Source organism: Nostoc mirabile CHAB5784 (assembly GCF_020829645.1).
Taxonomy (GTDB): Bacteria; Cyanobacteriota; Cyanobacteriia; order Cyanobacteriales; family Nostocaceae; genus Nostoc; species Nostoc mirabile.
The window spans coordinates 115,343-173,013 of the sequence record NZ_JAIVFS010000005.1 but is presented as its reverse complement, the minus strand read 5'-3'; the positions used below and the strand labels follow the sequence as shown (position 1 = coordinate 173,013).

General features: G+C 42.6%; 57 protein-coding genes, 1 other RNA gene and 1 pseudogene (1 of these 59 cut by a window edge). 27 read left to right on the top strand and 32 right to left on the bottom strand.

All coding sequences use genetic code 11. From position 1 onward, the window contains the following. Both LC653_RS06255 and LC653_RS06250 read right to left on the bottom strand, forming a co-directional pair. Nucleotides 1–4,106, bottom strand: partial view of a beta strand repeat-containing protein gene (locus tag LC653_RS06255; protein WP_229493398.1) — the 5' portion only. It extends 133 nt beyond the left edge of the window; the window shows 4,106 of its 4,239 coding nt (coding positions 1–4,106); the start codon lies at nt 4,104–4,106; its stop codon lies off the left edge, out of view. A 19-nt stretch (nt 4,107–4,125) separates the two neighbouring features. Beyond that, nucleotides 4,126–5,274 (bottom strand): TIGR03032 family protein, encoded by a 1,149-nt coding sequence (locus tag LC653_RS06250; protein WP_229493397.1) that lies wholly within the window; start codon nt 5,272–5,274, stop codon nt 4,126–4,128. A gap of 265 nt (nt 5,275–5,539) precedes the next feature. Here LC653_RS06250 and LC653_RS06245 point away from each other — a divergent pair, with 265 nt between their 5' ends. Beyond that, a complete protein-coding gene (locus LC653_RS06245; protein WP_229493396.1) occupies nt 5,540–5,752 on the top strand; it encodes a hypothetical protein in 213 nt (70 codons plus the stop codon). Between the two features lie 150 nt (nt 5,753–5,902). Here the strand turns inward: LC653_RS06245 and LC653_RS06240 are convergent, their stop codons facing one another. Next, nucleotides 5,903–7,615: a diflavin flavoprotein gene (locus LC653_RS06240; protein ID WP_229493395.1), complete on the bottom strand. Its 1,713-nt coding sequence runs from the start codon at nt 7,613–7,615 to the stop codon at nt 5,903–5,905. A gap of 171 nt (nt 7,616–7,786) precedes the next feature. Next, nucleotides 7,787–9,526: a diflavin flavoprotein gene (locus LC653_RS06235; RefSeq protein WP_229493393.1), complete on the bottom strand. Its 1,740-nt coding sequence runs from the start codon at nt 9,524–9,526 to the stop codon at nt 7,787–7,789. Nucleotides 9,527–10,687: 1,161 nt separating this feature from the next. On the opposite strand from LC653_RS06235, the gene LC653_RS06230 reads away from it, so the two are divergent. From LC653_RS06230 to LC653_RS06220, 3 genes are all read left to right on the top strand, one after another. After that, complete coding sequence (locus tag LC653_RS06230) at nt 10,688–11,143, top strand: helix-turn-helix domain-containing protein (protein WP_229493391.1); 456 nt, start codon at nt 10,688–10,690, stop codon at nt 11,141–11,143. Between the two features lie 356 nt (nt 11,144–11,499). Then, a complete protein-coding gene (locus LC653_RS06225) occupies nt 11,500–12,786 on the top strand; it encodes an AAA-like domain-containing protein (protein ID WP_229493390.1) in 1,287 nt (428 codons plus the stop codon). A 96-nt stretch (nt 12,787–12,882) separates the two neighbouring features. Next, entirely contained in the window at nt 12,883–15,525 is a 2,643-nt protein-coding gene (locus LC653_RS06220) for an AAA-like domain-containing protein (RefSeq protein ID WP_229493388.1), read from the top strand. A gap of 52 nt (nt 15,526–15,577) precedes the next feature. Here the strand turns inward: LC653_RS06220 and LC653_RS06215 are convergent, their stop codons facing one another. The 11 genes from LC653_RS06215 to LC653_RS06165 all read right to left on the bottom strand — a co-directional run bounded on the left by LC653_RS06215 (nt 15,578) and on the right by LC653_RS06165 (nt 25,136). Continuing rightward, nucleotides 15,578–15,961 (bottom strand): hypothetical protein, encoded by a 384-nt coding sequence (locus LC653_RS06215; RefSeq protein ID WP_229493386.1) that lies wholly within the window; start codon nt 15,959–15,961, stop codon nt 15,578–15,580. Between the two features lie 350 nt (nt 15,962–16,311). Then, nucleotides 16,312–16,701, bottom strand: a transfer-messenger RNA (tmRNA) gene (gene ssrA / locus LC653_RS06210). 254 nt (nt 16,702–16,955) lie between these two features. Beyond that, on the bottom strand, nt 16,956–17,903 hold the full coding sequence (locus tag LC653_RS06205) for a F0F1 ATP synthase subunit gamma (protein ID WP_229493384.1): 948 nt from the start codon (nt 17,901–17,903) through the stop codon (nt 16,956–16,958). A 95-nt stretch (nt 17,904–17,998) separates the two neighbouring features. Continuing rightward, the gene (gene atpA, locus LC653_RS06200) at nt 17,999–19,519 is read right to left on the bottom strand and encodes a F0F1 ATP synthase subunit alpha (protein WP_229493382.1); all 1,521 of its coding nucleotides are present in this window, start codon (nt 19,517–19,519) and stop codon (nt 17,999–18,001) included. 238 nt (nt 19,520–19,757) lie between these two features. Beyond that, the gene (gene atpH, locus LC653_RS06195; RefSeq protein ID WP_229493380.1) at nt 19,758–20,312 is read right to left on the bottom strand and encodes an ATP synthase F1 subunit delta; all 555 of its coding nucleotides are present in this window, start codon (nt 20,310–20,312) and stop codon (nt 19,758–19,760) included. Further along, complete coding sequence (locus tag LC653_RS06190; protein WP_229493378.1) at nt 20,309–20,881, bottom strand: F0F1 ATP synthase subunit B; 573 nt, start codon at nt 20,879–20,881, stop codon at nt 20,309–20,311. Before LC653_RS06190 ends, atpH begins: the two co-directional genes overlap by 4 nt. A gap of 272 nt (nt 20,882–21,153) precedes the next feature. Further along, complete coding sequence (locus LC653_RS06185) at nt 21,154–21,585, bottom strand: F0F1 ATP synthase subunit B' (RefSeq protein WP_229493376.1); 432 nt, start codon at nt 21,583–21,585, stop codon at nt 21,154–21,156. A gap of 182 nt (nt 21,586–21,767) precedes the next feature. Continuing rightward, on the bottom strand, nt 21,768–22,013 hold the full coding sequence (gene atpE, locus LC653_RS06180) for an ATP synthase F0 subunit C (protein WP_012411162.1): 246 nt from the start codon (nt 22,011–22,013) through the stop codon (nt 21,768–21,770). Nucleotides 22,014–22,162: 149 nt separating this feature from the next. Next, nucleotides 22,163–22,924, bottom strand: a complete 762-nt coding sequence (gene atpB / locus LC653_RS06175) for a F0F1 ATP synthase subunit A (protein ID WP_229493374.1) — start codon at nt 22,922–22,924, stop codon at nt 22,163–22,165. 60 nt (nt 22,925–22,984) lie between these two features. Then, nucleotides 22,985–23,425 (bottom strand): ATP synthase subunit I, encoded by a 441-nt coding sequence (locus LC653_RS06170; protein ID WP_190911839.1) that lies wholly within the window; start codon nt 23,423–23,425, stop codon nt 22,985–22,987. A 529-nt stretch (nt 23,426–23,954) separates the two neighbouring features. Beyond that, nucleotides 23,955–25,136, bottom strand: coding sequence for a class I SAM-dependent methyltransferase (locus tag LC653_RS06165; protein ID WP_229493372.1), 1,182 nt, complete (start codon nt 25,134–25,136; stop codon nt 23,955–23,957). A gap of 109 nt (nt 25,137–25,245) precedes the next feature. Between LC653_RS06165 and LC653_RS06160 the strand changes: the two genes are divergently transcribed. From LC653_RS06160 to LC653_RS06150, 3 genes are all read left to right on the top strand, one after another. Then, nucleotides 25,246–25,524 (top strand): vWA domain-containing protein, encoded by a 279-nt coding sequence (locus tag LC653_RS06160; protein WP_308189045.1) that lies wholly within the window; start codon nt 25,246–25,248, stop codon nt 25,522–25,524. Between the two features lie 356 nt (nt 25,525–25,880). After that, entirely contained in the window at nt 25,881–26,165 is a 285-nt protein-coding gene (locus LC653_RS06155) for a guanyl-specific ribonuclease (protein ID WP_229493370.1), read from the top strand. A 23-nt stretch (nt 26,166–26,188) separates the two neighbouring features. Continuing rightward, nucleotides 26,189–26,572: a barstar family protein gene (locus LC653_RS06150; RefSeq protein ID WP_229493368.1), complete on the top strand. Its 384-nt coding sequence runs from the start codon at nt 26,189–26,191 to the stop codon at nt 26,570–26,572. 22 nt (nt 26,573–26,594) lie between these two features. On the opposite strand, the gene LC653_RS06145 is transcribed toward LC653_RS06150, so the two are convergent. The 3 genes from LC653_RS06145 to LC653_RS06135 form a co-directional block, all read right to left on the bottom strand. Beyond that, nucleotides 26,595–27,020 (bottom strand): type II toxin-antitoxin system VapC family toxin, encoded by a 426-nt coding sequence (locus tag LC653_RS06145; protein WP_229493366.1) that lies wholly within the window; start codon nt 27,018–27,020, stop codon nt 26,595–26,597. An 8-nt stretch (nt 27,021–27,028) separates the two neighbouring features. Continuing rightward, nucleotides 27,029–27,379: a hypothetical protein gene (locus tag LC653_RS06140; RefSeq protein ID WP_229493364.1), complete on the bottom strand. Its 351-nt coding sequence runs from the start codon at nt 27,377–27,379 to the stop codon at nt 27,029–27,031. A gap of 65 nt (nt 27,380–27,444) precedes the next feature. Further along, nucleotides 27,445–27,690: a type II toxin-antitoxin system VapC family toxin gene (locus tag LC653_RS06135; RefSeq protein ID WP_229493363.1), complete on the bottom strand. Its 246-nt coding sequence runs from the start codon at nt 27,688–27,690 to the stop codon at nt 27,445–27,447. Between the two features lie 415 nt (nt 27,691–28,105). On the opposite strand from LC653_RS06135, the gene LC653_RS06130 reads away from it, so the two are divergent. Together LC653_RS06130 and LC653_RS06125 are read left to right on the top strand one after the other, a co-directional pair. Then, nucleotides 28,106–28,387: a hypothetical protein gene (locus LC653_RS06130; protein WP_229493362.1), complete on the top strand. Its 282-nt coding sequence runs from the start codon at nt 28,106–28,108 to the stop codon at nt 28,385–28,387. Nucleotides 28,388–28,392: 5 nt separating this feature from the next. After that, the gene (locus LC653_RS06125; protein ID WP_229493361.1) at nt 28,393–28,833 is read left to right on the top strand and encodes an Imm30 family immunity protein; all 441 of its coding nucleotides are present in this window, start codon (nt 28,393–28,395) and stop codon (nt 28,831–28,833) included. A 79-nt stretch (nt 28,834–28,912) separates the two neighbouring features. On the opposite strand, the gene LC653_RS46765 is transcribed toward LC653_RS06125, so the two are convergent. From LC653_RS46765 to LC653_RS06105, 5 genes are all read right to left on the bottom strand, one after another. Continuing rightward, nucleotides 28,913–29,059, bottom strand: a complete 147-nt coding sequence (locus LC653_RS46765) for a type II toxin-antitoxin system VapC family toxin (RefSeq protein ID WP_308189044.1) — start codon at nt 29,057–29,059, stop codon at nt 28,913–28,915. Nucleotides 29,060–29,062: 3 nt separating this feature from the next. Beyond that, on the bottom strand, nt 29,063–29,335 hold the full coding sequence (locus LC653_RS46760; RefSeq protein WP_308189043.1) for a PIN domain-containing protein: 273 nt from the start codon (nt 29,333–29,335) through the stop codon (nt 29,063–29,065). Further along, nucleotides 29,332–29,712 (bottom strand): type II toxin-antitoxin system HicB family antitoxin, encoded by a 381-nt coding sequence (locus LC653_RS06115; protein WP_229493360.1) that lies wholly within the window; start codon nt 29,710–29,712, stop codon nt 29,332–29,334. The genes LC653_RS46760 and LC653_RS06115 overlap by 4 nt, the downstream gene beginning before the upstream one ends. Nucleotides 29,713–29,777: 65 nt before the next feature. Beyond that, nucleotides 29,778–30,206, bottom strand: a complete 429-nt coding sequence (locus LC653_RS06110; protein WP_229493358.1) for a type II toxin-antitoxin system VapC family toxin — start codon at nt 30,204–30,206, stop codon at nt 29,778–29,780. Between the two features lie 5 nt (nt 30,207–30,211). After that, nucleotides 30,212–30,553 (bottom strand): type II toxin-antitoxin system HicB family antitoxin, encoded by a 342-nt coding sequence (locus tag LC653_RS06105; protein WP_229493356.1) that lies wholly within the window; start codon nt 30,551–30,553, stop codon nt 30,212–30,214. A 211-nt stretch (nt 30,554–30,764) separates the two neighbouring features. Here LC653_RS06105 and LC653_RS06100 point away from each other — a divergent pair, with 211 nt between their 5' ends. Then, entirely contained in the window at nt 30,765–31,499 is a 735-nt protein-coding gene (locus tag LC653_RS06100) for a 2-phosphosulfolactate phosphatase (protein ID WP_229493354.1), read from the top strand. A gap of 45 nt (nt 31,500–31,544) precedes the next feature. Here LC653_RS06100 and LC653_RS06095 read toward each other — a convergent pair whose 3' ends face one another. Then, complete coding sequence (locus LC653_RS06095; RefSeq protein WP_229493353.1) at nt 31,545–32,075, bottom strand: hypothetical protein; 531 nt, start codon at nt 32,073–32,075, stop codon at nt 31,545–31,547. Between the two features lie 540 nt (nt 32,076–32,615). On the opposite strand from LC653_RS06095, the pseudogene LC653_RS06090 reads away from it, so the two are divergent. The 9 genes and pseudogenes from LC653_RS06090 to LC653_RS06050 all read left to right on the top strand — a co-directional run. Then, nucleotides 32,616–35,873 (top strand): annotated as a pseudogene (locus LC653_RS06090) (phycobilisome rod-core linker polypeptide); the annotation flags it as partial. Between the two features lie 404 nt (nt 35,874–36,277). Next, a complete protein-coding gene (apcA, locus tag LC653_RS06085) occupies nt 36,278–36,763 on the top strand; it encodes an allophycocyanin subunit alpha (protein WP_229487389.1) in 486 nt (161 codons plus the stop codon). 65 nt (nt 36,764–36,828) lie between these two features. Next, complete coding sequence (apcB, locus tag LC653_RS06080) at nt 36,829–37,317, top strand: allophycocyanin subunit beta (protein WP_229493344.1); 489 nt, start codon at nt 36,829–36,831, stop codon at nt 37,315–37,317. A 223-nt stretch (nt 37,318–37,540) separates the two neighbouring features. Next, nucleotides 37,541–37,747, top strand: a complete 207-nt coding sequence (locus LC653_RS06075) for a phycobilisome linker polypeptide (RefSeq protein ID WP_229487371.1) — start codon at nt 37,541–37,543, stop codon at nt 37,745–37,747. A gap of 214 nt (nt 37,748–37,961) precedes the next feature. Continuing rightward, nucleotides 37,962–38,135, top strand: coding sequence for a hypothetical protein (locus LC653_RS06070; protein WP_229493343.1), 174 nt, complete (start codon nt 37,962–37,964; stop codon nt 38,133–38,135). Nucleotides 38,136–38,419: 284 nt separating this feature from the next. Beyond that, a complete protein-coding gene (locus LC653_RS06065; RefSeq protein WP_229493342.1) occupies nt 38,420–39,622 on the top strand; it encodes an FtsW/RodA/SpoVE family cell cycle protein in 1,203 nt (400 codons plus the stop codon). A gap of 35 nt (nt 39,623–39,657) precedes the next feature. Then, entirely contained in the window at nt 39,658–40,503 is an 846-nt protein-coding gene (locus tag LC653_RS06060; RefSeq protein ID WP_229493340.1) for a class I SAM-dependent methyltransferase, read from the top strand. Between the two features lie 463 nt (nt 40,504–40,966). Continuing rightward, nucleotides 40,967–45,214: a DUF4347 domain-containing protein gene (locus LC653_RS06055; RefSeq protein WP_229493338.1), complete on the top strand. Its 4,248-nt coding sequence runs from the start codon at nt 40,967–40,969 to the stop codon at nt 45,212–45,214. 261 nt (nt 45,215–45,475) lie between these two features. Beyond that, nucleotides 45,476–45,652, top strand: coding sequence for a hypothetical protein (locus tag LC653_RS06050; RefSeq protein WP_229493336.1), 177 nt, complete (start codon nt 45,476–45,478; stop codon nt 45,650–45,652). A 74-nt stretch (nt 45,653–45,726) separates the two neighbouring features. On the opposite strand, the gene rpiA is transcribed toward LC653_RS06050, so the two are convergent. Then, nucleotides 45,727–46,437, bottom strand: coding sequence for a ribose-5-phosphate isomerase RpiA (rpiA, locus tag LC653_RS06045; protein WP_229454789.1), 711 nt, complete (start codon nt 46,435–46,437; stop codon nt 45,727–45,729). 192 nt (nt 46,438–46,629) lie between these two features. Here rpiA and LC653_RS06040 point away from each other — a divergent pair, with 192 nt between their 5' ends. Then, nucleotides 46,630–47,109 carry a hypothetical protein gene (locus tag LC653_RS06040; RefSeq protein ID WP_229493334.1) on the top strand — a complete coding sequence of 160 codons (480 nt, stop codon included), beginning with the start codon at nt 46,630–46,632 and terminating at the stop codon, nt 47,107–47,109. A 154-nt stretch (nt 47,110–47,263) separates the two neighbouring features. Beyond that, a complete protein-coding gene (locus tag LC653_RS06035) occupies nt 47,264–47,944 on the top strand; it encodes an S-layer homology domain-containing protein (protein ID WP_229493432.1) in 681 nt (226 codons plus the stop codon). A 30-nt stretch (nt 47,945–47,974) separates the two neighbouring features. On the opposite strand, the gene LC653_RS06030 is transcribed toward LC653_RS06035, so the two are convergent. Next, entirely contained in the window at nt 47,975–49,234 is a 1,260-nt protein-coding gene (locus tag LC653_RS06030) for a hypothetical protein (protein WP_229493332.1), read from the bottom strand. 429 nt (nt 49,235–49,663) lie between these two features. Here LC653_RS06030 and LC653_RS06025 point away from each other — a divergent pair, with 429 nt between their 5' ends. Continuing rightward, nucleotides 49,664–50,284 carry a CP12 domain-containing protein gene (locus tag LC653_RS06025; protein ID WP_208766739.1) on the top strand — a complete coding sequence of 207 codons (621 nt, stop codon included), beginning with the start codon at nt 49,664–49,666 and terminating at the stop codon, nt 50,282–50,284. Nucleotides 50,285–50,384: 100 nt separating this feature from the next. Here LC653_RS06025 and LC653_RS06020 read toward each other — a convergent pair whose 3' ends face one another. From LC653_RS06020 to LC653_RS06000, 5 genes are all read right to left on the bottom strand, one after another. Continuing rightward, nucleotides 50,385–51,500, bottom strand: coding sequence for an LptF/LptG family permease (locus tag LC653_RS06020; protein WP_229493330.1), 1,116 nt, complete (start codon nt 51,498–51,500; stop codon nt 50,385–50,387). A gap of 218 nt (nt 51,501–51,718) precedes the next feature. Beyond that, nucleotides 51,719–52,447, bottom strand: coding sequence for an LPS export ABC transporter ATP-binding protein (lptB, locus tag LC653_RS06015; RefSeq protein ID WP_229486179.1), 729 nt, complete (start codon nt 52,445–52,447; stop codon nt 51,719–51,721). 28 nt (nt 52,448–52,475) lie between these two features. Next, a complete protein-coding gene (locus LC653_RS06010; protein WP_229486178.1) occupies nt 52,476–52,973 on the bottom strand; it encodes an LptA/OstA family protein in 498 nt (165 codons plus the stop codon). 323 nt (nt 52,974–53,296) lie between these two features. After that, entirely contained in the window at nt 53,297–53,689 is a 393-nt protein-coding gene (locus LC653_RS06005) for a DUF309 domain-containing protein (protein WP_229493328.1), read from the bottom strand. Then, nucleotides 53,686–54,051 carry a ferredoxin thioredoxin reductase catalytic beta subunit gene (locus LC653_RS06000; protein WP_100899363.1) on the bottom strand — a complete coding sequence of 122 codons (366 nt, stop codon included), beginning with the start codon at nt 54,049–54,051 and terminating at the stop codon, nt 53,686–53,688. The genes LC653_RS06005 and LC653_RS06000 overlap by 4 nt, the downstream gene beginning before the upstream one ends. A gap of 187 nt (nt 54,052–54,238) precedes the next feature. Between LC653_RS06000 and LC653_RS05995 the strand changes: the two genes are divergently transcribed. Together LC653_RS05995 and LC653_RS05990 are read left to right on the top strand one after the other, a co-directional pair. Continuing rightward, nucleotides 54,239–54,415, top strand: a complete 177-nt coding sequence (locus LC653_RS05995) for a hypothetical protein (RefSeq protein WP_229493326.1) — start codon at nt 54,239–54,241, stop codon at nt 54,413–54,415. A 51-nt stretch (nt 54,416–54,466) separates the two neighbouring features. After that, nucleotides 54,467–54,790: a hypothetical protein gene (locus tag LC653_RS05990; RefSeq protein WP_229493324.1), complete on the top strand. Its 324-nt coding sequence runs from the start codon at nt 54,467–54,469 to the stop codon at nt 54,788–54,790. Here the strand turns inward: LC653_RS05990 and LC653_RS05985 are convergent. After that, nucleotides 54,711–55,871, bottom strand: coding sequence for a DUF58 domain-containing protein (locus LC653_RS05985; protein ID WP_229493322.1), 1,161 nt, complete (start codon nt 55,869–55,871; stop codon nt 54,711–54,713). The genes LC653_RS05990 and LC653_RS05985 overlap by 80 nt on opposite strands. 654 nt (nt 55,872–56,525) lie before the next feature. On the opposite strand from LC653_RS05985, the gene LC653_RS46130 reads away from it, so the two are divergent. Genes LC653_RS46130 through LC653_RS05975 form a run of 3 tightly spaced genes read left to right on the top strand, consistent with a single transcriptional unit; the run spans nt 56,526 to nt 57,591 of the window. Next, the gene (locus tag LC653_RS46130; protein WP_267922964.1) at nt 56,526–56,657 is read left to right on the top strand and encodes a hypothetical protein; all 132 of its coding nucleotides are present in this window, start codon (nt 56,526–56,528) and stop codon (nt 56,655–56,657) included. Further along, nucleotides 56,650–57,096 (top strand): DUF5615 family PIN-like protein, encoded by a 447-nt coding sequence (locus LC653_RS05980; RefSeq protein WP_229493320.1) that lies wholly within the window; start codon nt 56,650–56,652, stop codon nt 57,094–57,096. Before LC653_RS46130 ends, LC653_RS05980 begins: the two co-directional genes overlap by 8 nt. Nucleotides 57,097–57,147: 51 nt before the next feature. Then, nucleotides 57,148–57,591: a DUF29 domain-containing protein gene (locus tag LC653_RS05975; RefSeq protein WP_229493318.1), complete on the top strand. Its 444-nt coding sequence runs from the start codon at nt 57,148–57,150 to the stop codon at nt 57,589–57,591. Nucleotides 57,592–57,671 lie beyond the last annotated feature (80 nt).

Below are 57,671 nucleotides of genomic sequence, written 5' to 3'. Positions count from 1 at the left end.
GACAAGCCAATCAAATCGTTGCCGTTGCAGAAGTCGGTAATAATATCAGTACCTTCTCCATCAGTGAAGACAAATTTATCCTTGCCATTACCACCTGTGAGGATATCGCTACCAAGACCACCCCACAAGAGATCGTTACCATTGCCACCATTGAGGGTGTCTTTGCCATTACCACCGTAAAGGTTGTCTTTGCCATTGCCGCCATTGAGGTAGTCATTACCAGGAGTGCCGTGGAGAACATCATTGCCGTTGCCACCTAAAAGGCGATCGCCCACTTGGATAGTAACTTTAGCAGTGCTGGTGAGTTGACCATCAGTGATGGTGTAGTTGAAACTGGCCGCACCACTAAACCCGTTATTTGGGGTAAACACAATAAAATCATCTGCCGAGTTGCTGGGAGTGCCGTTATTTTTCAGCAGCGCAGTACCCTTGGTCGCACCACTGATATCAGTTATGCTGAGGTTGGTGCTATCGATGTCGTGATCATTAGCCAGCAGGGTATTAGCTTGAATGTTCACAGCAGTATTTTTGGCAGCCGTAACAGTATCATTGACTGCAATTGGTGCGTCATTGACTGGCTTAACGTTCAAGTTAAAAGTAGCAGTAATGTTGCCGCCATTACCGTCAATGACAGTGTAGGTAAAGCTATCAGCGCCGTTGTAATTGGGCTTGGGTGTATAAATAAAGTAGTCGTCGCTGGCATCCCCTAGAGTGCCGCTGTCGTTTAAAGTCAGTGTGCCGTTGGCAGGATTGGTAAAATTACTAATGCTTAAGATATCGCCATCAACGTCTGTATATCTGCTCAAAATCGTCCTAGCAACGATCTTAAGAGCGGTATCTTCTTCAGCTACGGTCGTAGTCGTAAAGCCAAAGATGACGTAGCTTTCCCCAGCATTAGACTGTTCGTTAGGGGAGGCAAGGAATGCCCCGATAATCAAGTCATCCAAGCCGTCGCCGTTGATGTCTCCAGCACTACTAACAGAAGAGCCTGAGTAGTCATCCATATCAATGCCGTTGATTACGAAGCCGTTGCTGCCATTGAGGGACGAGAGGTTGAGGCTAGCTCCATAGCCATTACTGCTGCCAAACACTACGTAGCTCTTCCCAGCACGTTGCTTACCGTTGGGGTCGGCACCTCTTGCCCCGATAATCAGATCATCGAAGCCGTCACCGTTGAAGTCTCCGGCACTGCTGACTGATTCGCCTGAGCGGTCAAACAGATCGCCTTTGATTACGAAGCCGTTGCTGCCATTGAGGGACGAGAGGTTGAGACTAGCTCCATAGCCATTACTGCTGCCAAACACTACGTAGCTCTCCCCAGCAAATGACTCGGCATATGGTGTCCCAATAATCAGGTCGTCGAAGCCGTCGCCGTTGAAGTCTCCGGCACTGCTAACGGAGAAGCCTGAGCGGTCAAACGGATCAATGCCGTTGATTACGAAGCCATTGCTGCCATCCAGTGACGAGAGGTTGAGGCTAGCTCCAAAGCCGCTGCTGCTGCCAAACACTACGTAGCTCTCCCCAGCGTTTAACTTGCCGTTGGGGTTGGCATTTATTGCCCCAATAATCAGGTCATCGAAGCCGTCACTGTTGAAGTCTCCGGCACCGCTAACGGAGCCGCCTGAGAAGTCATAGTTATCAATGCCGTTGATTACGAAGCCGTTGCTGCCATCCAGGGACGAGAGGTTGAGGCTAGCTCCAAAGCCGCCGCTGCTGCCAAACACTACGTAGCTCTCCCCAGCGATTGGGTAGTTCAAAGCAAAAGGTCTCCCAATAATCAGGTCATCGAAGCCGTCACCGTTGATGTCTCCGGCACTGCTGACTGATCTGCCTGAGTACTCACGCTCATCAATGCCGTTGATTACGAAGCCGTTGCTGCCGTTTAGGGACGAGAGGTCAAAACTGGCTGCAAGGCCACTGCTGCTGCCAAACACTACGTAGTTCTCCCCAGCACGGTCTTTACCGTTGGGGTCGCCACCTTTCGCCCCGATAATTAGGTCATCAAAGCCGTCACCGTTGAAGTCTCCGGCACTGCTCACGGATAAGCCTGAGTAGTCATCGATATCAATGCCGTTGATTACGAAGCCGTTGCTGCCATTGAGGGACGAGAGATTGAGGCTAGCTCCAAAGCTGCTGCTACTGCCAAACACTACGTAGCTCTCCCCAGCACGGTCTTTGCCGTTGGGGTCGGCACTATATGCCCCGATAATTAGGTCGTCGAAGCCGTCACCGTTGATGTCTCCAGCACTGCTAACGGAGAAGCCTGAGTTGTCATTTGCGTTAATGCCGTTGATTACGAAGCCGTTGCTGCCGTTGAGGTCAGATAGGTTGAAAGCAGAAATTAAGGCGGGTGCGTCATTCACGCCGTTGATGGTCAGGTTGACGCTAGCTGTACTGGTAAAGCTGCGATCGCTAATAGTATAGGTGAAGCGATCGCTGTCGGTTTCACCTACACCCAAAGTTTCAAATCGACCATTGGGGTTGTAAGTAAAAGTGCCATCAGCATTGAGAGTCAGTAAAGCACCAGAACTTAGGGTAATAGGAGTGCCAACAGTCACCGTACTACCATTGACATTTGTCACCGTTAAGGGATTGCTATCCGGGTCGCTGTCGTTGGCTAAGACTGAAATGTTAAGGGCAGTATCTTCGTTAGTAGTAGCTGTGTCGGCAACTGCGACTGGAGGTTGATTAGGAGTTGTAGTAGTGGCAAAGCCAAAAATGACGTATCTCTTTCCATTACCTGCATAGTAGATTCGATCAAAACCTTGCCCGATACTCACGTCATCAAAGCCATCGCCGTTGAAATCTCCGGCACTGCTGACGGAGTAGCGTGAGTAGCTATCTACGTTAATGGCTTTAATCCCCAAGCCGTTGCTGCCGTTGATATCCGAGAGATTGAGCACTGCTCCAAAGCCACCGCTGCTGCCAAACACTACGTAGTTCTGCTCAGAATATTTTGCGCCGATAATTAGGTCATCAAAGCCGTCACCGTTGAAATCTCCGGCACTGCTGACCCAGGAGCCTAAACCCTGACCTGGAATAATGGGGTTGATTACGAAGCTGTTGCTGCTGTTGAGGTCTGAGAGACTGAGGACTGCTCCAAAGCCGCTGCTGTTGCCAAACACTACGTAGCTCTCCCCAACAGTCTCCGGTCCGCGGATGTTATTTGTTGTCCAGATAATTAGGTCATCAAAACCGTCACCGTTGAAGTCTCCGGCGCTGCTGAGTGTTCCATCAATGTCGTTGATAAAGCCGTTGCTGCCGTTCAGAGATGAGAGGTTAAAGACCGATTCAAAGCCACTGCTGCTGCCAAAGACCACATAGCTCTCCCCAGCAAATGACTCGGCACCTGGCGCTCCAATAATCAGGTCATCGAAGCCGTCGCCGTTGAAGTCTCCGGCACTGTTAACAGAGGAGCCTGAGTAGTCACGCTCATCAATGCCGTTGATCACGAAGCCGTTGCTGCCATTGAGGTCGGAAAGGTTGACAACTGCTCCAAAGCCGTTGCTGCTGCCAAACACTACGTAGCTCTCCCCAGCACGTTCTTTACCGTTGGGGTCGGCACCTGTCGCCCCGATAATCAAGTCGTTGATGCCGTCACCATTGAAGTCTCCGGCACTGCTAACGGAGCCGCCTGAGAAGTCATAGTTATCAATGCCGTTGATTACGAAGCCGTTGCTGCCGTTGAGGTCGGAAAGATTGAGAACTGCTCCAAAACCGTTGCTGCTGCCAAACACTACGTAGGTCTCCCCAGCAGATAACTGTCCGTTGGGGTTGGCACCTCCCGCCCCGATAATCAGGTCGTCGATGCCGTCGCCGTTGATGTCTGCGGCACTGGTAACAGAGGAGCCTAAATCTTTACTTACATTGATAACGAAGCCGTTGTTGCCATCCAGGGACGAGAGGTTGAAAACTGCTCCAAAGCCGTTGCTGCTGCCAAATACTACGTAGTTATCTGCTCCCGACTTAAGAATCAGGTCATCGAAGCCGTCGCCGTTAATATCTCCGGCACTGCTGTCGGTGCCGGCTGGGCTAGAGCCATCGATCGCAAAACCATTGTTGCCATCGAGGTCAGAAAGGTCGAAAACTGCTGGATTAGGTGCCATTATTGTTGATTCCTCTGAATTATAAATTTTGATCCGATCCCACCGTCACTACCCGCCGAATTTCGTCGCTGCGAAATCCGATCGCCATTGGACGACGTACCCCCAAAAGTGCTACCACGTCGTACAATTCCAGTACCACTCCCTCCATTCGCAGGGAATGGACAATATCGCCGCTTCTCAGGTCAATCACCAGTAACCCACAGCGAGGCTCAACGTTTTTCTGTTGCAATTTCTCGTCTAGGGGCAAGCCGCTAAAGGTCTTGTTATGCCTGGGTTGGGAAATCCCCACTACCGCAAAGTCGCCATGAAAAACACAACCGCGCAGATATCCCGGACAGAAGGCGACTGGTTCAAACACTCCCCGGTTTAAGTCGGCAAAGCCAAACTCTCCCGCGCCTGAGTTGAGCAGCCAGAGTTTTTCCTGATGCCATCGGGGGGAGTGGGGCATAGACAGTCCGCGCAACACGATTTCATTGCTTTCTACGTCAATGACACAGCCGCCATTTGCCCGATGCTCCCGCCAGCCTTCTCCCACGTCTGACTGGCTCACAGCAGTGACGTATTTAGGTTTTTCTGACTGCATTGCCAACCCATTCAGGTGACATCTATCTTCCGCCGCCAGCTTGCTGATAAAGGTTGGCTGCCATAAGGGAACGAAACTGTGGGTTTCGCTGACTGTTCCTAAACAACTAAATAAAGTATTGACAAATACTAATTTTTGTGGTTTAGAACACTTTTTTTCTGCTCTACTCAAAGCGATGTCGTGAATATCCAAATCTCCCGTCACATAACTCATCTGGGGCAAATAAAGAGCATCGTAGCCTTGGTGGTTTTGTCCGGGTTGGATGATATTTTCAAATCGCCACAGTTGGTACAGGGAACTCATGTAGAGGCTGTTGCCATTGGCATACAACCCCATGCATCGCTCAAAGCTACGTTCAAATACAGATAATTTGCCGTTTGGTTGCAAGCCGATGAAGAATAACTTCCCCGCTTGATAGGTAGTGAAGGACAAACTGAGGTTTTGCTCATACAGCCAAGCAGTAAACTGACGAGAAGCATTGATTTCTAAAGATGGTTTGTTAATGGTGCTGTCATTGGGATTCACTTGGTTTTGACTCCTTAATAACTCTGGTGTTCGGTCGGTGATAATTTCGCCGCAGGGCACGATGCTCCTACTCTTGGACTAAGCTACGCAATATACCAGCAACAGAGGTTCCGTCATCTGGTTTGAGCGATCGCACTCCACACATTTCGTAGCCAGTGGTTGCTCATTTCAGGAATCTACCAGAGTATTCTCGGAGTCCTTTTAAAACAATAGATGTTTTTGTAACATAAAAGTATATTCTATGTAATCTAAAACTTAAAACTTCCAATATCTGTCTAAAGATAGATAGCTTAGTACAGCTTTGCGTAAAATCGTAGCGTTTTTAATGCAAGGGGACGTATTGGCATTGTCAGCCGATGCATTGGCATTGTCAGCCGATGCATTGGCATTGTCAGTCGATGCATTGGCATTGTCAGTCGATGCATTGGCATTGTCAGTCGATGCATTGGCATTGTCAGCCGATGCATTGGCATTGCAGGGTATTGCCAAATTTAATTCGCTACGAATTAATAAAATGCTCTACTTAGTCAATAACTAAAATTCTCTTGGGCGGACTCTGCATCTTGACAAAAAAATGAGATGGACATCTTGTCCATCCCACAATAAAAAAGAGAATTTTTGTCATAAAACGCTTTGCCTTGCTTATATTTAAGCTAAAGCGCTTCCCCTAAGTTAAATGTCTCACTATTTAATAGTGAGTGCCGGTTTTGCGATGATTAATGGCAGTCACAGCATCAGGCTTGAGTAATTTACCTTCATCCACAGTTGCATACACAACCCAGTGATCGCCACATTCCAGACGTTGGTTGACTGAACATTCCAAATATGCTAAAGCGTCGGTGAGAACGGTACAGCCGTTATCTGCAACTGCTGTACTAAAGTTGGCAAATCGGTTTTCTCCAGGCGCAAAAGATTTACGGAAATGCTTCATGTAATCTTGATGATTGCCTTCAGGTAGAATATTTAAGGCAAACTTACCGCCTGGATACATCAAAGATTCGATCGCTCGGTCTTTGGCGATCGCAACAGTTAATCCAGGTGGGTTGAAGGTGGCTTGAGAAACCCAAGCGCCTAACATTGCGGTAGACACTTCGCCTTGTTTAGCTGTCACCACGCAGACGGAACCAACGATCCGCCCAACAGCCTGTTCTACTGGAGTAGCCGCTTGTTGTGGTACGCGTACCTTTTTAGCCTTTTTCAGTGCTTGGGCAAAGTCTGTACCTAGTTCTTCACAGAACTTGAGAGTGACATCATCAGGTTTAAACTTGACCTTCAGGGTGTCAAAGCCAAAGCGATATCCAGCATCCCGGAGTTTACCTTCAATTAAGTCAAAGGCTTCACCACTCCAGCCGTAAGAACCAAAAACCCCAGCGAGTTTACTGTTGTCACCGCTTGATAGCACAATACCTAAAGCAGTATGAATGGGAGTTGGCGCATGACCACCGATAGTAGGAGAACCAATGATAAAACCCTCTGACTGTGCTAGGTTGATGCGAACTTCATCAGGGGTAGCAAATTCGCAGTTAATCGATTTGACTGCAACTCCACCTTTAGTTAATCCCAGAGCGATCGCTTGTGCTAAAGTCGCCGTATTCCCGTAAGCTGAAGCATAAAGTAGGGCAACAGAAATCTCGCGATCGTTGTGAGAACGGCTCCACTCTGCATAAGCTTTGGTGAGTTCGATTAAGCTGGTGCGTACCAATGGGCCGTGACCCACAGCATACATTCTCACCTGCAAATCTGATATTTTCTCCAAAGCTGCTTGCACATGAGGAATTTGGGGAGCCATCAGGCAGTTAAAGTAGTAACGCTGGTCTTCTTTAAGCGCTTCCCAGTTATCATCAAATGCTTCATCACCACAGAGATGAGTTGCAAATAACTTATCTGTGTAGAGAATTTGGGTTTGCTGATCATAGGTACAAAGTCCTTCCGGCCAACGTGGACTGGGAGTGGGTAAGAATTTCAAAACATGACCCTTGCCTAAATTCAGAGTTTCTTTCCCCCGCATCACCAAGACTTTCAAATCATGATCTAGGAAAGCAGCACGCAAATTGTTCGCACCGGGAAGAGAACAGACAAAAGTTACCTGTGGTGCTAGTTCTAAAATTGCTTTGAGGGTTGCAACTCGATTGGGACTAAAATGACCCAGGATTATATAATCCAAACTTTGCAAATCTAAAGTCTGCCGCAATGCCTCTAAATAAATTTCGGTAAAGCTTTCTGGCGGTGGATCAATAAGTGCGGTTTTATCAGCTTCAATTAAATAGCAATTGGAGGTAGTACCTCTTTCAAGTGCGTATTCAATTTCAAACCGCAGACGTGACCAACTACGTGCTCTGATCGCCTTAGTATTTGTAGCAATTGGTAGAACTTGTACGTCGCGTGGCTTGGAATTGGTCATAGCTGTTGAAGAATGGGGAGTAGGGAGTGGGGAGTGGGGAATGGGGAATAGGGAAATGGGAAATAGGGAAATGGGGAACGGGGAAAGACTTATACAAGTTCTCCTCTGCTCATAAGCTCCCCCGCGTCTTTATTCCCTACTCCCTACTCCCTACTCCCCATTCCCTCTTTCTTAGTAGTAATTACCTACTTTGCGATGGCGAACGGCTGTCAGTCCATCGTTTTTGGAGACACGACCTTCTTGGACGGTGCAGTATAAAATCCAGTGATCGCTGCATTCCATGCTGCTCTGTATTTCACATTCCATGTATGCCAGAGCATCAGTTAAAATTGGGGAACCGTTTTTCGCGGTTTGAGTTTTTACCCCAGCAAAGCGGTCAGCACCAGGATGCAAGCGCTTGAGAAAGTGTTTTTTGAGTTCTTGATAATTGCCTTCTTCCAAAACGTTGAGGACGAAGCGATCGCCTATTTGCATTAAGGAATCAATGGCGCGGTCTTTCGCAACGGCAATTGTCAATCCTAAGGGTTGCAAACTTGCTTGCGTTACCCAAGATGCCAGCATTGCACTTGAGGCATTATCTTTTTTAGTGGTGACTATATACAGTCCACTGCTAATGCGGCCCAGCGCCTTTTCCATGTTGACATCAAGGGACTTGATTTGCTTGATGTTGCGATCGCGCACCAGCAATTGTCCCAAGTCTTTACCCGCTTCTTCACATAACTGGAATGTAGATGCGGTAGGAGCCTCTTTAATCCGAATGGCTGGGAAGGCTTCTTTGATGCCAGAGTTGAGAAATTGTCTGCGGAGTGTATCAATGGGTTCATCATCCCCACCGTAACATTCAAACAGCCCAATCACTTGCTTGTTCTTGGCGACAGCTAGCACCGAACTGATACTAGCTTGGGCGGCGGCAGAAGTAGTCGGGGGCATACCAATAATGATGCCAGCTGCTCTCCCGGCTAGTTCTTGAATTTCTTGGCTCTGGGCAGTACTCAGATCCAGTACTTCTACCCCAATGCCAGTTTTCAGTATACCTTCGGCAATTGCGTGACCAAGGCGTTCGCCATAGCCGTAATCTGAGACAAAAAACAAGCCGACGGTTGTTTCTGCTTTAGCTTGTTTTTGGCTCCAATTTTCGTAGCACCCGGTTAGAACATCTAAATGGTGGTATAATAACGGGCCGTGACCGTTGGCGATAATATTAATCTTCCCAAGATCACCCATCCGCTTCATGGCATTCAGCAGCGAACGAGCGTTAGGGCCCATCAAGCAGTCGTAGTAAAATCTAAAGTCAGCTTCGATCGCTTCTAAATCTTCATCGAAGGTGCGATCGTCACAAAAATGCATCCCAAAAGCATCACAGGTGTAGAGAATTTGGGTTTTGCGGTCAAAGCTAAAGATTGTATCCGGCCAGTGCAGGTTAGGCGCACTCACGAATTCCATTTCGTGACCTTTGCCGATATCTATGCGATCGCCGGTTTTTACAACCCTCTTTGAGAAAGGATCGTGAACTAAGCCTTCTAAAAACTGAAGCGCAACTTTTGATGCTAAAACGGTAGCTCTAGGAGCTAACTGAAGAACATCTTCTACTAAGCCGCTATGGTCTGGCTCTGTGTGGCTGACAATTATGTAATCAATTGTTTTGGGGTTGACAAGACCTTTTAGAGTCTCTAAATACAGATCGCGAAACTTCTGGTGAGAAGTATCAATCAAAACTGTTTGTTCACCCCTAATTAGATATGAATTGTAGGTTGTGCCGTTTTGCAGTCCGAATTCGATATCGAAGCGATCGCGGTCCCAATCAAGAGAGCGAATCGCCGTTGTGTTAGGGGCAATTTCTACAGTTTGTATAGTTAACCGATGTTGAACGTTCTCTGCGTGGGCGTAGCCGGTCGTAGACATCGCTACCATTATTCGTCTCCAAGCGCAAATTAACAGGTTTTTCTTCTGCCCCCATTGTCCCTATTATTTTTTTTTTAAGTTGTAATGAATATCAGTTTTTGAAAAATTTAACTTGTATCAATTATTGCTGTTTTTTAGCAAAAATTATGACTCAAAAAATATACAAAATATTAATTTATTCCTCAGAATTTACTGAGTATTTGATTTTATCCTAATTCAAAAAGACCATGTTTATTATCTTAAAAATTTAAATAACATATCCAGAACTTTTATTGTAACCTTTTTTTTGAAATCAGGTATGAATGCTAAGGAAATAACAGGGTTCACAAACATATTTTATAATTTTGGTATAAAATATTGACATGTCGCAAAATCGAGGTATTAATAGAATAGATTTAGATATCAATCATCAAAAGTTACTTTTTTATAAAACCCTTTCTTATTAAGTAGGAAAGGTGGGAAAAGTAGGAAAGGTAGGAAAAGTAGGAAAGGTAGGAAAAGTAAGATAAACTTTATCTCCGTTTTAATCGCGCATCAAATAACCTGTTAGCACTGTTTTTTCTAATGGATATATAATATATTTTTGTCTCAACCCAGAATATTGTCATGTAAAATGTAAACTTTATGTAAAGCCGAGAAAACAAATATTTGTAGAGAGATAATGAAGAGAAATTTCCAGAGACGACGAGATAAAAAGGAACTAGGGTTGTATATCTTTTCCTGGCTATTCAAATGTAAACTAGCTTAAAAATCATTTTTAAAGTTTCGATAAATCTCCGTAAGCATACGAATAATCTAATAATTTTAATGATACAGTCCTTTATTATGGGCTTTAAACATTAATCAGGACAACGCCAATAAATTCTTATTGTCATAGCTGAAAGCTACAGCTTCTGACTATCTAAGAAATTTGCCTATACATGTTAATGGTGTCATTTATGATGTACTTAACTTTTTATAAAAATCCATTCTCGATGATCAATTGCAAACTTTGATAGTGTTTTCAAGCCAATACTTCTCGCGTAGCAGCCTTTTAGACGCCGACATCCTTAATGCTTATAGTTCAGCTTTTAGAACGTGCTATTAAATACGTAAGCAATTAAGTATATAGGCGTGAATAGACATAAAAAAATGGCAAAAATTGACTGACTGTGTAAAAGGTTATTGTTTATGGGATGCCGATTAAAAGTCTTTCTAACTGACGAACAAAAGCTGACTTTAGAAGAGTTAAGAAAAGCCAAAGATGTTCCTCAACGTACCAAGGATCGTGCTCAAGTTTTACTGCTGAATACTCGTGGCTTAAAAAATGAGCAAATTGCTAAAGGCTTGAACTGGGCGATTTCAACAGTACGTCAAACCCTTCATCGCTGGGAAAAGATGGGTTTAGCAGGTCTTTGGGATGCTCCTGGTCGAGGAGGAAAACCCCGATATTCGGAATCAGACTTGGCTTATCTAGAAAATTGTTTAGCTCAAGAGTCACAGACTTATAACTCTAAACAATTAGCAAAAAAACTAGCATCTGAGCGTCAAGTCAACTTAAGTGCAGATCGATTACGACGGCTACTTAAAAAAAGGGGAAGGAGGTTTGGAAGCGCACGCAAACAACCCCAGAAACAGAATAATTAACAGTGAACAGTGAATATTTTTCAGTTATCAGTTAAATCCTTGACGAAACACCACACAAATGTTGGTGGTATGCGTTGGTGGTCGGTAACAGCCCCTCACCATACGCTTTGTGTTTACTGATAATTGATAACTGATAACTGATTTAAAGCCCACATATAAGATCCTAAAATTTATCCCACCTATACGAATGTTAGGGTGGGATAAATTTTGTAGACACGGCATACCGTTATAGTAGAGCGCTTACGGGGAAAAAGTTAAAACAAATTTCTGACTTATAACTGAGTTATTACTGAGTTGTCTGGGAAAGCAGGGAACAAACTGTATAATCTGAGCATCTTGCTGCTCAAAATCTAGCTATGTTACGTTCAGTTCGTTCAGGTATAGTTCGCAAAGATTGTATTCAAAAAGTCAAGTTGGCTGTCAAACGTTGTGGTTATCCACGCCAAAAAGATTTGGCTGACGAGTTAGGATATTCTCTCGCCACTGTTAGTAACTTTCTCAACGGTAAACCTGTTGATTTTTGGTATTTTCAAGAAATTTGTCAAAAGTTGGGACAGGACTGGCAAGCGATCGCAGATATTGACTACAACCACAGCAACAGTAAAACTGAAGAGGCAATCGCTTTGGCTTTTCCCGATAAGTCAGAGACAGACTTCATTTATGTGGAACGCCCTCCTATTGAATCTCTTTGTTATGAGATACTTTTGCGGCCAGGTGCTTTATTACGGATTAAAGCCCCCAGCTTGATGGGTAAAACATCTTTAATGGCTAAGGTTTTGCAGCAATTAGCAAAACGGGGATGTAGAACTGTTCCTTTGAACCTTCATTATGCAGACCCAGAAGATTTTAGCAACCTGGATAAATTTTTGAAATGGTTCTGTATTGGTGTTGGTCAAACTCTAGAAATGCCGAATAAACTTGCTGATTACTGGGATGAGCAATTTTCTACCAGCAAAGTAAACTGCAAGATATATTTTGAACAGTATTTGTTGGCTAAAGTAGAAAGTCCTCTGGTGCTATGGTTAGATGAAGTGGATCGGGTTTTTCCACATCAAATAGTGGCTACGGAATTTTTAGGACTTTTGCGAGCTTGGCACGAAGAAGCAGCTGTTCGCCCCATTTGGCAAAGACTACGATTGGTAGTTGCTCACTCTACAGAAGTCTACGTTCCGCTGAAAATTAATGAGTCACCATTTAATGTCGGTGAATCAATAGAGTTACCAAAATTGAGTCCTGAACAGGTACAAAATTTAGCTCAACAGCAGAGACTTTCTTGGAATTTGGCTCAAGTTGAACTTCTGATGGATATGGTGGGTGGACATCCATATTTAGTGCAGCAGGCTTTCTCTCATCTGAAAAATAATCAGAGTATTACCCTAGAACAAATTTTGCAAACTGCTCCCACAGAAGCCGGAATTTATGGCTCTCATCTGCGGCGACATTGGTACGTGATTCAACAGCATCCAGAATTAGCGGCGGCACTGAAAAAAGTTGTCACGACAACTGCGAGTATGCGCCTAGAACCAATGCAGGCATATAAATTGCATAGTATGGGACTAATAAATTTATCGGGAAATGCGGTAACAATTAGCTGCAAATTATATCTTATCTATTTTTGCGATCGCTTCATCTCATTAGACTGAAATCAGCAATGAAACAAATAAAGTCAACCGATAATAGGCTTTCCTTATTACTTCCTTTTCTTTATCTAGACGAGCAAATAAAATGTTTAGCAGTTTATGAATAGAGAATCCAATTTAGTTTATCAAGTTGGGGGCAGTTTACCAGCTGATGCCCCTAGTTACGTGCGTCGTCAAGCAGATGATGAACTTTATAAAGCCCTGAAAGCAGGAGAGTTTTGTTATATATTAAACTCCCGACAGATGGGCAAGTCTAGTTTGCGGGTGCAAATAATGCAAAGGCTGCTCAAAGAAGGTATTGCCTGTGCTGCTATCGATATTACTGCGATCGGTACCCAAGAAGTAACTCCACAACAGTGGTATGGAGGCTTAATTAGAATTCTCGTCAATAGTTTTGAAATATCAGAAAATTTTAACTTACGAACTTGGTGGCAGAAGCGTGAATTACTCTCTCCTGTACAGTGTTGGACGGAATTTATCGAACAAGTACTGCTGAAGGAAATTTCCCATAATATAATTATTTTTTTTGATGAAATTGATAGCCTTCTCAGCTTAAATTTCAAGGATGATTTTTTTGCTGTTATCAGAGCTTTTTATAACAAACGCACGGAAAAACCAGATTACAAACGTCTGACATTTGTGTTGTTGGGAGTTGGGACGCCCTCAGATTTAATTAGTGACAAAAATCGGACACCATTTAATATTGGTCAAGGCATTGAACTTACTGGTTTTGAGTTAGATGAAGTAGCAAATTTAGCCAAAGGTTTAGCTCAGGTAGGTAATTCTCAAGCTTTATTAAAAGAGGTTTTGATTTGGACGGGTGGTCAACCTCTTCTCACGCAAAAATTGTGTAAACTAATCGTGCAAAAATCAGCAGAATTTTTAGCTCATCCAGAATCAACTGAAGCGGAGTGGGTAGCAAGCCTTGTAAGAAGCCAGATTATAGAAAACTGGGAAGCTCATGATGAACCAGAACATTTAAGGACGATACGCAATCGCATTTTCAGTAATGAGCAACATATTGGACAGCTACTAGGGCTGTATCAGCAAATTTTGCAGCAGGGTGAATTAGCAGCAGACAAAAGTTCTGAACAAATGAAATTACGGCTGTCGGGGTTAGTAGTTAAACGTCAGGGAAAAGTAAGAGTTTATAACCGCATTTATCAAGCAGTTTTTGACCAAAGTTGGGTTGAGCAGACATTAAGGAATCTGCGACCATATGCAGAGGCGATAACCACTTGGTTAAATTCTAATTATCAGGATAATTCGCAACTATTGCGCGGTAAGGCATTACAGTATGCATGGCAATGGGCAAAAGATAAAAGTTTGAGCGTTCAGGATTATCAGTTTTTAACTGCTAGTCAAGAATTCAGCAAACGCTCTCAACAGCGATTTGCCATAGGATTAGTAGCTAGCGTCATATTTGCAATTATTATACTTGTAGGATTCAGTAAAGAGATTAGTGGGTTAGCTTTCTATTATTATTATAATTCAATAGCCCTAGCAGAGCCGGAAAGATTAAGTACAGGTGAACGTACTTTTTTACGTGATATTATAGATACAAATTCTGATATAGTAAGTGGGAATGAGGCTTTCAAGAAAAAAGAGTATTTAACAGCTATTAATTCGTTCTACAAAGCTATAAAAGCTAATCACAACGATCCAGAAGTGTGGATTTACTATAATAATGCACGCGCAAATCAACAAGGAAATCCTCTAACTCTAGCAGTTGTAATACCTGTAAATGCCAGAAAAACAGTTGCTCAAGAAATATTACGAGGAGTAGCACAAGCACAGAATAGTTTCAATGAGGAGCGTGTAAAAACAAATGCTCGGTTATTGCAGATTGTAATTGCCAATGATGATACCGAGCGAATCCAAGCTGCCAAAGTTGCCCGAAGCCTAATTAGAGATTCAAATGTTTTGGGGGTAATTGGACATTATAGTAGTAGTGCTAGTTTATCAGCGCTACCAGAGTATAAAAAAGTTGGTTTAGCTATGATATCTCCCACTAGCAGTAGTAGCGATTTAAAAGGTAAAGTTTTTTTCAGGACATCTACTATCAATAACCTACTTGCTGAACAGCTAGCAAAATATGCCTTGGAGAAGAACGTGAAACGAGTTATGATTTTCTATCTACCTGGGGAAATATATAGTAGCGATCTAACAAATGCATTGGAAAGTCTTCTGAAGGATAAAAAAGTAATTGTCCAAAAAGTAGATTTGACCGTTCCTGAACTAGATGTAAATAATCAAGTTTTACTCAGTGAATTAAAGGAAGCCGATGCAGTTATCTTGTTACCCAATGTAGATATGATTTCTGTGGCCATTCAAATTGCCCGTTTACGAAACACTCAAACAAATCTCCAAAAAAAGCTGCTGCTGGGATCACCTACTTTGTATAGTTCAGATAGTTTAAAAGCAGGTGGAGCAGCTTTAGAAAACATGGTTGTACCTGTCCCTTGGTTTGCAGGTACACCAAATGCAAAAGAATTTGCAGATAAAGCTAGGGATATGTGGGGAGGGCAGGTTAGTTGGCGCACCGCTAGCAGTTATGATGCGACTCAGGCTTTCATTGAAGCTCTATCTGCATCTGACACACCTTCTCGTTCAACCGTGCTGGAAAAACTTCAATCTATGAATATTAAAGGTAAGGAATCGGTTCTTGTGAAAGTAGTTAAAAATAAAAGTTGTTCTACAGGGATGGAATTTTGTTTTGAACTGGTTGATTCAGAGAAATAAGCGATCGCAGTCAGTGAGTAAACTCAGAATGCGATCGCTTAACATCTTCACTTTAATATTCTTTAGTTGGTGTAGGTGCTAATAGTCCTGCCAAGCCACCTAAAGCACCCGTCCCAAGTCCAATCAGGATTTCGGGAATTTTCTTATCATTGGCTTGCAGCCAGACTGTACCGCCAATACAAGATACTAAAGTTAATGCTAGTGCGCCTACAACAATCCGGTAAATCCAGCGATCTGTTTGCAGGGGAGTTCCCACATAAGAGACTTGCTCTGCTAGTTCAGTAATTAATGGTACTGCTGCGGTTTCTGGAAGTTTAGTTGTGCCTATAATGCTATCTGATTCAATGCTGATAAGAATATTCTGTCTCATGACTCCAGGTTCCTCTAATTTGGGATTTTGGGTTTTAAATTCATTCCTTTCTTGCCTCAATTCCATTAAACCCTAGTGCTGACTGAGATTAGAACTGAAAAACTTCAGCGACAAAAGACTTTTTACTAGCTTATAAATGACTTAAAATTTTTATATTTAACGCGGTGTGTAACTTTCTCTCAAACCTAACCCCCAACCCCTTACCTATGTTGCCGTAGCGGCACGAAGTCCGGGAAGGGGAGCAAGACTTAAAGCCTCTCTTCGCTTGCCTAACGGCAGGCTGACGCCAACAGGGAGAGGAATGGAAGCGGGGTTTTAAGAATAAGTCGCACATCGCGTTATTTAGTTGTGTTTACAGAGCAAAAAACAAAATCCACCTTGATATTAAATTATCAGGTGGATTTGTGACTTATTTTTAGTGGATCCGAGCAGAGTCGAACTGCTGTCCAAATTGGGTATTAACCCCCCGCTCATTCACAGGTTTAGCCTTTCTGACCCTCAAGGCGGGAATCGTTCATTATCCCGAACGTAGGATGCTCTGATTTAATCTTAGCTAGCAAGCCAACCAGAGAACGCTTACTAGAGCATCCGTTGGGGTTTGGTCTTCAGTCCTTAACGGAGTCAAACTAAAGACGCTCGAACCTGTAAGAGGCGTTTAGGCAGCTACTAGAGCTTCCCGACGAGCAAATTTAACGATGTTATTCGCATTTACTTTTTTTTCGAGCCTTTGATTTCCGAGAGGAGACTCACTCTCGACCTGAATCACAGAGCAGCGTTCGCCAACCTGTCGAAACCGTGACGGACCCATGCGCTTCATAATCTAATTATAATACGCAGTTTTGAAAATGTGTTACGAACCAAAAAATTTTGGTTCTTGCCAGTACTGCTGAGAAACACACGATAAACTGTTGCTTCAATAACTGTATTGAGAGGGTCTGTATGCAGTTAATATTATTTAGTCAAAAGTCCCAAATACTAAAAATAGCCAATTGCTAATCTTAAAATAATTAGCAATTGACTATATATTACAACGCACTACAAATAAATAATTACCTATACCCTAAGTTAGTGCTTCGGCACCACCAACAACCTCTAGGAGTTCCTGGGTAATTGCAGCTTGTCGGGCTTTGTTGTAAGACAGCGTGAGGGTGTTAATCAATTCACCGGCATTTTCACTGGCATTACTCATGGCTGTCATCCGGGCTGCTAGTTCACTAGCCGCAGATTCTTGCAGCGCCCGCAATAGTTGGTTACTCAGATACAGGGGCAACAGAGAATCGAGAATCTGCACTGGATCTTGCTCGAAAATCATGTCAGGAGCCAAGGCGCGGGCTTGGCTAGCCACTTTCTCGCGTTCGACTTCAAATTTACCGCCACGGGTTGTCAAGCGGAAAATTTCGTCATCGCCTGCTTCTAGTCCTTGCGGATCGAGAGGCAGTAAGGTTTGTATCACAGGACGGGAGCTAACCAAGGAAAGGAATCTGGTGTAGATTAATTCGATGCGGTCAACTTCTTCGGAAAGGAACAAGGAAAGTAGTTGGTCGGCAATCTGATTGGCTTCTGCTGCGGTGGGAATTTGCTCTAAGCCGCTATAGGTAGCATCAATAGGCTGATCTCGGCGTTGAAAGTACTGTGTAGCTTTGCGTCCGACTAACACAAATTGATAGTTTAAACCTTCTGCCTTGATTTCTTTGGCGCGGTTTTCTGCACGACGGATAACGTTATTATTGTAGCCGCCGCATAGACCGCGATCGCCTGAAATTACCAATAGCCCGACTGACTTAACTTCCCGTTTTCTCAGCAGTGGCAGGTTTGCTTCTTCAAAGCGCAGACGGCTTTGCAAACCATACAATACTTGTGCCAAGCGATCGGCAAAGGGGCGAGTCGCTAGCACTTGTTCTTGCGCTCGACGCACTCTAGCCGCAGCTACGAGGCGCATGGCTTCTGTGATTTTTTTGGTGTTTTTGACCGACTGAATGCGATCGCGTATTGCTTTTAGATTGGCCATATTCTTTTCCTTAGTCCTTAGTCATTTGTCATTTGTCCTTTGTCACTAGTCATTAGTTATTTACCAATGACTAATGACTAATGACTAATGACTAATTACGCTGCTGCTTTGAAGGTCTTTTTGTATTCGGTAAGTGCTTCCTTCAAGGCAGCTTCTTCTGCATCACCTAGTGCTTTGGAGGCTTGTACTCCTTGGGCATACTGGGTTTTACCAGTCTTTAAGTACTCCCGCAGACCTTGGGTAAAGGTTGTGACTTTATCTACAGGAACGTCATCTAAGTAACCATTGATACCAGCGTAAAGAATTGCCACTTGCTCGTATACTGAGAGTGGCGAATTTTGTGGCTGCTTGAGAAGTTCGCGTAACCGTTGACCCCGTGCTAACTGGTCTTGAGTGGCTTTATCTAAGTCGGAAGCAAATTGAGCGAAGGCTTGCAGGTCGTCAAATTGGGCTAGTTCCAATTTAATCTTACCGGCAACTTTTTTCATTGCCTTGGTTTGAGCCGCAGAACCTACGCGGGATACAGAAATACCTGGGTTCACAGCTGGACGGATACCAGCGTTGAACAAGTCAGAAGATAGGAATATCTGACCATCGGTAATGGAAATTACGTTGGTGGGGATGTATGCTGAAACGTCACCAGCTTGGGTTTCGATGATTGGTAGGGCGGTCATACTGCCTTTACCTAATTCGTCACTTAGCTTGGCGGCTCTTTCTAGCAAACGAGAGTGGATGTAGAATACATCTCCAGGGTAAGCTTCGCGTCCGGGTGGACGACGCAGCAGTAGTGACATTTGGCGATAAGCTTGGGCTTGCTTGGAGAGGTCATCATAAATTACCAGGGTAGCTTTGCCTTTGTACATAAAGTACTCAGCAATAGTTGCGCCTGTGTAAGGAGCTAGGTATTGTAGTGTTGCTGGTTCACTGGCACTAGCTGCGACGACAACGGTGTAATCCATCGCGCCTTTTTCTTGCAATGTTTGCACCACGTTAGCTACGGTGGAAGCCTTTTGACCGATCGCAACGTATACACAAATTACATCTTCTTCTTTTTGGTTGATGATTGTGTCGATCGCGATCGCAGTTTTACCGGTTTGGCGATCGCCGATAATCAATTCCCGTTGACCGCGACCAATAGGAATCATTGAGTCAATAGCTGTGATCCCCGTTTGCAGGGGTTCGTGTACTGACCGACGAGCAATGATACCGGGTGCTGGAGATTCAATCAAACGGCTGTCTGAAGTCTTGATGTCTCCCTTACCATCAATGGGACGACCCAATGCGTCTACAACTCGTCCAATTAAGGCTTCTCCTACGGGTACTTGGGCAATTCTACCAGTAGCAGTTACAGAACTACCTTCTTGAATTTCCAGCCCTTCACCCATTAGCACCGCGCCCACATTGTCTTCTTCTAAGTTTTGGGCGATGCCAATTGTACCATCTTCAAATTCCAAAAGTTCCCCAGACATAGCCTTTTCCAGACCATAAATCCGGGCAATACCATCACCAACTTGGAGAACAGTACCAACGTTAGCAACTTTGACCTCTTGATCGTATTGCTCGATTTGTTGTTGGATAATGCTGCTAATTTCGTCAGGTCTAATTGATATGCTCATGTGTCTATCTTGTTTGCTTTCGAGACGGAAAAATTCAAGAGTTAAGAGGGATGAGTTAAGAGGGATGAGTTAAAAAAGCAAAGCTTAAAAGTTAAAAGTCAAAATAAATTACTATTTACTTAACTCCTAACTCCTGTACGCGATTAATCGCGTCTCCTAACTCCTGTACGCGATTAATCGCGTCTCTACTCAATATTCCTGTACAGACGCGATTAATCGCGTCTCTACTCCTAACTTTCTAGCTATTAGTTAAGCGCAATGAAAGGCGACGCAACTGACCCCGGATACTGGCATCAATTACCTGTGAACCTACTTTAATGATCACACCACCAATTAACTCACTGTCTACCTTGGTTTCTAGTTCTACCTGGCGAGCATTACTGATGGCAATGACCTTTTGGATGATTGCCTGCTGTTGAGCTTCTGTGAGGGGAACGGCTGAAATTACTTCCGCTAATACGGTTTGATTCAGCTGCCGCAACAGCGCCAGATATTGTTGAAAAATCGATTCCAAGAATGCAATGCGGCGTTTGTCTACTAGTACCAACAAAAAGTTACGTAAGTAGGGGTTAGAGCCTTCACCGAGTATTTGTTTGATGAGAGCTTTTTTGTTCTCAGCCTGAATAAACGGGTTGCTGAAGAAATTGTGTAGCTGTTTGTCTCCTCTAAGCAGTCCCAGGAAAGTACGCGCATCTTCCCCGAACTCTTCTGTCAAATTTTTCGATTGCGCTATTGACAAAAGTGCCTGTGCATAGGGCTGGGCTACTTCGGCTGCCGCTACCTGACTTGTCATACATTGCCTCCCAATTGTGCGATGCTGCGGTCAATTAAACTTTGTTGAGCATCGTCGGCAATCCCGGTTTTGAGTTGCGATTCGACTTTTTGCAATGCTAGTGTAGCAACTCGTTGCCGCAGTTGAGCGATCGCTCGCTCTGTTTCGGTGTTTAAATCTGCTGCTGCTGTTTGTTTTAATCGTTCTACGTCTTGCACTGCCTTCGCCAACAAGGCTTCTTTCGCCTTTTGGGCGTTTTCTGTGGCAGATTGACGGATGCGTTCTGCCTCTGCCTGAGATTGCTTCAATTGCTCTTGCGCTTGGGAAAGGGCAGTTGAAGCCTCTTTTAAGCGCCCTTCTGCTTCCTGAATTGCGGTGGCAATATTGGATTGTCGCTCGTTCAGGATATTGCTTAAAACTTTACGTCCGAAGTAGAATAGTATGCCAACCAGAATCGCTAAATTAATCAGATTGGTTTCAAAAATGTCTAGGTTTAGACCGAAACCACCTTCTCCTGCGCCTTCTGCCAATTCAGAGTGAACAGCGTTCGCTTCTGCGGCAAGTAATAAGAATGTCCCCATGATACCCATTTACAAGTGCGCTGCTCGCTTGCTAATACGTTGTATTTTCCCGAAGGGAAATTAAGTATCTTTCCCCCGAAGGGAAATTAAGTATCTTTCCCCCGAAGGGAAATTAAGTATCTTTCCCCCGAAGGGAAAAAAGTGCCTTTTTTGACACTTAAATTTGGCGCTCTGGACTAGGGACCAGTTGCGCGTATGCTTTCACAGAACCAGTCCAGTTAACTTATCTAACTGGAGTTGGCCCCAATAGCGTATGCTTTCACAGAACCAGTCCAGTTAACTTATCTAACTGGAGTTGGCCCCAATAGTTTTTCTAGAATCTGCCTGCTTAGAGCATCAACTTGTTGCTCTAAGGTGCGAAAAGCTTCTTGCTTTTGTTGTTCTATTTCAACAGAAGCTTGTTCTCGTTGAGACTGAGCTTCCTTTTGGGCCTCGGCGATTTTCTCGGCAGTAATTTTCTTAGCTTCAAGTTGAGCCGCTTCTACGGTAGCTTGCGATTGTCTGCGAGCGTCTGCGAGTTGCTGCTCATATTCGGTAGCCAAGCGCTCGGCTTTAGCCAAGCTCTCTTGCGCCTCAAGGGTATTCGTTCGGATATAATTATCGCGATCGTCTAGTACCTTGGTCAGTGGCTTATAGAAAATTGCATTCAACAAAGCTGCCAGTAGCAAGAATTGCAATGCCATGAAGGGCAAGGTAGCATCGAAATCAAACATTTGTCTCCTCTTTGGCTGGAGTAGCAGTTTTCGTGGCTAGCAACATCATCCAACCTTTCATATTTTAGAGACCCATAGCCAAGAAGGGTCAACTGAACATTAAAACTATTAAGATACCCAAAACATTTCGATTGTAGAGGCGTGATGGTTCACGTCTCCACACTCACAAAAATTTTCAGGTATTAGCCGAAGGGGTTAGCAAACAGTAATACCAGGGCAATCACTAGACCATAGATAGTCAAGGATTCCATGAATGCCAAGGTTAATAGCAGAGTACCGCGAATTTTACCTTCTGCTTCAGGTTGACGGGCAATACCTTCTACTGCTTGTCCAGCAGCATTTCCTTGACCAATACCAGGGCCAATTGCAGCTAAACCAATCGCTAAAGCAGCAGCGAGAACTGAAGCAGCCTGCACTAATGGATCCATGTTGATTTTCCTTGCTTTGATTACAAAACTAACAGACATTACGTTAACAATTAGAAACGTGGTTTTCACGCTGCACATGAGTTCTTTAATCGCGCTTTGCGATGTTTTGAGCGAAAATGCTCTTGGAACTGTGCTATCAACTGAGAAGTTTAATGCTCCTCATGTTCATCTCCGCCATGCCCCTCCATTGCCTCATGAATGTATGCTCCGGCTAGGGTGGCAAAAACCAGGGCTTGAATGGCACTGGTAAATAAACCCAAGGCCATTACAGGCAGAGGTACAAATAGAGGAACTAACAGCACCAGCACTGCTACTACCAACTCATCCGCCAAAATATTACCAAATAGACGGAAGCTTAGGGAGAGGGGCTTGGTGAAATCTTCTAGAATTGCGATCGGCAACAAAACAGGTGTTGGCTCTATATATTTCTTAAAGTAGCCTAAACCCCGTTTGCTAAAACCTGCGTAAAAGTACGCTAAGGAGGTCAGCAGTGCTAATGCAACAGTCGTATTGATGTCATTGGTGGGAGCTGCCAATTCGCCCGAAGGTAGCTTGATGAGCTTCCAGGGAATTAGTGCGCCTGACCAGTTCGATACGAAAATAAACAAGAACAATGTGCCAATAAATGGCACCCAAGGGCGGTACTCTTTCTCACCAAGTTGGTTTTTTGCCAAATCACGAATAAATTCTAAGGCATATTCCATCAAATTCTGGATGCCCTTGGGAATTCTTTGTGCGTTGCGAGTAGCAGCTATTGAAGCCACTACTAGAATACTAATCACAAACCATGAGGTGAGAAAAACTTGCCCATGAATTTTAAGATTGCCCAACTGCCAGTAGAAATGATGACCTACTTCTAATGCGGCGAGGGGAAAAGAATTAAAGGCGTTTAAGACACTAAGCATTTGCATTCTTCAAGCATTTTCCCCAACGAGCGAGGATGGGATTACTATCTTTGTGAGCCTGACTTTTTAAGAATCAGGAATGAACGCAATTTGCACCATATAGACGAGGAGCGTGGCTTTGTAAGTTAGAAATCCCAAAAAAATGGGCAGAATCTGTAGCTCACGCCATTGACTTGCCACGATCATCACTCCAATAAACAGAGCAAAACGAGTTTTGCTCAGACTGGTTTTCTCACTACCGAGCTGCTCAACGTCTCTAGCCAACATTTTTAAGTAAACCACACCTGTACACGCCCCAATTAAATAATTTAGGGCAATGTTTAAGGAATAAAAAATCCACACAGAGATAAAAATAACCCCCGTCAAGACAAGCGTGATTACCAATAATCGCTGGAAGAGTTGATGGAACTCTTGCATGGAGTTACCTGATTCTGTGTCTCCAGAACCAGTTTTAGCATCTTGTTGCGTTGTCGGAGTGGGCGCAATTGATTCGTCTGACAAGCTCACGGGACTTGAAACCAGTACAGTTAAATATGATGACTGCACATTCAGTCAGCTGAATCATATCACGATCCGGTAACAATACTTTAGGAAAAAACAATTAACTTCTTGTCAACATCAGGCAGTCAGTAAAATCGCGCTCACAGAAGCGAGAGAGCGGCTGATCGTGTGAGGGAGTGTTTGGGCGAATAATCAATAAATGCTGCCTGAAAATTCAAAATTTCTTCCAATTCCAGTTTTTTTGAGTGAATTATTATCCTCCAAAGTTTGAAGTAAGTTGGTGTCAATAAAATCAACTGGTGCAAGAGTTATCGTATGAAAGTACCGCAAGTCAGAAATCGTAGAGTAGCGGCAAGTCATTAAAGATCGCACCACTGCTGAATTCCAGAAAGCTCCAACTTTTGGGATGTACAATACCCTGTTTCTTAGGCACTTTCCTAATTTACATTAATTTACCAAAAGTGGTGATGGGCGATCGCTCCTTACCACGAGTATAAATTGACAAATCTTAACTTAGTATCAAAATCCAGTGTAATTAAGCAGGTGTCAATAAAATCAGCTGCTGCTGGAGAAGCGTTCTTACCCCATCCAATCCCAGTTGCACACCTGCTAAAATATCTGCCACTGTTGAACTAGCATCACACTTTTGCATAAATTCAAACTCTGCTACAGATAAATTAACAATCTGGTAATCGTAATTAAAGAAACATTGGCTGGGAAATCCTTCAATACAAGGATTAAGTTCGGGAATCGCTGCCAATAGGGCGTTATCGTCTGACCAGTTGGACTTGATTAAAGGAGGACGACCGAGGAAAAACTCGTAATGAGTTACTTCTGGATCTAGTAATTCTATCAAACGGTAAACCTGGCGATCGCTCAATTCTTTTGTCCGTTCTACTAACTCTGGTGCTTTGCCTAAAAGTCTCTCCAAATCCCAGAAACTCGGATTCGAGAAACCAATAAACTCCAATCCCGAAGCATCTATTAATTCAAACAGCGTCTCAATGTTGTAGTCAATTTCCTGGGGATGAACGTACATATCCGCAAAGTTTTCATCCTTGTGGTTTTCTAATGACCAACGCTGTTTATCAGATTTGACAATTCGGTTGTTTTCTGGTAAAGAGGCAAATATTTGTCGTCCGACATGAACACCATCGCGGTAGTCGCCTTTTTTGTCACCTTGAAGAAGTGCGATCGCTTTTTGCATGAGTTGAATTTCCCAGCGTCCCAACTCCCCGTACACAAAAATGTGCATTAAGCCGCCTGGGGCTAACTTCTTCGCCAAGGCTTGAATACCACGAATGGGATCGGAGGTATGATGCAAAACACCAACACAGTTGATTAAATCAAACTCACCCGGTAACTGTTCCACATCAAACAAGCTGAGGTGATGAAATTCAACGCGGGTAGCCCCTGAACGCTGACAACGCTCTTTTGCTACAGCTAAAGCGCCAGTACTGAGGTCAATTCCCACAACAGAAGCCTGAGGATTGAGATGAACCAAGTACTCTGTACTCACACCAGTACCGCAACCTGCATCTAAAATCCGAATATCTTGCCTTTGGCGTTTTTGACCTGTGCAAAAGTTATGAGCGGCTAGCCAATTCCAGCGCCAGTTGTAGCCTGGGGGTGGTTCATCCAACAGGGCTTCTGGCGGAAAGGGGTAGGTATTGTAGAGTTTGGCAACAGCAGCACTAACAGTTTGGGAATCGGACATGATGAGGAATAACGCAGCATTTCTGAGTTTAGCGGATAGTGGATGATTAGAGCAAAGATACTACTTTAGGACTTACGCTAAGGTACACGCAGTAGGGGCAATTCATGAATTGCCCCTACCTAAAAATCATTCTTTCCGGCTATTGTTTCGAGGACTTGCTGCTTTCAAACAAGATGTACTAAAAGATTCCCAAGCATCGCTGAGTGTGGAAGTGGCTAGGATTACATTTGGCCCTATAGTTAAATTGATACAAGATTTTGTGACGATTGATCAATTTACACCGCCTATATTGGAAGTAGGTGGTTTAACCCCAATGGGTACGGCGATTGAGTATGCTTTGGATTTTTTAGAAAATCGGAAACAGACTTATAAAGACATTAAAACTTGACGTTGATTGGCGTTTTCTACACACAACAGCACTGAATATATCCTCAATTCTTGAAGCAATTCACATTTCTGGCTATGTTTTGGGTGACATCAAGCCGCAAAATATTCTTGTAAACGATCGCGCCTTACCTTCAATTATTGATACTGATTCTTTTCAGGTTCGGAATCCGAAAAATAATAAGGTTTATCGTTGTCTAGTTGGTTCAAAGGGCTAAGTGCTAACTAAAAGGATAAGTGATCTGTATCTAAATATCCACACAATACTCACTTTGTCTCATTCTCTAAATTAAGTTCACGGCGATCAGCTTCTATATATCCTTCAGCTAGTGGTTGAGAAAATCAAAGAAAGTATTTATAATGAGTGTAATACCACAAGTTGACATTAGTAAATTACCTTCAGAAGTTCAAGCTACTATCAATCTTATTTCCGTAGGCGGTTCTTACCCTCATAGCAAAGATGGCATTGTGTTCAAAAACCTTGAAGGATTACTGCCACCACAACCGCGAGGATATTACAGAGAGTACACAGTACCAACTCCCGGAGCAACAGATAGAGGTAGTCGCCGTCTGATTACTGGGCAAAATGCCGAACTTTATTATACTGCTGATCACTACAATAGCTTTCAAGAAGTCATCTACTAGTCGTGATAAGTAAGGAGGAATATATGAGTGAATTTCTAAATATTTCGTCAATAGATATAAAACAAGGCATACGTGAAGCAGTGGAACAAATAGCCGCAGAACCAGGAACTAAAGTTTTTTATCTTGATGGTAAAAAAATTAATAGCAAAGAAACATTTTTAAGTAAAGCTGCTGAAGCAATGCAATTTCCTACATACTTTGGTGCTAATTGGGATGCTTTTGATGAATGTATCACCGATTTAACATGGTGTCCGGCTGAGAGATACGTCATATTGTATGACCATGCTCATATCTTTGCTCAAGCTGACCCTACACAGTACCAAATAGCGTTGGATATTTTAAATTCAGCCAAAGAATACTGGGAAGATAATAATATAACTCTGAATTTTTTAACTATAAACAAATAGGTCAATTTAGCCTTAAGACAAATTAAGATATAGTCCAATCTTCTAAACGCAAATTAGGAACTTTCTCAAAATCCTTGCGGTTGCGAGTTACTAAAACCCCATTCCCTGACAACATAATTGCCGCAATGCGTAAATCTTGAGTACCAACGCGAATTTTCTGCTTAACTAATTCAGCATAAATATTGCCAGCATCTTCGCTAAATTCCAGGACATTAATACTATTTAAATCATCTAATGTATCTTGTAATCTAGCATAAGCTAAGACTAATTCACCTGATGAATCAGCCCTATTAATAGTATTCATTCTTCCCCGTATTTGTTCAGTAGCCGTCACAATAGTTATTGCAATATCTTGAGGATTAAATGTATTTAATCGCTTTCTAATAGATGGATTACCCCTTTGGATCAAAGATAGGTGATCCGTATCTAATATTCTTAAATTATTCACATCTAAATTTACCTTAACTCCCTTCTTTCATCTAATTCGCGCCGATATTCTTCTATATATTCCAGCATCTCATCAAATTGCGAATCATCTTTATATTTACCAGCTATTTTCAACCAAGGGTTTTCTACTACTTGGGGTACTTCAATTGCTAAAGTGACTATTTTGGCAGATTCTAAACGATGTTGCAAACTTTGACTAAGTTTTTCTATCGCTTCCGTTTCTGTATTTCCTAAACCTTGACAGTCTGGTAAACCTAGCAATGTTGCTTTAACTGTACCATCTGCTTGATTTTCAATCAGCACATCATAAGTTAACTTAGGTGCAGTTGTTAGAGGGGTAGTTTTTACAGCTAAATTCATAATATTTTGATTTTTCAAGTTTTGTATTTATTATAACATCTAGGTCAATTTAGCCTTGAAAAAAATTAACACATAGCCCAATCTTCTAAACGCAAATTAGGAAGTTTCTCAAAATCATTGCGGTTGCAGGTTACTAAAATAACATTCATCGACAACGTAATTGCCGCAATTCGTAAATCTTGTGTACCAATGCGGATTCTTTGACAAATCAAGTCTTCGTAACAATTAATAGCATACTGGTCAAATGCTAGCGATCGCACGTTTTTGAAAAACTCTAAAGTAGCCTGTAACTTGGCGTAAGCTAATAGCAATGCATCAGATGAGGAAGCCTTTCTAATTACATTAAACCTCCCACGCAGTTGTTCTTCAACTGTAATTATTGTTATGGCAATGTTTTCAGGACTGACTGCATTGAGACGCTGCGTGACAACTGGATGCCTCTGTTGAAAAAGCCCGAAAATCTAGGGTTTCGTTCCTCAAATCAACCTACACAGTCTAAGGTTTTTAGGTCTAACCCAAGCGTATTGAGCTATAAATAGATAAGTCAATTTACCTTGAGAATTAGAATACTAATCAATAGAAATAGCGAATATGGAGTAAAACATTATTAATAATCAACGTCAACTTATTCCCAGAGAGGGCAGTATAGGTACTTATGGGGACTTACTCAAACTAGGAAGTAGAGGCGATAACCTTACACCTCATCATATACCTGCGGATGCTTTTATGAAAGCTAAAGTTCCTGGTTATACTACAGATAAAGGAATTGCCATTATGATGGAACACTTATCACCAGGAAAAGGAGGTCGTCATCGGCAAACAATTTCTTACGGTAAATCTCCTAATTTAAGCTTATCAGCAAGAGAAACATTGGCCCAAGAAGTTTGGGATGTGCATTCTATTTATCTTCGTCAAGGTTTGTACAATAGAGAAATCAGGAAAAGTTTGCAAGGTTTAATTAACCTGAATAGACTAACTTGGCAAGGTATTTTTGATAAAGTAGGTTAAAACCCATGAATCAAAACAATCTATTGGCAATTTTAAGAGAAAATCGCTTGATGCAAACTCAACAGCAAGTTACCGACTTTGAAAATGCTTTAGCTGAAATAGCTGATAATCCTGATGAGGAAAATTTATCTGCATATCATCTTGTTTTAGATGATCAATGTCAACAGCCAGAAGTGATGTTCAGCTTAATTCATTTTCTCGAATCTTTTGATATAGAAAAACAAATTGCGGCTTTTATTAAAGTTGTACCCCAATTAATGATCAATGCACCTGAATGGACAAGAATCATTCATGACAGGATTTTAAATGATGGTTCAGCTTGCCAAGTTTATCAAAAACTTTTACACTCAGCTAATTTAAATACACCTCATTTTCTATATCATCTTTTGGAAGAAAGTATTGTAAATAAACTAAAAATTAAAGAAATGTCCAGTATAACTCAATAAATATTAAACTACTTTAGCGATCAAACTCAGATTAAATTGTGAGGAGTAGTAGATTACGCAGTTTTTTAGTTTATAGATTTTAAGATATAGTCCAATCTTCTAAACGCAAATTAGGAACTTTCTCAAAATCCTTGCGGTTGCGGGTTACTAAAGTCCCATTCACTGAAAGCGTAATTGCCGTAATGCGTAAATCTTGAGTACCAATGCGGATTCTTTGACGAATCAAGTCTTAGTAACAATTAATAGCATACTGATCAAATCCTAGCGATCGCACATTTTTGAAAAACTCTAAAGTAGCCTGTAGCTTTTCGTAAGCTAATACCAATGCATCAGATGAGGAAGCCTTTCTGATTACATTAAACCTCCCACGCAGTTGTTCTTCAACTGTAATTATCGTTATTGAAATGTCTTCATAATTGACTGCATTAATACGCTGTGTAACAACTGGATGCAGTTGTTGAAAAAGTGAGACGTGATCCGTATCAAGTATCCATAAAGTCACTTAGTTTCATTCTCCGCATCAAGTTGCCGATAATATTCCTCCATTTGTGCGTCAAGTTCACGACGATCAGCTTCTATATGTGCCAGCATCTCGTCAAATTGCGGATCATCCTTGAACATACCCGCAAATTTCATCCAAGGGTTTTCGGCTTTGGGTGCTTCAATTTCTAAAGTCACAATCTTGGCAGATTCTAAACGATTTTGCAAACTTTGACTAAGTTTTTCTATCGCTTCCGTTTCTGTATTTCCTAAACCTTGACAGTCTGGTAAACCTAGCAATGTTGCTTTAACTGTACCATCTGCTTGATTTTCAATAAGCACATCATAATTTAACTTTGGTGCAATTGTCTGAGAGATAGTTTTTACAGCTAAATTCATAATATTTTTATATTCCAAGTTTTATATTTTTTATAACATCTAGGTCAATTTAGGCTTGAAACAAATTAAGATATAGTCCAATCTTCTAAACGCAAATTAGCAACTTTCTCAAAATCCTTCCGGTTGCGGGTTACTAAAATACCATTCACCGACAACGTAATTGCCGCAATGCGTAAATCTTGAGTACCAACGCGAATTTTCTGCTTAACTAACTCAGCATAAACATTACAAGCTTTAGTATCAAATTCAAGTAATTTTATATTTTTTAAATATTCTATTTCACCCCATAATCCCTTGTATCCCCATATTAATTTGTCATACTTAGACGGTTGATTATTATATTTGTTGATAACATTCAGCCATCCTTTAACTTTCTCCTCTAATGTAATCACTGTTATGGCTAAATTTTCAGGGTTCTGCTGTCTTATGCGTTGTGTGACTAGTGGATAACTATTTTGAAATAACGACAGATGGTCTGTATCTAATATCCACATGATACTTACTTTGTCTCATTCTCCAAATCAATTTGACTCCGTTCAGCTTCTATGTATTCCAGCACCTCAGGAAAAAGAGGGTTATCTTTGTGCATTCCTGCAAATTTCATCCAAGGATGTTCAGTTTGGGGAAGCTGAATTTCCACAGTCAGTATTTCTGGTTCTCGTTCTTGTAAAAGTTGAATTAATTTCTCTATTGCTTCTTCTTTAGTCACACCAGAGGCTTTAAAATCTGGCAATCCTAGCACTGTCGCACTAACTCCGCCATCTTGTTGATTTTCAATCAGCACATCATAATTTAACTTGGGTACAGTATTCTTAGGATAAGTTTTTACACTTAAATTCATAATATTTTCAACCTGAAAGTTTTATATTGATTATAACTGCTGACCTACTTACTGCTAACCTTTAGTTTGTACGTGTTAGCGTAGCGTTTCGTAGAGAGGCTCAAACTCTCAAAGTAGCACGTTTTGTGCTGACTACAAAGCTTTAATAATTTACACTGTCTTACTTATCTATGGTTTGATTTTTATAATATTGTCTTTTGCGATCGCTCCAATGATTTACAACCAATCAGAGTTTAATTTACGCTGTGAGTGGGGGCCACAAGGAGTTGCTCAACTCGCTCCCATCAGTGATGTAGTTGTGATAGTTGACGTTCTCTCTTTTTCTACCTGCGTGGAAATTGCCACCAACAACGGCGCGACAATTTTTCCCTACGCAATGAGAGATGAATCTGTCATAGATTATGCCAAGTCAGTACAAGCAGAATTAGCAAGTCATAGACAACGTTGGACTACAACTGGATATTCCCTCTCGCCAAAATCGGTGACTCAGATTCCTGCTGGAACTAGACTAGTTTTACCGTCACCTAATGGTTCTTTTCTGACTTTACATACAGGGAATACACCAACTTTGGCTGGCTGCTTGCGAAATTGCCAAGCTGTAGCGCAGTTTGCTCAAAAGTATGGTGATAAAATCGCTGTGATTCCTGCTGGTGAAAGGTGGAAAGAAGATAGTAGCCTCCGCCCTGCATTTGAAGATTTAATTGGTGCAGGGGCAATTCTCAGTTATTTAAATGGCAGCTTATCACCAGAAGCCGAAGTTGCTGTGACAACATTTCAGGCTTTCCAGCAAGACTTATTGGGGTACTTGAAAAAATGCAGTTCGGGTAAAGAGTTGATTGAAAAAGGTTTTGAATCAGATGTTGAACTGTCCGCCGCCTACAACGTAAGTGATTGCGTGCCTTTCTTTACTGATAATGCTTATGTAAATTATACGCTACAGGCTTAATCAAACTCAAAAATTACGAATTACGAATTACAAATTACGAATTAGTTAAACGTCGCACTGATTGGTTTGGCAATATTTGGCATTATCTATAAACTCTTGCAACTTATTCAAGGGAATTATCTGCAATGATGACCCACCTTGTACTTCAGCAGCGATGTAAGCAAACTTTTGTCCGCGATAATACTGATCATGTCCAACTTTGGTGATATATCGGGATTTCTGGAAGTCATTAGCAATATTAGAATTATAAATATTTTGTAACAGTTTCACTGCATTGGCATTTTTTGTGGTGAATTTGAGGCGATCGCTACCACTAACGGTTATACCTTCTTTAGTCACTATCCCATTTTGAGAAGTGACATCCGCATAAAAGTATAAATTTCCCTTTGTACCCTCATAGCCGTGGGCTTCGCTGTTGTATCTCAGAGTTGGTAGTTGAGGTCTGGTCTTTGCCCACTTCACAACGGTGCTGATATTTTGCTCTGGAAGCGCATTTGCAGGAGTGACAGCCAAAATAACTGCGATCGCACACAGGGTAGCATTAAATAAGTAGTTAAATTTAGAACTTTTGTGCATCGTATTTTCCGGTTAAAGAATGCTGATAGCAAATGCTCAAACCATCACAAATTAATAATTATTTCCAGAGTGACGTTAATTTATTAATATTCATTTGCCAGTAGCAAAAACAACTTAACATCGACTAATGACTACTGTCCACCGACATTGCTGTAAGCAATTTGCTTTCAACTAAAATTTTGTATAAGTTGTAATAATCGTCGGGTGGACACTGCCACAAACATCAAAATAGAGGTTTTCGGCATCAGTAGACCATGCCTACCCTGTTACTTAGTTACAAAACTTAGATTTTGTCTCAGCCAAATAGGAGTATGTACTCTTAAGACTGGATGCGTCTAAACTACAGGTTCTACATACTTCTTAATAAACGAGCCTTGAGAACGCAAAACGTTCTAATCTAAAAGCTAACCGGGTTAATTTACTGGCAGTTTTGCAGGCACTACTCTCAAGCTTATAAAGCACAGACACACCGATGTGTCAAGCCTCAAAGCGACCCAGACTTAACACATAAATGATTATGATGGGAGTTTTACAAATCCGATGAGTGTTAAGGCAAGTGGTGGAAGCTCAGTTGCGCGTCCGCAACTATATCAAACCCTAGCTGTAGCGACAATTACCCAAGCCGAGCAGCAAGACCGCTTTTTGGGAAGTGGTGAATTAAATGAACTGGCAAGCTATTTTGCCTCTGGTGCAAAGCGTCTAGAAATTTCCCAGACGCTGACGGATAATGCCGAGATTATTGTATCTCGCGCTGCCAACCGGATTTTTGTTGGTGGTTCGCCAATGGCTTTTTTAGAAAAGCCCAGAGAAATAGAAATAGTACCTGTTAGTGCTGGTGCTAATGTTCAGCAAGGGATGCAACTGGGAACTGTAACCTACGTTGAAAGTCGTGGTGGGTTCCTAGAAAATTTACGATCAATATTTAACTCATCCCCCAGTGGCCCGACACCTCCAGGTTTCAGACCAATTAACATTGCTCGATATGGCCCAAGCAACATGGCCAAGAGCTTGCGGGATTTATCCTGGTTCTTGCGCTACGCTACTTATGCGATCGTTGCTGGCGACCCCAACATCATAGCGGTGAACACACGGGGTTTGCGGGAAATAATTGAAAATGCCTGCTCTGGTGAAGCAACGCTGGTAGCTTTGCAAGAAATCAAAGCCGGTTCGCTTTCCTTTTTCCGCAAGGATGCCGAGGCTACAGAGATTGTGTCTCAGTACATGGATGTTTTGCTAACAGAATTCAAAGCAGCCACACCTTCAAATAAACTCCGCCAACGCCCCTCTAGCGACCAGCAAGGGTTGGAACTGCCGCAAATTTACTTTAATGCGTCAGAACGGCGTCCCAAGTTTGTGATGAAAACTGGGTTGTCAAGTAGCGAAAAAAATGAGGTTGTCAAAGCGACCTATCGGCAAATCTTTGAGCGCGATATTACCCGTGCTTATAGCTTGTCGATATCTGACCTAGAATCCAAGGTGAAAAATGGCGACATCTCCGTAAAGGAATTTGTCCGTCGTCTAGCTAAATCTCCCCTTTACCAAAAACAGTTTTACCAGCCTTTTATTAACAGCCGAGTCATCGAACTGGCTTTCCGTCACATTCTAGGACGGGGCCCAAGTAGCCGAGAAGAAGTACAAAAATACTTCTCGATTATTTCTACTGGTGGTCTGCCAGCCTTAGTAGATGCCTTAGTAGATTCTGCTGAATACGGCGACTATTTTGGCGAAGAGACAGTACCCTACCTCCGGGGTCTTGGTCAAGAAGCACAAGAATGTCGCAACTGGGGGCCGCAGCAAGACCTGTTCAACTACAGTGCGCCTTTCCGCAAGATACCTCAGTTCATCACCACATTTGCTGCTTACGAACAACCACTACCAGACCAACATCCCTATGGTTCCGGTAATGACCCCTTAGAAATTCAATTTGGGGCGATTTTCCCGAAAGAAACTCGCAACCCCAGCACCCGTCCGGCTCCTTTTGGCAAGGATACCAAGCGCATCCTAATTCACCAAGGGGCAGGGATTAATAACCAAAATAGCAATCCCAACGCGCGGGGTGAAGCTCCTGGTACCCTTGGGCCCAAGGTGTTCAAGTTAGATCAGCTACCTGGTACTATTGGTAGAAAGGCTGACAAAGGTTCTAGCGTCAGATTCTCCGAAAGCTCGACGCAAGCACTGATTAAAGCTGCTTACCTGCAAGTTTTCGGTCGTGATCTTTACGAAGGTCAGCGCCCAAAGGTATTGGAAATCAAGCTGGAAAACGGCGACATCTCTGTACGAGAGTTTATCCGTGCTTTGGCTAAGTCGGATGTATTCCGCAATCTGTACTGGTCATCGCTCTATGTTTGTAAAGCGATCGAGTATATTCACCGCCGCTTGTTGGGTCGTCCGACTTATGGTCGTCAAGAAATCAACAAGTACTTTGACATAGCTGCTAAACAGGGCTTTTACGCGGTGGTTGATGCCATTATTAACAGCGTAGAATACAGCGAAGCATTTGGTGAAGATACAATTCCTTACGAACGGTATCTGACTCCTGGTGGTGTATCAGGGCGACAATTGCGCGTTGGTAGTATTCGTGAAGATGTTGCGTCGAAAGTTCAAAAGGAAGTAACACCGAGCTTTGTGACATTGGGTACAGTGACAGAAAATCGGTCAGAACCAGATATTCAGTTCCGCATTAACCAAGGCGTCAGCAAGCAACGCGAACAAACCAAAATCTTCAAGTTGGTGGCGAATACCAGTGACAAAGTTGCTGTAAAAACTTTGATCAGTGCAGCCTATCGTCAGATTTTTGAGCGGGATATTGCACCCTATATCGCCAAAAACGAATTTACAAAATGGGAAAGCAAGCTGGGGAATGGCGAAATTAGTGTGAAGGAGTTTATTGAAGGTTTGGGTTACTCGAACCTCTACCTGAAAGAATTCTACACACCTTACCCCAACACCAAGGTGATTGAGTTGGGAACCAAACACTTCTTGGGACGTGCGCCATTAGACCAGGCAGAAATCCGCAAGTATAACCAGATTTTGGCTACTCAAGGTATTCGTGCCTTTATCGGCGCATTGGTAGATAGTGTGGAATATAACCAGGTTTTCGGTGAAGATACGGTGCCTTACCGTCGCTTCCCGACCCTACCTGCGGCAAACTTCCCGAATACAGAGAAGCTGTACAACCAGCTTACCAAGCAAAACGATGACGTAGTTGTACCGAGCTTTAAGCCAGTAGAAGCCCGCGTCGGAGCTAGCGATACGCCGCTTTTGACGCAGGCGATCGCAGATATAGCAACGCAAACAAATGGTCAGTTCTCATTTGCTGAACTGGGTCGTTCCTACAACGATGGGAACAGACAATCTGTGGAAGTAGCTGTGCCTAAACATGCACGTATTTACCGTCTAACTGAAACCACAAACCAAGTCGAAAGACAACAGGCAATTAACGCTATTTACCGTCAAGTGTTAGATGTATTTAGCAGTGAAGTACCTGATAATTTCCGCCGTACTCACCTAGAGGGCAAACTCCAGAATGGTGAAATTTCCGTGCGGGAGTTTGTGCGTCAACTAGCTAGTTCCGAAATCTATCGCCAGCGCTTCTTATCACCTTATCCTCATGCCAAGGTGATAGAGTTCCTCTTCCGTCACCTGTTGGGGCGTACACCCGCAGATCAGGAAGAAATTCGCCAGTATCACAATCTGCTAGCTAATAGTGGTTTGTCTGCTGCTGTAGAAGCAATAATCGATAGCCAAGAATATAGCCGCTACTTCGGTGAAGATGTTGTACCTTACAACCGCTTTCCAATAGGGAATAGGGAGTAGGGAATAGGGAATAGGGAATAGGGAATAGGGAATAGGGAATAGGGTACAGATTATTTACTGTCGCCTGTACCCTGTCCCCTTCGTAACCTTTCGTAATATTGCTCTCAGATTACAGCTAAAATCGGAAATTCTGAAAAGCAATATTACAAAGTATTAAGAGCAGTCATAAATGCTCAACAGAATGCCGGAAAATGTTTTGCGGAAGGTAACTGAGTTTAAAAACTTATTTACTTGTGTTGACTCAAGAAAACTCGTAATTTGTTAGCCGTAACAGTTATTAAACTGTTGTATCTAAAAGAACGAGAAAACGAACTCAGTGAACCGAATTTAAAGTCGCACTAGTTTAATCAAATCCTGGTTTCATTCGTATTTGGAGGAATCCATTAATGAGTATCGTCACGAAAGCTATCGTGAATGCTGACGCAGAAGCTCGCTACCTCAGCCCTGGTGAATTGGATCGGATCAAATCCTTTGTTGCTAGTGGTGAGCGCCGTGTGCGGATTGCTCAAGTTTTGACAGAAAATCGTGAACGCCTGGTTAAACAAGCTGGCGATCAACTGTTCCAAAAGCGTCCTGATGTTGTGTCTCCTGGTGGTAACGCTTACGGTCAAGAATTGACTGCTACTTGTCTGCGTGACCTAGATTATTACCTCCGCCTCGTTACCTACGGTATCGTTGCTGGTGATGTTACCCCCATCGAAGAAATTGGTGTTATCGGTGCCCGTGAACTGTACAAGTCCTTGGGAACTCCTATCGATGGTGTTGCTGAAGGTATCCGTGGACTGAAGAATGTAGCTAGTACATTGCTGTCTGGTGATGATGCTGCTGAAGCTGGTACTTACTTCGACTACTTAGTTGGTGCCTTGCTATAAGGTGATGCTGTTTCTCTGCCGAAACAGAAGTATTGCAATACGGTTGGAAATAAGGAATTAACAACATGGCTCAAGACGCAATTACCGCTGTCATTAACTCCGCAGACGTTCAAGGTAAATACTTAGACTCTGCTGCTTTACAAAAGTTAAAAGTTTACTTCTCCACTGGCGAACTACGGGTACGTGCTGCTAGCACCATCAGCGCTAACGCTGCTGCGATCGTCAAAGAAGCTGTAGCAAAATCTTTGCTGTACTCTGACATCACCCGTCCCGGTGGCAACATGTACACCACCCGCCGCTATGCTGCTTGCATCCGTGATTTGGACTACTACCTCCGCTATGCTACCTATGCTTTGTTGGCTGGAGATCCTTCCATCCTAGATGAGCGTGTATTAAATGGCTTGAAAGAAACCTATAACTCTTTAGGAGTTCCCGTTGGTGCTACCGTGCAAGCTATCCAAGCAATCAAGGAAGTAGCCGCTAGTTTGGTTGGTTCTGATGCTGGTAAGGAAGTCGGTGTTTACTTAGACTATATCTCTTCTGGCTTAAGCTAAGAACTAGTTTGCGCTTAAGAATTTAGGTGCGACTTTATTAAGGTCTGGAAATCAGCCGTGAGTGCTAGAACGTTATATTGCTTATCTTGGTAAATTATCACTGATGAGTGTTGGTGGTCTAGTATTGATGTTTGATTTCCAGCCTTTGAATGATTAAAAGATTTGCACTCAAGATTTTGAGATAAAAAAAGTTTTCACAAAATTTACAGGAGATTTTCAAAACATGGCCCGTTTGTTTAAAATTACTGCTCTAGTTCCCAGCCAAACCAGAATTCGTACTCAACGCGAACTCCAAAATACTTACTTCACTAAGCTAGTTCCTTATGAAAACTGGTTCCGTGAACAGCAACGCATTCAAAAAGCAGGTGGCACAATCATCAAGGTTGAACTAGCAACTGGTAAGCAAGGCGCTAATACTGGCTTGATTTAATTGCTGTAGATAAAACATTATTTTAGAGAATTGGTAAGAGGTCAGTAAAGACCTCTTTTTTGTGGCTAGGATTTTTGAAAATCAAAAGTTAAACATGCTCAACAAGCAAATGCGTACGCTCAACAAGTAAATGCTGTCGCTCAACAAGTAAATGCTGTCGCTCAACAAGCAAATGCTGTCGCTCAACAAGCAAATGCTGTCGCTCAACAAGTAAATGCTGTCGCTCAACAAGCAAATGCTGTCGCTCAACAAGCAAATGCTGTCGCTCAACAAGCAAATGCTGTCGCTCAACAAGCAAATGCTGTCGCTCAACAAGCAAATGCTGTTGCTCAACAAGCAAATGCTGTCGCTCAACCTGACTTTTGACGGGATGTGGAAAAGGGGATAGACTTTTGCAAGAGGTCTAATAGCCGAAACCCTTATTTTCACCTAGGGGCAATTCATGAATTACCCCTACCGCGTGTACTTTGATAGTAAACGTGCGATCGCAAAAATTCATGCTAATCCTAATAAAATTACAATTACTACGGAAGTCAAAAATATTGAGCGAGCGGTGTATTGAAGTTAACAAGTGTAAGATTTATGGTTGTAAAGTCTACTTATGAGTTATAAGTTATGATTTATGAGTTTTATTTCTAACTCCTAATTTCTAACTTTTTACCTGTACTGCTCGTGAATCTACGCCGCCTGATTCCAATTTTTGATAGTTCAGTCTCCAACTGGGCATTAGAAGCGCGGCTGTTGCGCTGGTTAACGTTGATTTGGCTGTTCGTCGGCTTGATCATGCTATTTTCAGCATCCTATCCTGTCGCTGATGGCAATCATCATGATGGGTTGTACTACTTTAAGCGTCAACTGCTTTGGGTCTTAGTTTCCTTAATCGGATTCAATATTATTGTTAATTTGCCATTGCAGAAAATTTTGGGACTATCCCATTGGTTTTTATTACTGTTTTTGGCGTTAATTTTCGTCACACTGATCCCAGGATTAGGAAAAAAAGCTTTCGATGCAGCGCGTTGGATTGCGATCGGGCCAATTCCGATTCAACCATCAGAATTAATTAAACCCTTTTTGGTGCTGCAAAGTGCGCGGCTTTTTGGTCAGTGGGAACGAATCAGTTGGCGGGTTCGCTTGTCTTGGTTGGGTATTTTCGGTCTGGTACTTTTAGGAATTCTTGCTCAACCTAACTTGAGTACAACAGCACTTTGCGGTATGACTATTTGGCTAATTGCTTTGGCAGCTGGCTTACCTTACAACTACCTGGGAGGGACAGCAATTGGCGGAGTGATGTTGGCACTACTGAGTATTAGTATTAAAGAATATCAGCGTAGGCGGGTAATGTCATTCCTCGATCCGTGGGCGGATGCTACAGGAGATGGCTACCAGTTGGTGCAAAGTCTACTAGCTGTGGGTTCTGGTAAAACTTGGGGAGCTGGATTTGGGCTTTCTCAACAAAAGCTGTTTTATTTACCCATTCAGGATACTGATTTTATTTTTGCGGTGTTCGCCGAAGAATTTGGCTTTGTCGGCAGTATGGTATTGTTGGGACTTTTAGCTACATTCGCCACTCTTGGATTAATGGTGGCACTGAAGGCTAAAAATATAGTACATCGATTGGTAGCGATCGGTGTGACGATTTTGATGGTAGGACAATCATTGCTTCATATTGGTGTTGCTACAGGTTCTCTACCGACTACTGGCTTACCTTTGCCCATGTTTAGTTATGGTGGTAATTCCATGATTGCTAGCTTAATAGCTGCTGGGTTACTGATTCGGGTAGCACGCGAGAGTAGCGAAGCTGAGGTAGTACCGTTGCGAAAACCCTTGTTGGAAAATGGCCGCAGACGCCGGGATTTTCAAAAAAATAGGAATTGAGCTAACAAAAGCTTTTTGCAGGAATTAAATAGATTATGGAAGACCTAAAACAAACAATAATCAGCTACTCCAGCACAGACCTCGAACAGCGCAAAAATTGGTATTCTCCGGCAGCAGAAGCTTACAACAAGGCAAGACCCCGCTATCCTCAAGATTTGATTGAGCAAGTTGTGGAAGTTGCTCAACTCTCCACTGACTCAAAAATTCTGGAAGTGGGATGTGGGCCTGGAACTGCAACGGTAGGCATCGCTCCGTTGGGTTGCTCTATAATCTGCTTAGAACCCAATCCAGATTTTTTCCAGTTAGCTCAACACAATTGTCAACCGTATTCTAATGTAGAGATTCAGAACACATCTTTTGAAGAGTGGGAACTCAAGCCATTGGAATTTGATGCCGTTTTAGCAGCGAGTTCTTTTCATTGGATATCACCAGAAGTTGGATATCCAAAAGCAGCAAATGCCCTAAAAGAGAATGGCTACCTGATTTTATTGTGGAACAAGGAACTTCAACCCAGTTATGAGGTATATCAAAGTTTATCGCAAGTCTATCAAGTACATACTCCATCTCTTGACCGATATGAAGACCAAAAAACACAAGAAGACATCTTGAGACAATTAGGAAATATGGCCATTGATTCGGGGCAATTCAAAGACTTGATATCTGGACAAGTTATATCAGAAGTAACCTATACTGTCGAGGAATATTTAACACTTTTGAATACTTACTCGCCATACATAAAATTAGATCCAGAAAATAAAGAGTCTTTGTTTTTGGCATTAAGACATCGCATAGAAGATAATTTTGCAGGCAGTCTTCAACTTTCATATATCTCTGCTTTTCACATTGCTCAAAAAGTCAACTCAGAGGTAAGGGAGTCTTAAATAGGCTATTGCTAAGTGGCAGATTAGGTGGAATTAAGTTAAATATTGTGTAATAAATTTGTCGGTTCTTCATTACATATTATGCTGATATTGCTTTGAAAAATCCTAAAAGCCTTACTCTACAATAAATATACAAATTTTTTGCTAAAATCTTAGGGTTTTGGCAATAATTTGGGCTTTTGACTTTTATTTTTAAGCCAATTTTTGATGTTTAACTAATACAGCATAATTCAGAATACAGAATCCAGGAGTAAAACACGCTTTATACCTGGGGTAACAGACGAATCGTTGTGTACCTCAGCAACTTTAAATCTGCTGTAATTTCGCATAAAAAATACTGAAAAAGCAGATATTTTAAAAAATCCGAAAAGCAGCAACTTCTGTTTGAAGCTTAAGTATATACCTACCAAAATGAGATGCACTCGTTTGAGTTTTCCTCATTACCTTAGCTAGAAGTAAAAAAATGGCAACACTACATACCTCACATTTCCAAGTAAATCCTACAACTTCCACCTCTTATGCCCATAGTTTAGTCTTTATCGACATGGCGGTTGAAGACTATAGCGATTTAGTAAATGGCGTGCTTGATAATGCCCAAGTGTTCGTGCTTGAATCGACACAAGATGGTGTTGAACAAATTACAGAAATTCTAGCGAGTTGCAATCGTCCGAATTTGACTAATATTCATATTGTGTGCCACGGTGCCCCAGGTTACTTACAATTGGGCAACACCCATTTAGGACTGGATACCCTCGACGAATACAGCCAGCAACTGCAACTATGGCAAAAGATATTTTCAATCTCTGCCAAAAGCGATAACCTTTGGAACTTACTCATCTATGGTTGCAATGTAGCTTTGGGTGATGCGGGGACAGAATTTGTAGACAAACTGCACCAACTCACCAAAGCAAATATTGCCGCTTCTCGTGGGCGAATTGGCAATGCAGCATTAGGTGGTAACTGGGAGTTAGAAGTCCGCACCACTGATATGGAAGCGAGTTTCGCATTTGCAGAAACGACGCGACAAACTTACGCAGGGGTACTGGCGACGTTCACGGTGAATAATACTGGGGACACAGATGATGGTGATGCGAACAACGGCATCACAACACTCCGGGAGGCAATTAACTTAGCCAATGCTACTGCTGGGGATGATGCGATCGCTTTTGGGGGAATATTCAACGATACCACCCCAGATACCATCACCCTCACATCTGGGCAACTGACGATTACCGATGATGTTAGTATCTTTGGGACTGGAACATCTAAGCTTACTGTGAGTGGAAAGAATGCCTCTACAGTATTCGAGATATCAGGACTAGCAACAGGTGTCAATATTAATGGACTGGCGATCGCTAGCGGCAATATTAAGGTTAATAGAACTTCCATCCTCAACCTAGCAAAAAGCAGTGTATCTGGTAATACAGTAGGAAATGGCATCTCTAATAGCGGCATCCTCAGTCTTGCTAACACCAGCGTCTTTGGCAATACGCAAGGCGGTATCTATAACGCTGGTACTCTCAGCCTAACGGGAAGCAGTGTTTATGCCAATACCGGGGGAAGCAAGATTTTTAATAGCAATACTGCCGGAGGCGGCATTTTTAATGACGCTTCCTCTGGTAAAACTGGTATTCTCAGCCTAATTAACAGCAGTGTCTCTGGCAATACGGCAAACTCCGGTGGTGGTATCTATAATCAAGGCGGTACTCTCAGCCTGACCAATAGCACTGTCTCTGGCAATACTGCAACCTCTGGCGGTGGCATTTTTAACGGAGATGATGGTGGTTATAGTTTCGGTTCAGCTACTCTAACTAATAGCACCATCTCTGGCAATACAGCGTTAGAGGATGGCGGTGGCATATACAATGGCAGCGCCTACGTGGGTGGCAACAGCCTCACCCTAATCAGCACTACAATTAATAACAACACAGCCGACTCAGATGGTGATGGTACTGGCAATGGCGGGGGTGTTTTTAGTGACTCTGATGAGAGCAAGGTTAGTAACACCATTATTGCAGGCAACTTCGACAAGTCCACCTCCGGTGATATACACCCCGACGTGAGTGGTGGGCTGATTGACTCCGGCAATAACCTGATTGGCAATAATACTGGTAGCACTGCCTTTACCACCAGCACCCTCGTCGGCACAAGTGCTAGCCCCATTGACCCCAAACTCGGACTGCTGCAAAATAACGGTGGTGCAACCTTTACCCAGGCGTTGCTTGCGAATAGCCCCGCTATTGATGCTGGCAATAATTCCCTAGTTCCTACTGGTGTCACCACTGACCAACGCGGCACTCAATTTAACCGGATATTCAACGGTGTTGTTGATATTGGTGCTTACGAAGTCCAGTCCCCCATCACTTTGCCACCTGTTAATACTGGCACAGTGGTGACTAATACCAACGATTCTGGATCGGGGTCGTTACGGCAGGCTATCCTCAATGCCAATGCGACCGTTGGGGCAGATACGATTACCTTTGCGGGCGTGTTCACCGATGCCACCCCAGATATCATCACCCTGACCTCTGGCAAATTAACCATTACCAATGATATTACCATTTTGGGGACTGGGGCATCTAACCTCATTGTGAGTGGGAATAATTCATCAGGCGTGTTTGAGATATCGGGTTCTGGGACAGATGCCAGCATTGATGGCTTGAAGATTGCTAATGCTAATGATCCCTTAGGCAGTATTTTGCTCAATAGCAATACCAGCCTCAGCCTGACGGGAAGCACTGTCTCTGACAATAGAGGGGAAGTAGGCGGCATATTTAATAGAGGCACTCTCAGCCTGACGGGAAGCACTGTCTCTGGCAATAGGGGGTCGTCCTTAGGCGGCGGCATCTTTAACAAAGGCAACCTGAGCCTAACTAGCAGCACTGTCTCTAATAATTACGCATACGTCGGTTACAATACAGCCTATGGCGGCGGTATATTCAACATAGGCAAACTCAGTATAAATAACAGCACTGTCTCTAATAATAGCGCGGACGCCAGCGGTCTTAATCGGGGAGGCCCTGACCCTTACCCATCCTATGGTGGTGGCATTTATAACTCCGGTACTGTTGATATCACTAACAGCACTGTCTCTGGTAATAGGGCGGCAGACGGCGGTGGCATCTCTAACTCAGGTACTTTTAGGCTGATTAACAGCACTGTCTCTGATAATACTGTATATTACACTGGCGGCGGCATCTTGAACAGCGGCACTCTCACCCTCACCAATGACACCATTACCAATAACACAGCAGAGGGCTTTTATGGTGTTCTTGGCAACGGTGGGGGTGTTGTCAGTAATGGCGGCACTGTTATCGTTGGCGATACCATCATTGCAGGCAACTTCTACACAGTCTATTCTGACGATATCCGCGATTCCAGTTATTCCCGCGACGTTTCCGGCAACTTCACCGACGCTGGTAATAACCTAATTGGCGACAACACAGGTAGCACTGGCTTTACCACCAGCACCCTCGTCGGCACCAGAACCAACCCCATTGATCCAAAACTCAGCCCCCTCCAAAATAATGGTGGTGCAACCTTTACTAATGCCTTACTTGCGGATAGTCCCGCCATTAACGCTGGCAATAATGCTCTGATTCCAGCAGGTATCACCACCGACCAACGCGGCGCTGGATTTGACAGAATATCCAAGGGTACAGTTGATATTGGTGCATTAGAGTTTAATGGGCTGAATGGAACCAATGGCGCTGATAATTTAGTAGGCAAGAACTACAGTGACATAATTAACGCTCAAGCCGGGAACGATACCATCACAGGTAATCAAGGCAACGACATCCTAACTGGTGGCGGCGGCAAAGATAAATTTATTTACAACTTAGGTGACGGTGTTGATACCATTACCGATTTCGGTGGGTTAGGTAAAGCCTCAAATCCATCAGCAGCAATCATTGCCGAAGTGGATACCCTGAAATTTCAAGGTGCTGGATTGACAGCCCGAAATCTACTACTCACCCAGAATAGTAACAATCTGGAAGTTACCTTTGAAGGGGTGGCTGATGATAAAGTTATCCTGCAAAACTTTCCCCTGGAAAACCTAGAGAACGTAGCGGCAGTGGGCAATATCCTGTTTAATGGGCAAACCAGCATTAGTGAAAGCTTTGATGTCTTCGATGCCAACTCCACCCAAAACGCTATCTTCAACAAGAACTCAGTCACCTTTCTCAATGACCTGAACAACAATCTCAATGGGTTTGACAACTCAGCAGATGTTATTAATGGTCAAGCGGGCGATGACCGCATCGATGGCAAGAGTGGTAACGACCTGCTGCGCGGTGGTGCTGGTAAGGATACCCTGACTGGTGGTGCTGGTAATGATACCCTGCTCGGTGGTACAGGTAATAATAGCCTCATCGGAGATGCTGGTAATGACATCCTCATTGGCGGTGATTTTAGTGATACGCTGACTGGCGGTAGCGGTAATGACCAGTTCATCTACCAAACCCTTAGCAATAGTGATACAATCACTGACTTTAATAAAAGCGAGGATAAGTTAATCCTTACTGACTTGTTTAAGAGTAGAGGCTACAGTGGCAGCAATCCCATCTCAGATGGTTATCTACAGTTTGTGCAATCGGGTACTTCTACACAAGTTCAGTTTGCCTACTTTGGTGACAATTTTTATACCTTTGCAACTTTGAATAATTTCACCGCTACAAATCTGGTAGTTGGTAGTAACGTCATCGTCTAGCTCTGAATTCTAGTCTGTAGGGACTGTCTTAAAAGTCAAGCGATCTGCCCACCTTTCTCTAAGAGAATAAGACGCACACTAGGCCACTTACAAGTAATAAAATGGCCAGTTGGCGCTTTTGCCAACAATAAGTAGGCAGGCATAATTAAACATAAAATAAAATCCTAGTTCGTAGTGAGCGATTCATCGCTCAAAACAAGGATTATCAGGACTAAAGTCCTTACTACAAACTTTAATTTATTTACGCCGAGCTACTTATCATTGAAACGACTGGACGTTTTATTTTTTGCATGTCTCCAAACCACGCCAGCTAAAATTAGATTCATTAACGCAGAGTTAGGCGAAAAGGGCGATTTAATAATTATTGAGCAAGATGGGGGCAAAGCTGCGATGCCTACGGCGGTAAACTACGCACATTGGGGCGATGCAGACTATTAATTTTGGGTTACTGTAGCGAAAGAAGTTTTGGATTTTAGATTTCACAGACATCTAAAATCCAAAATATATAACTCTTAGAGTTGCCGCACTAATGGCTGACCATCTTTGACTTCACCAATCAAAACTAAATCGACACAGTTAACGAAAATACCATTTTCCAGAACACCGGGAATGTTATTCAATGTCTTTTCTAGGCTGACTGGATCTTCAATAGAGTCAAATCGGACATCTAAAACAAAATTGCCTTGATCAGTAATCACTGGGCCAGCTTTTTTTACACCCATGCGGAGTTCTGGTTTGCCACCAAGTTTTTTGATGGCATTAGTCACAGGAGTAATTGCCATTGGAATCACTTCCACAGGCACAGCGAAAGTAGAACCCAAACGGTCTACTAACTTACCACTATCTACCACAACGATAAACTGTTCTGCCAGGTAATCTACGACTTTTTCGCGGGTATGTGCTGCACCACCGCCTTTAATCAAATTCTTCTGCGGATCGACTTCATCTGCGCCATCAATGGCAATATCGATGTGGTCAATAGCATCCAAAGTGGCGAGAGGTACACCATATTGCTTCGCCAGTACTTCTGACTGAAATGATGTAGGTATACCAATGATATCTTGAAGTTCACCAGACTTGAGGCGATCGCCCAAAAACTGAATCGTATATGCTGTAGTTGACCCCGTACCCAACCCCACAATAGAACCCGACTTTACTAAGGCGGCGGCGGCTTTGCCAACTTCTTGCTTCATCAACTTTACGGGATCTGCTGCTGCGGTCATTGCCAAAACTCCTGAAAAACTGACTATAGTCCATAGTAGTGGGCAGATAACCTCAAAAGATGAAAGGTAAAAAACAAGTTTTTGCTAGTTTCTACTTCCTTGATTAGGGAATTCTAAAAAATAAAACATCCTAGTGTCCGGAACAAAGGAGATGATTGATGTAAAAATAATGTATATTAGTATACGAAAATAATGAAAAAACCCCAGTACACTGATCCTACTTTTAAGCAACTTTTCGCTGAGATTGACCCAGAAATAGCAAATACCTTCACGGTGGAGCAATTAGAAGCGATAAAAAAGGGTTTGGCCTCTCGTCCTAGGACAGGTCATTCTTTAGACATAAGAGTTTCAGTACCAATTCCCGGAATCAGGTTTTATTTGGTGTTGCTAGCAGGTTCAGAACGTCGCTCTAAAGTCCGTTTACGCTCTGAAAAAGGTTTATATCCTTTTTGGACTCCTGCTAATATCTTGTTCGTCATAGGATTTCTAATCATTCTATCGATTTGTAGCTACACTATATTTTCTTTTGCATTGTCTTCACTTACTCCCACATCTAGCTCCTATTACCCTACTTCAATTCCTTGGATTGAGAATAAATCAGAATGTGAACACACTGGTAGAATCTGGAATGATGGGAAGTGCTGGGATCGTGAACACAGTCCTAATTTTTAAAATTTATAGCCACACCCTATGTAGCTAGAGCAACATTGCCCAACCTAAATTCGTCACTAGCTGAGTTACAGGTTATTAAAAACACCAAATTTTGCGTTAACCTCAGTAACGTAGTTTTTTAAATTCACGTTAGCAGCTAAAAGTGGTTATCATGATGCGTCAGCTTTCAATTACTCTATCTTTAGTGGCACTACTACAAAACTTACCAGCAATTGCTCAGGCCCCAGTGCCAGAAAATACTTCTGGAGTCCCATCTGATTCCATTCAACAGGTAACTGCTGTAAAATGGATGACAAACTATTCTGATGGCAAGTTTTATCCAGAAAAGTTACTCAGTAGGGCCGAATTAGCCTCAATTATGGTAAAAGCATTTGGGCTAAATAAAAGACAAGCTGTTAGCAAAGAAAATTTAGCTATTCCAGATGTTCCTCGTTCTCATTGGGCATTTAATGATATACAGACAGTCTTAAAAACTGACATCATGAAAGGCTATCGGGGCAATGAATTCTTCCCTAACCAAAAGGTGACAAGGGCTGAAGCTCTTGCTATTTTCGCCCAGGCTTATGGTGTATTTCAGTTTCCCGATGACGCTGTGAATGATATTCTGGCTTCATATCCAGATGAAAAGTCTATCCCAACTTGGGCTAGAAAAGCGATCGCTACAGTAGCTACTGAAGGATTTCTCAATACAGATGCTCAAGGCAATATTTCTCCATTAAAACCCGTTACCCGTGGAGATATGGCTTATGTCTTGAGTAAATATTTACAACGACAACAGCAACAACCCGAAACACCAGAAGTTCCGATTATTCCAAATAGCCCACAAACACCTTAGCTAGACTTTATCCAGCCAAGGTGCTTAAAATCACCTTTGGTTTGAACCTCTATACCTGTCTCGAATCTGGCGAAGATATAAGGAATTAGACTGTGTTGGTTGCTGCAACACATAATTAGATTGTGGTGGTTGCGTCGGTTGCTGCAACCCATAATTTCCATAATTAGATTGTGATGGTTGCGTTGGTTGCTGCAACCCATAATTCCCATATCCCGCAGGGTTTGTGGGGGTGACAACGCCTTGACTTGGAATCTGACTAGAGTAAGGTGCAATATTATATGGTGCGGCAGAGGTGGCTGGAGGCGTCACTGGTGCTAAATTAGGCACTACCTGACCACTATTTAAATTACTGTAGGGACTTTGCTGCAAGTTCGTACCCGTTGATGTGTAGCCTGTCCCAGTATTTAACCCATTACTAGGCACTACCTGACCGTTATTACCGTTATTTAAATTATTGTAGGGACTTTGCTGCAAGTTCGTACCCGTTGACGTGTAGCCTGTCCCAGTAGTTAACCCAGCACTTGGTAGAGAATTCTGAGTGGGTAAGCTGTTAATGGGTGGCATTAACGTTGTTCCTGGCTCAGAGGCTCGGTCTAAAGCATTTGTCTGAGTTGCAGCCCCATTGAAGCTAGAAAATTTCTGGTTTGTCGATTGGTTGAGTGCTGCTTGCAGAGGGTTGATGGAGACAGAATTTTGATTCTTGTTGGTTTGATTCGTGAATCCAATTCCCCGGCTAGAAGATGTTTCCCCCTGTGTTGGTTCAGACGCCGTAGTTAAGGTCTTAAGACCTAAAAACTGGTTATTATTATCAACCGTCCCAGTCCGCAATAAATTTTCTGTTTGTACAACAAAGGGATTTTTCACCCCTAGGGAGGTGTCGCCATTAACGCCTAAACCAGGATTTAATTTGGTATCAGTAGCAGACTTTTGTTTGTTAATTACATCTTCTAAGAAGTTCTTGCTATTTTTTCCCTCAGTATTTTCCTTGGGGTTATTTGGCGTTACTGAAAGAGTTGCTTGGTCAAAGTCATTAAATAAAACTGGCAGGTTATCAATATCGGCTGCAATGGCTCTGTTTTCTTCTGACAGCGAGGAATCAGCAGGCTCTTGTGAAGCGACTTGGCTTTTTTGCTTATAAACGAAAATATCTGGGTTTGACCAGTATTCCCAAGTTACTAGCCCGACTACAGATAAAAAAATTGCAGTGCCCCAAAAACCAGGTCGCCCTAGATTCCATAACCTGGCTTTGAGATAGCGTAAGTAGGCGGGAGGATAATGACGATTTGGCATGGGATTGTTAATTGAAATTTACTCGAAATCGGTAAAACTTGACGGAAACTGAAGGCGTTGCTGTTTAATGCTTTTGCTTTCCTCAACAGGAAATATGTCAACTGAAGTTGGATAGTAATTTCATCCTAACTTCTCCATCAATTATTAGTCATTACCAATAGACGTGTAATAGTCAAAAATTTACTTTTTAGCGGCTGGAGTCCTTTGACGAAATTTTCTAGAAATTTATGGCAATTTATGCTTATTTTTGGGTATCGGTCACATTGGATAACATCAGGAGTTGACAACTGGTCTAATTTATTGTTGTAGCTGGACAAAAGTTCAACTTTTTTATTTTCTAGTTAGCAAACTAAACTGTGTGCTGCAATGCTTCAATACGCCTCTGAGGGCACTGGGCTGCACCGTACTATTAACCAGGAGACTACAGCAATGATGAAAGCTGAAGATATCATGACCAAAGATGTAGTTACCATTCGCGGTTCGGCGACTGTTGCTGAAGCAGTGGGGCTGATGAAGGAAAAAAAATTGCGGGCGCTGGTTGTGGATCATCGCCATGAAAATGATGCTTATGGCATTGTCACAGAAACGGATATTGTTTATAAGGTAACAGCCTACGGTAAAGACCCAAAGCAAGTGCGGGTTTACGAAATTATGAGCAAGCCTTGCATTGTAGTCAATCCTGATTTGGGTGTGGAATATGTAGCACGGCTATTTGCTAACACTGGTATTCATCGAGCGCCTGTGATTCAAGGCAAGCTATTGGGTATCATTTCGATTACCGACATTTTGACCAAAAGCGACTTTGTGGAAGCGCCAAAAGCCCTATTGCTGGAGGAGAGAATTCAAAAAGCCATTGAGCAGTCTCGGGCTATTTGTACTGAACAAGGTGCTTATTCTAAAGCCTGTGCAGCCGCTTGGGATGAGGTAGAAGAACTTCAAGCAGAAGCGGCTCATCAGAAAGCTGAGGGTATGGTATCAGCCAAAGTCTCTTTTGAAGAATACTGTAAGGAAAACCCAAATGCACCAGAATGTCGAAATTATCATCCGTAATTGAAGTGTAGGGATGAGGGAGCAGGGGGAGATAGGGGAGTAAGCGAATAATTATTATTCTTCCTCATCTTCCTCATCTTCCTCATCCCCTTCATCCCCCTCATCGTTTGGCAACTCGCATCAATAAAAATAGACCTATTCCCAAAAAAATAAAGTTGGGCAACCAAGCCCCTATAAAGGGAGAAAGGGCACCTGCTTGCGCGATCGCACCACTAATAAAGAAAATTAAGTAGTACGAAAAAATAACTACGACACTAATCCCAAAGCTGGTACCTCTGCCAGTTCGCTGCGGTATGCTTCCCATTGCTGCACCTACCAAGCCAAAAACTACACATACAAAAGGTAAGGAGATTTTTTGTTGAATCCGCACTTCGAGTTTACGAATTTTTTGGCGATCGCCACCGAGAAGTTCTACTTGTAGTTGATCTAGTGCTTCAGAAATATTCATCTCACCGTAGTCTCGGCTTTTTTCTGCCAGACTTAATGGCGTGCGCGGTAGTTGCAGTTGTTGGTGTTCAAATTTAACGATGTTGCGATAGGAGCGATCGGCAGCGACAAAATAGATAGTACCGTTGTAAAAATCCCAGACATTTTGAGAAGGATTCCACTGGGCAGATTCTGATACCACAATTTGATTCAGATTTTTTGTTGAACGGTCTATAATCGTCAAACCTGACATCCGCTTACCATCAAATTGGTCGGCGTAAAACAAGCGGATCAAAATCCTATTCTTAGAGCCATCCGGCTGTGTAACATCCTGGTATTCAGGATAAAAAATATTTTGCTGTTTAAAAGTTGGCTTATCTGATTTGAGGGCTTTATCCAGAGTCATCCCCGCTTGGTAATTTGCTGCTGGTGCAATTTGTTCGTTAAACACAAATGTCATTCCTGTAACCACAAGACTCAACATCACAGCAGTTAGCACTATGCGATAGACACTCACCCCACAACCACGCAGGGCAATTAGTTCGCTCTCGCTAGAAAGACGACTGTAAGTCATTAAAGTAGCCAGCAGCGTAGACATGGGGAAAGCTAAAACGATAAAGTTGGGAAACTTTAACAAAAAAACCTGAATGGCAATGTCTATGGGTAGCCCAGATTCTACAATTTTTCTGACTAAATCAAATACAGCATCGATGGTAACACCAATTGATGAAAAAGCTCCGACACCAAAGAAAAACGGCGCTAACAATTCGCTAGTAAGGTAACGATCCATGATCGTAAACGGCAGCAGCGAATAGAGTTTATAGAAAAACGTAAACTTCTTTGATATCATGACTAACTTGAAAAGTTAAATATTGGCAACCCTGGCGAAATAAAGGATATCTACATTTAGTATTAAAATTTAATTTTAAATACCTGAAAATTAACTAATAAATTCATGTTTAAAATTTAAAAATAGCCTTTTAAATTATTAACTAAATAACTATTAATCTAGACTTGAAAATTATTACCTAAATAATATTGCCGCACCAGGGGGTTGCCGTAGAGTTCGTCAGCAGCGCCAAAAGCGAGAATTTGTCCCTCGCGCATTATATAGGCGCGATCGGTGATAGCCAGTGTTTCGCGGACATTATGATCTGTAATTAAGATTCCCATGCCGCGATCGCGCAATTGTGCAACAATTTGCTGAATCTCTGAGACTGCTATAGGATCAACTCCCGCAAATGGTTCATCCAAAAGTAAAAATTTTGGCCCTTCTTGTCCAGCAGCTAAAGACCTTGCTAATTCCGTCCGCCGTCGCTCACCACCAGAAAGTTGAATTCCTTTGCTCTTGGCTAATTTTTCCAACCGAAACTCCCGCAGTAAAGTTGTGAGTCGTCTTGCCCACTCCCATCGTGGCACATTCGTTTGCTCCAGCACCAACAGAATATTATCCTCTACCGAGAGTTGGCGAAAAACACTTGGTTCTTGTGCTAAATAGCCAATACCCAGTCGCGCCCTTTTGTGCATTGGCATTTCTGTAACGTCTAGATTACCCAGCCAGACTTTTCCTTGATTGGGTTTTTCTAAACCTGTGGCAATGTAAAATGTCGTCGTTTTACCAGCCCCATTGGGGCCTAGTAAACCAACGATTTCGCCCTGAGCAACAGAAAGATTGACACGATTGACAATTACTCGCTTGCCGTAAGATTTGTGAATATTCTCTAAAACAATTTTCATTGTTCGTGCCTTTTCTTGATGGAAGATGCTAATTAGAACGCTTGAATGCTGGTGTCTGTGGAGCAGGTGTTGCAGTTTGCCCAGCATTATCTGATTCCTCAATCATGTAGATAGACTCTACCTGACGGTTGGATTGGGGTAAGGCAACAAATCGCCCTTCGTCAATTAAATAGGTTACCTTCTCCGCCCGGATACTGTTACCGCCCTGTTGCAAAATATAGACGTTCCCACTGAAATCAATTCGGCGTTCCTTGCTAAAGTACTGTGCTTGGGCAGATGTTGCCTGAATCTGGCGAGAAGGATACAACATTTGCACATTACCGCGAGCAGTGATTACTTGGTTTTTCGCGTCATATTCTTGCACATCAGCGCGGATAGTCAGGGGGCGATTTCCTCCAGATGTTTGTGCAGTAGCGGTTTGCACTTGGGTAGGGAAAGCAAAAGCGCCCAGGAGCGCAGCTGGGAGCATTAAAGCTAATCCAAAGCGACGCATCTGGGATATGGGCAATTGATAGCAGGGCATCATAGCAATTGGGGATTCAGGATTTGGGCTTGCATTCTAATTATCTCAAGTACTTTATCCAGATATGAAATATACAATCTGGAGTGATTTCCGATAACTACTGGCTGAAATAGTGACGCTACCCCCAACCTGAAGGTTTCAAGTAATTGGCATCTGAGTGAAAATGACGTAGGCACAATATCCTGCCTTAAGCCGCAACTCTTGGAACGCGAACAGCGTGTCGCAGACAAACGCTTTGCGTAGCTTGCTTCGACCTAGGAGTATGCGTCTACATGAATTGTCCCTACCGAGGATTTCGGGCAACGCATAATTAATTTACCAGATGTTTAATCAGTAGACAGCACAATTTTAGGCAAAGATAAGACTTGATTTTCACCCAAATCACCAGTTGTAATCTTATCTGGCCCTATTTGTTGTAATGTCGTCAACAACACTGTGCTCTGACTCAATAGCTCATCTACGTCAACGCCGCCGTAACTAGATGGGTAACGGCGTAGGCGATTGCTGCCTTCCCCCAGTAAAATTACTGCACCTCGCCAGTTGCGATTATCTAAATGATACAGCGCCACAGAAATTTGGAGAATGCCTTGATAAAAGGTTTTTTCCGGTTCGCCAGCTTCAATCCACAAAGCCTCTAAAGTGTCATGACAGGCGTAAAACTGTTCAGAATTGAACTGTTCTACGCCTTGCCAAAACTCTTGGGGGATGGTTTCGCTCATCCCATGCTGTCTCGTACTTCTTTAATTGTTTCGAGAGAGATGTCTTGTTTTTCTCCAGCAAACTCGTTGTCAGGAGTGAGGAACAACATGCAATGGCACTCTTTGCGTTCTCTCATTGGCACACAGGGACAGTTCCAATATGTGGCGTGAACTTCAGCCTCTTTATCTTCGTAATGGCGACAGGGACATAAAGGCGCACCTAGATCATCTTTATGTTTCGCTAGTCCTTCAATCACAACTGCGGTAACAGAAGGTTCAGAACAGAAGTATGTTCCAGTACGCTTGGCGTATTGTTCGGAAAAATGCCGCATTGCCTCTAGGCTTTTATCGCTGGATTTTGTGTTATGTTCTGATGTGATCATGTCGCTCATAATTTAAATATTTCTTTGCATTGTACCTCAGCCTCACTAGGGGATTACTGGGTGTATTTCCCCAACCTTACCCGTTCAAGTTGTTTTACCTTTGCTCAAAGGTATGTATGACACAAAAAAGCTGCTATCTAGAGTTATCCAACAACTTAACCAGTTGAATTTACTAGATAATTACTAGATGCAATCAAAACGTCCAAAGAACAAGACTTCTGGCCAATTAGCTGACATCAGAGTAGGAACCGACAAGGGTAGTTTACGGTTGCAGTTCTCTACTAAGGTGAGTCAACAATTCTATGGTAAGCGTCAAGCGGGTATTTCAGGCTACCAGTGTCCGTGTATCGGTTGCAGTGATTGAGAAGAGACGGTTTCTAGAGTTGTCTACCAGAACAGTTAACCAATAGAGCCTATGGGAAGAGTCAAAATCCGTGTGACAGCATCACCTAAAGACATGACGAAATTCCTGACAGCCTTACATAAAGCTGAGGAGAGTCTACGCGCACTGTCGCTTGTGGGCGAAAGTCAAGATTTCAACTTTCGAGATAGTACAGATGTACGCCGTTATCTAGAGTTTGATTTTGATTCGGAGGGAATAGGGGAAGAAGAACTATTGATTATTGACCAATGCCCAATCCTCCAGCAGTTATTGAAATTTATAAATGTAATGTTTTTTGCAGCTGGGGTTGTAGAGCGCGATCGCTTTGCAAAACTATACCAGGGTGTTCCCAATTGATTACCTCTTGTTCTCCTGGTGAAGAAATATTTGGCCACAAAACCCAGCGACTGCCTTGAGGAAGAGTAGCAAGACTCAGGGGGTTTTGAGTTAGCCAAATCAAAGCATGGCTTTTAGGAACTACTGAACTGGCATCTTCTAGGGTTGTGGTTGCTGCTAAGGTTTCTAGAACATAGGCATCGCCTTTAATTAAATCTGTCGATGCTGTCCATAGTTGCACCTGTAATTGCTGTTGATGTGCATAAAAATACAGTGATGCTGCGGCAATTACTGCTTGTTCAAAGTTTTCTTCTTCCCAATTGCTAGCACTGTCAAGGGCAATAACTATTTCTTGTCCACCTGTCACCATTTCTAACTCCCGCACCCTTAATTCCCCATAGCGGGCACTAGTTCGCCAGTGAATTAGACGGGTGGGATCTCCGATGCGGTAAGGGCGGAGCGATCGCACCAGCCCTGTTGTCGCTGTCTGCAAGGGCTTACCACGAGGATCGCCCCTTTTGCTCTCTTCTTGCCCCATTTCGTCTACTAGGGGGCAGGTAGCCAAGGGTAACACTGTGGGATAGACGATCGCTGTGGCAGCACAATCACGCTGACGACGACACCAAAACAACCCCAAAGGCGCACCAGAACCCAGTTCGACTGTGTGCCAGCGATAAACGCCCCGGCGCTGGGTAGGGTGGTAATATACCCAACGGTAACTACCTTGGCGAGGAATTGTTTCGATGGCCTTTTGTACTGGTTTCCCTAAAACGAAGGGCAACATATCCTCAACTTGCAATAAGCTTACAGGCTGCTGTGTCTGATTGCGGATTTCTAATTCCACAGTCAGATCATCGCCTGCTGACACAGGTTGAATAGGACGGCGGGTGATGGATAGATTTGTGAGCGATCGCGGCGGTAAGATGGCTGCTACACCCAAAAGGGCAAAACTGATGCCGCTAATGGCGTACAGCCAACCAGCCATCGTATTAATACCTGCGCCAAAAAAACAAATAGCCGTTGCTGCTAGTACCCAACCGCCATAAGCAGGGGCACTGGCGCGGGTTTCTAACCAATTGGTGATGGGTTTGATGATTTTCATGTTTCTTTTTTAACCCAACACCACCTGAAATTCACAGTATTCTAGGGATTTGCCAAAGACAAGCGCAGGCTGTTGAGTTCTATTAGTTACTAAAACTTGTCACAGTGCTTTCTCGTAGCGTGGTAATCGCTTTTTAAACGAATTATCTAAGTATATATTCGTCTTCTTTATTTTTTCTTAACTTAATTAACACACAAAATTTACAAAGCCTCAGTATTTTATACTATATATTATTTTTAATATAGTTGTTTAAATTACCAAGTAAGCAGACATCATTGCTCCCATTGTGACCGTTAAGAAAGGTTAACAAGGAAGTAATAGTTGCTTAAAAGAATAAGCTGTTTAGCGATCGCACTTATGTATGTATATGTAAGTTAGTATCAAGGATTGAAATCATAAGATAAAAACCATAGAATTGAAAATATTCAAACATATCTAAAGTGAGGGCATTTTAAAATTATCTGCTATGCCAGCAAAGCAGGTAAAATAGAATTAGTGCTAGTTTTTGAAGAGAAATAATGTGTTTGGGTTGTTTAACCGGAGATTCGGCAATGTCCACTTTACCAGCAAATTACGTTCGGTTACAACGATTATTAAAATTATCGTCCGATTGCTGGTAAGTATGACCTGTCACTGGCATCTGTTTATGCGGCAATGGCTTATTATTTTGATCACCGAGACGAGATTGATCGCCGCACAGCAGAAGAGGATGAGTTAGTTGAGGTACTGAAGCAAAATTATCCCTCGCGTCTTCAAGATAAACTCAGACAGTTGAGGAATGAGTGAACGAATTCGCTTTCATCTAGATGAAAATGTCGATCCTGCTATTGCGCTTGGCTTGCGCCGTTATGGAATTGATGTCACAACAACCAATGATGTGGAATTACGTACTCAAAGCGATGAAGTCCAGTTAGCGTTTATTCAGGAAGCACAGCGAGTACTATTCACCCAAGATGCAGATTTTTTGATTATTGCAAGTTCTAGGCTTGATCATCCTGGTATTACCTACTGCAAGAAAGGAACTCGTTCAATTGGTGAAATCATTGAAAATTTGGTTTTGATGTATGAGGTGATGACACCTGAAGAGATGTGGGACGTGTCGAGTTTGTGTGAAATTAAAGCACCATTGAAAGACTTGCATCTTCAAAAGCATTTCGGGGAGTCAGTTAGGAATTGTATGCACAATCTAACCAGTTCTCTGTATTTTGGTCGTTTGCATCTATAAATTTATAATTGTATATGATTAAATTATGGAATGTAGGTAGAAGGTAAAAATATGACAATTACTACCAACTTAAAACAACTCTATGAAACCGATGAGAATTTATGGTTAGAAGAAACTATTAAATTATTAAAAGAAAAGCAGTTTAACCAACTTGATTTAGAACACTTGGTTGAGGAATTAATCAATTTGGATAAAAGAGATTTAGCTAAAGCAAAAAGTCTTTTAAGGCAAATTATTATTCATATATTATTACTCCAATATTGGCAGGTTGAAAATGAAAGAAACTCTCGTCATTGGATTGGAGAAATAAAAACCTTTAGATATGATTTAAATAATCATTTAACGACGAATTTAATAAACAAGTTACAGGATGATTTAGAGAATATTTATCAAAGCGCGGTTGATTTTGTAAAAATTAAAACAGATTTAACTATTTTTCTAGAAAAGTGTCCTTACACTCTTGTTCAATTATTAGATGAAAATTATTTACCTTAAATATATCAGTCTTATCTGATTTTTGGGAAATGAAAGCAGCACCGAGAGGCGATGTCTACGACGGGCTATGACGCTCGTTC

Excerpts from the sequence above, each read along its gene's own strand:
- LC653_RS06230 (WP_229493391.1), top strand. The coding sequence starts at position 10,688 with ATGGGATGCCGATTAAAAGTCTTTCTAACTGACGAACAAAAGCTGACT.
- LC653_RS06225 (WP_229493390.1), top strand. The coding sequence starts at position 11,500 with ATGTTACGTTCAGTTCGTTCAGGTATAGTTCGCAAAGATTGTATTCAA.
- LC653_RS06155 (WP_229493370.1), top strand. The coding sequence starts at position 25,881 with ATGAGTGTAATACCACAAGTTGACATTAGTAAATTACCTTCAGAAGTT.
- LC653_RS06150 (WP_229493368.1), top strand. The coding sequence starts at position 26,189 with ATGAGTGAATTTCTAAATATTTCGTCAATAGATATAAAACAAGGCATA.
- LC653_RS06220 (WP_229493388.1), top strand. The coding sequence starts at position 12,883 with ATGAATAGAGAATCCAATTTAGTTTATCAAGTTGGGGGCAGTTTACCA.
- LC653_RS06030 (WP_229493332.1), bottom strand. The coding sequence starts at position 49,234 with ATGCCAAATCGTCATTATCCTCCCGCCTACTTACGCTATCTCAAAGCC.
- LC653_RS06215 (WP_229493386.1), bottom strand. The coding sequence starts at position 15,961 with ATGGAATTGAGGCAAGAAAGGAATGAATTTAAAACCCAAAATCCCAAA.
- LC653_RS06060 (WP_229493340.1), top strand. The coding sequence starts at position 39,658 with ATGGAAGACCTAAAACAAACAATAATCAGCTACTCCAGCACAGACCTC.
- atpE (WP_012411162.1), bottom strand. The coding sequence starts at position 22,013 with ATGGATCCATTAGTGCAGGCTGCTTCAGTTCTCGCTGCTGCTTTAGCG.
- LC653_RS06240 (WP_229493395.1), bottom strand. The coding sequence starts at position 7,615 with ATGACCAATTCCAAGCCACGCGACGTACAAGTTCTACCAATTGCTACA.
- LC653_RS06035 (WP_229493432.1), top strand. The coding sequence starts at position 47,264 with ATGCGTCAGCTTTCAATTACTCTATCTTTAGTGGCACTACTACAAAAC.
- atpB (WP_229493374.1), bottom strand. The coding sequence starts at position 22,924 with ATGCAAATGCTTAGTGTCTTAAACGCCTTTAATTCTTTTCCCCTCGCC.
- LC653_RS05995 (WP_229493326.1), top strand. The coding sequence starts at position 54,239 with ATGCAATCAAAACGTCCAAAGAACAAGACTTCTGGCCAATTAGCTGAC.
- LC653_RS06235 (WP_229493393.1), bottom strand. The coding sequence starts at position 9,526 with ATGGTAGCGATGTCTACGACCGGCTACGCCCACGCAGAGAACGTTCAA.
- LC653_RS05980 (WP_229493320.1), top strand. The coding sequence starts at position 56,650 with ATGAGTGAACGAATTCGCTTTCATCTAGATGAAAATGTCGATCCTGCT.
- LC653_RS06110 (WP_229493358.1), bottom strand. The coding sequence starts at position 30,206 with ATGTGGATATTAGATACAGACCATCTGTCGTTATTTCAAAATAGTTAT.
- LC653_RS46130 (WP_267922964.1), top strand. The coding sequence starts at position 56,526 with ATGGCTTATTATTTTGATCACCGAGACGAGATTGATCGCCGCACAGCA.
- LC653_RS06095 (WP_229493353.1), bottom strand. The coding sequence starts at position 32,075 with ATGCACAAAAGTTCTAAATTTAACTACTTATTTAATGCTACCCTGTGT.
- LC653_RS06130 (WP_229493362.1), top strand. The coding sequence starts at position 28,106 with ATGAAAGCTAAAGTTCCTGGTTATACTACAGATAAAGGAATTGCCATT.
- LC653_RS06185 (WP_229493376.1), bottom strand. The coding sequence starts at position 21,585 with ATGTTTGATTTCGATGCTACCTTGCCCTTCATGGCATTGCAATTCTTG.
- LC653_RS06100 (WP_229493354.1), top strand. The coding sequence starts at position 30,765 with ATGATTTACAACCAATCAGAGTTTAATTTACGCTGTGAGTGGGGGCCA.
- LC653_RS06075 (WP_229487371.1), top strand. The coding sequence starts at position 37,541 with ATGGCCCGTTTGTTTAAAATTACTGCTCTAGTTCCCAGCCAAACCAGA.
- LC653_RS06115 (WP_229493360.1), bottom strand. The coding sequence starts at position 29,712 with ATGAATTTAGCTGTAAAAACTATCTCTCAGACAATTGCACCAAAGTTA.
- LC653_RS05975 (WP_229493318.1), top strand. The coding sequence starts at position 57,148 with ATGACAATTACTACCAACTTAAAACAACTCTATGAAACCGATGAGAAT.
- LC653_RS06070 (WP_229493343.1), top strand. The coding sequence starts at position 37,962 with ATGCTGTCGCTCAACAAGCAAATGCTGTCGCTCAACAAGCAAATGCTG.
- atpH (WP_229493380.1), bottom strand. The coding sequence starts at position 20,312 with ATGACAAGTCAGGTAGCGGCAGCCGAAGTAGCCCAGCCCTATGCACAG.
- atpA (WP_229493382.1), bottom strand. The coding sequence starts at position 19,519 with ATGAGCATATCAATTAGACCTGACGAAATTAGCAGCATTATCCAACAA.
- LC653_RS05985 (WP_229493322.1), bottom strand. The coding sequence starts at position 55,871 with ATGAAAATCATCAAACCCATCACCAATTGGTTAGAAACCCGCGCCAGT.
- rpiA (WP_229454789.1), bottom strand. The coding sequence starts at position 46,437 with ATGACCGCAGCAGCAGATCCCGTAAAGTTGATGAAGCAAGAAGTTGGC.
- apcB (WP_229493344.1), top strand. The coding sequence starts at position 36,829 with ATGGCTCAAGACGCAATTACCGCTGTCATTAACTCCGCAGACGTTCAA.
- LC653_RS06040 (WP_229493334.1), top strand. The coding sequence starts at position 46,630 with ATGAAAAAACCCCAGTACACTGATCCTACTTTTAAGCAACTTTTCGCT.
- apcA (WP_229487389.1), top strand. The coding sequence starts at position 36,278 with ATGAGTATCGTCACGAAAGCTATCGTGAATGCTGACGCAGAAGCTCGC.
- LC653_RS06190 (WP_229493378.1), bottom strand. The coding sequence starts at position 20,881 with ATGGGTATCATGGGGACATTCTTATTACTTGCCGCAGAAGCGAACGCT.
- LC653_RS06140 (WP_229493364.1), bottom strand. The coding sequence starts at position 27,379 with ATGAATTTAGCTGTAAAAACTACCCCTCTAACAACTGCACCTAAGTTA.
- lptB (WP_229486179.1), bottom strand. The coding sequence starts at position 52,447 with ATGAAAATTGTTTTAGAGAATATTCACAAATCTTACGGCAAGCGAGTA.
- LC653_RS05990 (WP_229493324.1), top strand. The coding sequence starts at position 54,467 with ATGGGAAGAGTCAAAATCCGTGTGACAGCATCACCTAAAGACATGACG.
- LC653_RS06205 (WP_229493384.1), bottom strand. The coding sequence starts at position 17,903 with ATGGCCAATCTAAAAGCAATACGCGATCGCATTCAGTCGGTCAAAAAC.
- LC653_RS06000 (WP_100899363.1), bottom strand. The coding sequence starts at position 54,051 with ATGATCACATCAGAACATAACACAAAATCCAGCGATAAAAGCCTAGAG.
- LC653_RS06105 (WP_229493356.1), bottom strand. The coding sequence starts at position 30,553 with ATGAATTTAAGTGTAAAAACTTATCCTAAGAATACTGTACCCAAGTTA.
- LC653_RS06245 (WP_229493396.1), top strand. The coding sequence starts at position 5,540 with ATGCAAGGGGACGTATTGGCATTGTCAGCCGATGCATTGGCATTGTCA.
- LC653_RS06055 (WP_229493338.1), top strand. The coding sequence starts at position 40,967 with ATGGCAACACTACATACCTCACATTTCCAAGTAAATCCTACAACTTCC.
- LC653_RS06005 (WP_229493328.1), bottom strand. The coding sequence starts at position 53,689 with ATGAGCGAAACCATCCCCCAAGAGTTTTGGCAAGGCGTAGAACAGTTC.
- LC653_RS06165 (WP_229493372.1), bottom strand. The coding sequence starts at position 25,136 with ATGTCCGATTCCCAAACTGTTAGTGCTGCTGTTGCCAAACTCTACAAT.
- LC653_RS06020 (WP_229493330.1), bottom strand. The coding sequence starts at position 51,500 with ATGGATCGTTACCTTACTAGCGAATTGTTAGCGCCGTTTTTCTTTGGT.
- LC653_RS06010 (WP_229486178.1), bottom strand. The coding sequence starts at position 52,973 with ATGATGCCCTGCTATCAATTGCCCATATCCCAGATGCGTCGCTTTGGA.
- LC653_RS06125 (WP_229493361.1), top strand. The coding sequence starts at position 28,393 with ATGAATCAAAACAATCTATTGGCAATTTTAAGAGAAAATCGCTTGATG.
- LC653_RS06025 (WP_208766739.1), top strand. The coding sequence starts at position 49,664 with ATGATGAAAGCTGAAGATATCATGACCAAAGATGTAGTTACCATTCGC.